General features: G+C 38.4%; 46 protein-coding genes, 1 other RNA gene and 4 pseudogenes (2 of these 51 cut by a window edge). 31 read left to right on the plus strand and 20 right to left on the minus strand.

What is annotated here, in order from left to right; translation table 11 throughout:
• The 4 genes from ccsA to K348_RS0102665 all read right to left on the minus strand — a co-directional run.
• Positions 1–883, minus strand: partial view of a cytochrome c biogenesis protein CcsA gene (ccsA, locus tag K348_RS0102650; RefSeq protein WP_369793883.1) — the start only. 1,478 nt of this gene lie to the left of the window's left edge; only the first 883 of its 2,361 coding nucleotides appear in the window; it begins with the start codon at positions 881–883; the stop codon falls past the left edge of the window.
• A 67-nt stretch (positions 884–950) separates the two neighbouring features.
• A complete protein-coding gene (locus tag K348_RS0102655; protein ID WP_029902639.1) occupies positions 951–1,874 on the minus strand; it encodes a sugar phosphate isomerase/epimerase in 924 nt (307 codons plus the stop codon).
• A gap of 4 nt (positions 1,875–1,878) precedes the next feature.
• On the minus strand, positions 1,879–3,258 hold the full coding sequence (locus K348_RS0102660; RefSeq protein WP_029902641.1) for a Gfo/Idh/MocA family oxidoreductase: 1,380 nt from the start codon (positions 3,256–3,258) through the stop codon (positions 1,879–1,881).
• A gap of 39 nt (positions 3,259–3,297) precedes the next feature.
• The gene (locus K348_RS0102665) at positions 3,298–4,884 is read right to left on the minus strand and encodes an SUMF1/EgtB/PvdO family nonheme iron enzyme (RefSeq protein ID WP_029902643.1); all 1,587 of its coding nucleotides are present in this window, start codon (positions 4,882–4,884) and stop codon (positions 3,298–3,300) included.
• 269 nt (positions 4,885–5,153) lie between these two features.
• Here K348_RS0102665 and K348_RS0102670 point away from each other — a divergent pair, with 269 nt between their 5' ends.
• From K348_RS0102670 to ssrA, 3 genes are all read left to right on the plus strand, one after another.
• On the plus strand, positions 5,154–6,077 hold the full coding sequence (locus K348_RS0102670; protein WP_231496727.1) for an FAD:protein FMN transferase: 924 nt from the start codon (positions 5,154–5,156) through the stop codon (positions 6,075–6,077).
• Between the two features lie 96 nt (positions 6,078–6,173).
• On the plus strand, positions 6,174–8,690 hold the full coding sequence (locus tag K348_RS0102675) for a glycoside hydrolase family 127 protein (RefSeq protein ID WP_029902647.1): 2,517 nt from the start codon (positions 6,174–6,176) through the stop codon (positions 8,688–8,690).
• A 225-nt stretch (positions 8,691–8,915) separates the two neighbouring features.
• Positions 8,916–9,314: a transfer-messenger RNA gene (gene ssrA / locus K348_RS18955) on the plus strand.
• A 507-nt stretch (positions 9,315–9,821) separates the two neighbouring features.
• Here ssrA and istB read toward each other — a convergent pair.
• From istB to K348_RS0102705, 5 genes are all read right to left on the minus strand, one after another.
• Positions 9,822–10,571 (minus strand): IS21-like element helper ATPase IstB, encoded by a 750-nt coding sequence (gene istB, locus K348_RS0102690; RefSeq protein WP_029902651.1) that lies wholly within the window; start codon positions 10,569–10,571, stop codon positions 9,822–9,824.
• Positions 10,572–10,609: 38 nt separating this feature from the next.
• Positions 10,610–11,077 (minus strand): hypothetical protein, encoded by a 468-nt coding sequence (locus K348_RS19345; protein WP_231496728.1) that lies wholly within the window; start codon positions 11,075–11,077, stop codon positions 10,610–10,612.
• Positions 11,078–11,184: 107 nt separating this feature from the next.
• Entirely contained in the window at positions 11,185–12,132 is a 948-nt protein-coding gene (gene istA / locus K348_RS19350) for an IS21 family transposase (protein WP_231496729.1), read from the minus strand.
• A 1,196-nt stretch (positions 12,133–13,328) separates the two neighbouring features.
• Entirely contained in the window at positions 13,329–13,619 is a 291-nt protein-coding gene (locus tag K348_RS0102700) for a helix-turn-helix domain-containing protein (RefSeq protein WP_029902654.1), read from the minus strand.
• Positions 13,616–13,915 (minus strand): helix-turn-helix domain-containing protein, encoded by a 300-nt coding sequence (locus K348_RS0102705; RefSeq protein ID WP_029902655.1) that lies wholly within the window; start codon positions 13,913–13,915, stop codon positions 13,616–13,618. The genes K348_RS0102700 and K348_RS0102705 overlap by 4 nt, the downstream gene beginning before the upstream one ends.
• Before the next feature lie 596 nt (positions 13,916–14,511).
• Between K348_RS0102705 and K348_RS0102710 the strand changes: the two genes are divergently transcribed.
• The 14 genes and pseudogenes from K348_RS0102710 to K348_RS0102780 all read left to right on the plus strand — a co-directional run bounded on the left by K348_RS0102710 (position 14,512) and on the right by K348_RS0102780 (position 26,511).
• Complete coding sequence (locus tag K348_RS0102710; protein ID WP_029902657.1) at positions 14,512–15,342, plus strand: AraC family transcriptional regulator; 831 nt, start codon at positions 14,512–14,514, stop codon at positions 15,340–15,342.
• Between the two features lie 119 nt (positions 15,343–15,461).
• Entirely contained in the window at positions 15,462–16,040 is a 579-nt protein-coding gene (locus K348_RS0102715; RefSeq protein ID WP_029902660.1) for a hypothetical protein, read from the plus strand.
• 4 nt (positions 16,041–16,044) lie between these two features.
• A complete protein-coding gene (locus K348_RS0102720) occupies positions 16,045–16,764 on the plus strand; it encodes a dihydrofolate reductase family protein (protein WP_029902662.1) in 720 nt (239 codons plus the stop codon).
• Positions 16,765–17,059: 295 nt separating this feature from the next.
• Positions 17,060–17,938 (plus strand): alpha/beta hydrolase, encoded by an 879-nt coding sequence (locus K348_RS0102730; RefSeq protein WP_197027619.1) that lies wholly within the window; start codon positions 17,060–17,062, stop codon positions 17,936–17,938.
• A gap of 135 nt (positions 17,939–18,073) precedes the next feature.
• Positions 18,074–18,351, plus strand: a pseudogene (locus K348_RS19355) (cyclophilin-like fold protein); the annotation flags it as partial.
• Between the two features lie 93 nt (positions 18,352–18,444).
• Complete coding sequence (locus K348_RS19360) at positions 18,445–19,026, plus strand: cyclophilin-like fold protein (protein WP_255359398.1); 582 nt, start codon at positions 18,445–18,447, stop codon at positions 19,024–19,026.
• Positions 19,027–19,034: 8 nt separating this feature from the next.
• Positions 19,035–19,736 carry a flavodoxin family protein gene (locus tag K348_RS0102745; RefSeq protein WP_029902666.1) on the plus strand — a complete coding sequence of 234 codons (702 nt, stop codon included), beginning with the start codon at positions 19,035–19,037 and terminating at the stop codon, positions 19,734–19,736.
• A 136-nt stretch (positions 19,737–19,872) separates the two neighbouring features.
• Positions 19,873–21,093: a DUF418 domain-containing protein gene (locus tag K348_RS0102750; RefSeq protein ID WP_051697542.1), complete on the plus strand. Its 1,221-nt coding sequence runs from the start codon at positions 19,873–19,875 to the stop codon at positions 21,091–21,093.
• Between the two features lie 123 nt (positions 21,094–21,216).
• The gene (locus tag K348_RS0102755) at positions 21,217–22,176 is read left to right on the plus strand and encodes an aldo/keto reductase (RefSeq protein WP_029902670.1); all 960 of its coding nucleotides are present in this window, start codon (positions 21,217–21,219) and stop codon (positions 22,174–22,176) included.
• 21 nt (positions 22,177–22,197) lie between these two features.
• Complete coding sequence (locus tag K348_RS0102760; protein WP_029902672.1) at positions 22,198–23,064, plus strand: DUF3737 family protein; 867 nt, start codon at positions 22,198–22,200, stop codon at positions 23,062–23,064.
• Between the two features lie 16 nt (positions 23,065–23,080).
• Complete coding sequence (locus K348_RS0102765) at positions 23,081–23,548, plus strand: cyclophilin-like fold protein (protein WP_029902674.1); 468 nt, start codon at positions 23,081–23,083, stop codon at positions 23,546–23,548.
• A complete protein-coding gene (locus tag K348_RS0102770; RefSeq protein WP_029902676.1) occupies positions 23,545–24,702 on the plus strand; it encodes a MalY/PatB family protein in 1,158 nt (385 codons plus the stop codon). The genes K348_RS0102765 and K348_RS0102770 overlap by 4 nt, the downstream gene beginning before the upstream one ends.
• A gap of 5 nt (positions 24,703–24,707) precedes the next feature.
• Positions 24,708–25,559, plus strand: a complete 852-nt coding sequence (locus tag K348_RS0102775; RefSeq protein ID WP_036930043.1) for an aldo/keto reductase — start codon at positions 24,708–24,710, stop codon at positions 25,557–25,559.
• Positions 25,560–25,566: 7 nt separating this feature from the next.
• Positions 25,567–26,511 (plus strand): EamA family transporter, encoded by a 945-nt coding sequence (locus K348_RS0102780; RefSeq protein ID WP_029902679.1) that lies wholly within the window; start codon positions 25,567–25,569, stop codon positions 26,509–26,511.
• Here K348_RS0102780 and K348_RS0102785 read toward each other — a convergent pair.
• Together K348_RS0102785 and K348_RS18295 are read right to left on the minus strand one after the other, a co-directional pair.
• Positions 26,508–27,416, minus strand: a complete 909-nt coding sequence (locus K348_RS0102785) for an AraC family transcriptional regulator (protein ID WP_029902688.1) — start codon at positions 27,414–27,416, stop codon at positions 26,508–26,510. The two genes, K348_RS0102780 and K348_RS0102785, sit on opposite strands and share 4 nt — an antisense overlap.
• Positions 27,413–28,311: pseudogene (locus K348_RS18295) on the minus strand (helix-turn-helix domain-containing protein). The gene K348_RS0102785 and the pseudogene K348_RS18295 overlap by 4 nt, the downstream one beginning before the upstream one ends.
• Before the next feature lie 236 nt (positions 28,312–28,547).
• Here K348_RS18295 and K348_RS0102795 point away from each other — a divergent pair.
• The 5 genes and pseudogenes from K348_RS0102795 to K348_RS0102815 all read left to right on the plus strand — a co-directional run bounded on the left by K348_RS0102795 (position 28,548) and on the right by K348_RS0102815 (position 32,097).
• Positions 28,548–29,201, plus strand: a complete 654-nt coding sequence (locus K348_RS0102795; RefSeq protein WP_029902690.1) for a flavodoxin — start codon at positions 28,548–28,550, stop codon at positions 29,199–29,201.
• Positions 29,202–29,322: 121 nt separating this feature from the next.
• A pseudogene (locus K348_RS0102800) lies at positions 29,323–29,760 on the plus strand (cupin domain-containing protein); the annotation flags it as partial.
• 23 nt (positions 29,761–29,783) lie between these two features.
• Positions 29,784–30,308: pseudogene (locus K348_RS0102805) on the plus strand (flavin reductase family protein); the annotation flags it as partial.
• A 128-nt stretch (positions 30,309–30,436) separates the two neighbouring features.
• Positions 30,437–31,015, plus strand: a complete 579-nt coding sequence (locus K348_RS0102810) for a DapH/DapD/GlmU-related protein (RefSeq protein WP_029902697.1) — start codon at positions 30,437–30,439, stop codon at positions 31,013–31,015.
• A gap of 11 nt (positions 31,016–31,026) precedes the next feature.
• Positions 31,027–32,097: an alpha/beta hydrolase gene (locus tag K348_RS0102815; protein WP_029902699.1), complete on the plus strand. Its 1,071-nt coding sequence runs from the start codon at positions 31,027–31,029 to the stop codon at positions 32,095–32,097.
• Between the two features lie 569 nt (positions 32,098–32,666).
• Here the strand turns inward: K348_RS0102815 and K348_RS0102825 are convergent.
• The 6 genes from K348_RS0102825 to K348_RS0102850 form a co-directional block, all read right to left on the minus strand.
• Entirely contained in the window at positions 32,667–35,525 is a 2,859-nt protein-coding gene (locus tag K348_RS0102825; protein WP_029902701.1) for a hypothetical protein, read from the minus strand.
• An 11-nt stretch (positions 35,526–35,536) separates the two neighbouring features.
• Positions 35,537–36,925 carry a hypothetical protein gene (locus tag K348_RS0102830; protein WP_029902703.1) on the minus strand — a complete coding sequence of 463 codons (1,389 nt, stop codon included), beginning with the start codon at positions 36,923–36,925 and terminating at the stop codon, positions 35,537–35,539.
• Positions 36,926–36,927: 2 nt separating this feature from the next.
• Positions 36,928–37,869 (minus strand): FimB/Mfa2 family fimbrial subunit, encoded by a 942-nt coding sequence (locus K348_RS0102835; protein WP_029902705.1) that lies wholly within the window; start codon positions 37,867–37,869, stop codon positions 36,928–36,930.
• Positions 37,870–38,119: 250 nt separating this feature from the next.
• The gene (locus tag K348_RS0102840; RefSeq protein WP_029902707.1) at positions 38,120–39,385 is read right to left on the minus strand and encodes a hypothetical protein; all 1,266 of its coding nucleotides are present in this window, start codon (positions 39,383–39,385) and stop codon (positions 38,120–38,122) included.
• 373 nt (positions 39,386–39,758) lie between these two features.
• The gene (locus tag K348_RS0102845) at positions 39,759–40,865 is read right to left on the minus strand and encodes a hypothetical protein (protein ID WP_029902709.1); all 1,107 of its coding nucleotides are present in this window, start codon (positions 40,863–40,865) and stop codon (positions 39,759–39,761) included.
• A complete protein-coding gene (locus K348_RS0102850) occupies positions 40,862–41,647 on the minus strand; it encodes an AraC family transcriptional regulator (protein WP_156032735.1) in 786 nt (261 codons plus the stop codon). Before K348_RS0102850 ends, K348_RS0102845 begins: the two co-directional genes overlap by 4 nt.
• Before the next feature lie 622 nt (positions 41,648–42,269).
• Between K348_RS0102850 and K348_RS0102855 the strand changes: the two genes are divergently transcribed.
• A complete protein-coding gene (locus tag K348_RS0102855) occupies positions 42,270–43,811 on the plus strand; it encodes a M20/M25/M40 family metallo-hydrolase (RefSeq protein WP_029902713.1) in 1,542 nt (513 codons plus the stop codon).
• A gap of 5 nt (positions 43,812–43,816) precedes the next feature.
• On the opposite strand, the gene K348_RS18705 is transcribed toward K348_RS0102855, so the two are convergent.
• Both K348_RS18705 and K348_RS0102865 read right to left on the minus strand, forming a co-directional pair.
• Positions 43,817–44,992 (minus strand): hypothetical protein, encoded by a 1,176-nt coding sequence (locus tag K348_RS18705; RefSeq protein WP_156032737.1) that lies wholly within the window; start codon positions 44,990–44,992, stop codon positions 43,817–43,819.
• Between the two features lie 470 nt (positions 44,993–45,462).
• Complete coding sequence (locus K348_RS0102865; protein WP_029902723.1) at positions 45,463–46,428, minus strand: helix-turn-helix transcriptional regulator; 966 nt, start codon at positions 46,426–46,428, stop codon at positions 45,463–45,465.
• Positions 46,429–46,649: 221 nt separating this feature from the next.
• On the opposite strand from K348_RS0102865, the gene K348_RS0102870 reads away from it, so the two are divergent.
• The 5 genes from K348_RS0102870 (at position 46,650) to K348_RS0102890 (ending at position 54,293) form a co-directional block, all read left to right on the plus strand.
• Positions 46,650–47,933, plus strand: a complete 1,284-nt coding sequence (locus tag K348_RS0102870) for a TolC family protein (RefSeq protein ID WP_029902725.1) — start codon at positions 46,650–46,652, stop codon at positions 47,931–47,933.
• A gap of 20 nt (positions 47,934–47,953) precedes the next feature.
• Positions 47,954–49,027, plus strand: coding sequence for an efflux RND transporter periplasmic adaptor subunit (locus K348_RS0102875; RefSeq protein WP_231496731.1), 1,074 nt, complete (start codon positions 47,954–47,956; stop codon positions 49,025–49,027).
• 1 nt (position 49,028) lies between these two features.
• A complete protein-coding gene (locus K348_RS0102880; protein WP_029902728.1) occupies positions 49,029–52,127 on the plus strand; it encodes an efflux RND transporter permease subunit in 3,099 nt (1,032 codons plus the stop codon).
• Positions 52,128–52,251: 124 nt separating this feature from the next.
• Positions 52,252–52,935 carry a response regulator transcription factor gene (locus K348_RS0102885; protein WP_029902730.1) on the plus strand — a complete coding sequence of 228 codons (684 nt, stop codon included), beginning with the start codon at positions 52,252–52,254 and terminating at the stop codon, positions 52,933–52,935.
• Positions 52,936–52,943: 8 nt separating this feature from the next.
• The gene (locus K348_RS0102890) at positions 52,944–54,293 is read left to right on the plus strand and encodes a HAMP domain-containing sensor histidine kinase (RefSeq protein ID WP_029902732.1); all 1,350 of its coding nucleotides are present in this window, start codon (positions 52,944–52,946) and stop codon (positions 54,291–54,293) included.
• A gap of 414 nt (positions 54,294–54,707) precedes the next feature.
• Here the strand turns inward: K348_RS0102890 and K348_RS0102895 are convergent, their stop codons facing one another.
• Complete coding sequence (locus K348_RS0102895) at positions 54,708–55,163, minus strand: hypothetical protein (protein ID WP_029902734.1); 456 nt, start codon at positions 55,161–55,163, stop codon at positions 54,708–54,710.
• 280 nt (positions 55,164–55,443) lie between these two features.
• On the opposite strand from K348_RS0102895, the gene K348_RS0102900 reads away from it, so the two are divergent.
• The 3 genes from K348_RS0102900 to K348_RS0102910 form a co-directional block, all read left to right on the plus strand.
• Complete coding sequence (locus K348_RS0102900) at positions 55,444–55,953, plus strand: hypothetical protein (RefSeq protein ID WP_029902735.1); 510 nt, start codon at positions 55,444–55,446, stop codon at positions 55,951–55,953.
• Positions 55,954–56,001: 48 nt separating this feature from the next.
• Positions 56,002–56,448 (plus strand): hypothetical protein, encoded by a 447-nt coding sequence (locus K348_RS0102905; RefSeq protein WP_029902736.1) that lies wholly within the window; start codon positions 56,002–56,004, stop codon positions 56,446–56,448.
• Positions 56,449–56,697: 249 nt separating this feature from the next.
• On the plus strand, positions 56,698–57,671 hold the 5' portion of the coding sequence (locus K348_RS0102910) for a hypothetical protein (protein WP_029902737.1). The gene runs 892 nt beyond the window's last position; the window shows 974 of its 1,866 coding nt (coding positions 1–974); the start codon lies at positions 56,698–56,700; its stop codon lies beyond the right edge, outside the window.

Here is a 57,671-nt window from a genome sequence, read left to right on the forward strand (position 1 = left end):
CATGCTCGGCGTCTACTTTATTATTCTGGATCACCTCAAACATTCGGGATGCATTATCCTGAGCATTTGCGGATAATGAAATAAATAAAAATCCGAAAATGATAGTTAAAACTTTTGGCGACTCTTTCAATTGTCTCAACTTAACTCTCAACTGTCGGAAACGTGTATTTTTCCCTACAAAAGAGAAGATAAAACCGACTATCAATAAGATATAGCCGCTATATGTAACATTTCGTCCGGCCACGTCTTTATTCACAGACAATATCGTCCCCTTTTCGTCCTTGTCGTATGAAGCCTGAAACAGGCGGTAACCCTTTATATCGATCACATTATTCATGGATACTGTTCTCTCAACAGTTGTACCGTCTGATTGGATAAGTAAAAGGCTTTCGAAAGATGAAGGACTGGAAGAGCCGGGATATCGCTTAAGGGTAAACTTTTTCAGTTCCAATTCGAAAGGTAATGAATGATAATGCTCTCCCCTACTCGTCTGAACCAGCATTTTGTAAACCGATTCGTTTTCACGGATATGAATGCTTCCTTCTTCACTGAATAAATGGGATGTAAGCGCACCAGCAAGGATTATAATAAAAGCGAAGTGAATAAAAATCACTCCCCACTTGCGTTTTTTTATTAATTGAGATTTTATTGTAACTAATATAAAATTCAATACCAAAAAAAACTGCAAAAGAAAGAATACAGGAGAATAATAAATCATGGCTTTCGCAGCTTGCGTTCCATGATATTTTTCTATCAAAGTAGCTATTGCCAAACCCAATGCATATACAATGAGCAGCACAATAGTTGTTTTGTATGACGAGATCATCTTATTAAAACGAGCCTTTACATCCATTTGCTTATTCTTATCTCTTGTCAAATTCATAAAAGTAAAAAGTGAAGGGGCGCATGGCATCTCTTCACTTATTACTTTATAGTATATCAGTCAGTTCTTATGCTTTTTCCCACTGATCACGTAACAACTGCACAGCCTGAGGTACTATGATATTACGATTGCCGATGCATCCGCATTCGAAACTCACATATTTATCATATCCCAACATCTTCAAGCCTTTGAAACCATCGATATAGTTATCCGCATCACCGTCTTCACTTGGCATATTACGGGTTTTGCGGCTTGCAATATGTACATGCTGCAAATAATCTCCGGCAGAGATGAACGCTCCCATATCGGAAGTCTCTTCCCATGTCATATGCCAGAAGTCACCCAGACAACGTACTCCCGGATTATTTATATCGCGACAGATAGAGGCTGCATCAGCTACCTGACGCAGATAGAAAGCTTCTTTCCTGTTGAGAGGCTCCAAGATGACAGTTGTTCCATGTTGAGCAGCAAATGTACCCATCTCGTTGAACTGCTCGCACAAGAAGTTGCGGGTTTCCATTGTGTGAGACATAGCAGGTACCTGTCCGTTGAATGCAGGAACAATAATCACACCTACCGAACCGAGTTCCCCGGCCGCAGCTATGATTTCTTTCATCGTATCCATACATTCTTTGCGGATAGCTTCATCTGTAGACAATATAAAGCCTTTAAATCCGGCACATATTGCGCTTACTTTTATATTGCGTCCTTTTAATGCTTCTTTTATTTCGTTTACGCGTCCGCCAAGACCTCCACCCCATGGTTCAAATCCGGTAATACCGAGTTTTTCCATATAGTCGAACTTCTCATTTAAAGTTTCACCCGGAGGTGTACTTTCCTGAAAAGACAGGTTGAGAACAGCTTTGGTAGCGGCTTTATCTTCTGTAGCCGTGGCCTTAGATGAACAAGCTGTCATACCTGTTGCTCCTACTGAAAGAAGCGCGGCTCCCGACAATGAAGTTTTTAAAAAGTTTCTTCTGTCTAATGTCATAGTTTTATCCTTTTTTAGTTCCGGGAACTGCCACAACAAACGTACTCATATCCATTTTACCCATATTCAGATCTTTTGGAGTCAAATCAAGAGGGGAAGCCGTCATTTCTGTCCAAGTTGTTTTAGCTCCAGTATAAGCTGCTTCGCGTCCCATGATAGCTGCCATGTTCGAAACCGCTGTTTCCGACGCCTGATCGATAGGCTTATTAGCACGGATATGATTTACCCAGTTCACATGCTCCAGTACATATGGATTTGTTTGTTTGAAGTTCGCTTTTTCTGCTTCACCATCATATTTCCAAACCACATTGCCTGCAAGGTCCTTTATTACAGTTTCACCGTTTTCAGTAGACCATGAGCCTTTTGTACCCTGAATAAATTCACTTACATTATTTGCACATCCGTCAATCTGGCGACACATACTATGCATATGTATACCGTTTTCCATAACGAAATCTGTACTAAAGTTATCGTACTGATCGCCCCACAGACGGCGCTGAGCAGAACCGAAAGCGACTGCACTTTCCGGCTTCAATCCACTAAACCAAGTAAATACATCTATATTATGGCAATGTTGTTCAACAATGATATCTCCCGAAAGCCATTTCCAGTTTACCCAGTCTTTTATCATCCATTCGGCATCAGACCAGCCTTTTTGACGCTCTCTGTACCAAAGCAAATTTTGATTCCAATAAACCACACCGCCTGTAATTTCACCTATAGCGCCTTCCATTATCTTTTTGTAAGATTCAACGTAATTGCGTTGGTGATGACGTTGCGTACCTGTTACTACACACAGATTCTTAGCTGCAGCCTGTTTTGCTGTTGCTACAATTGTACGGTAGCCTACAGGGTCTACACAAATCGGTTTTTCGAGGAATGAATGTTTTCCCTGTTGAGTAGCATATTGGAAATGGGTCGGACGGAATGAAGGAGGCGTAGCTACAATAACCACATCTACTCCGCTATCGATAACCTGCTTATAAGCATCGAGACCTACAAATCTTTTATCTGCAGGAATATCAATATTTTTGTCGTTTTTCAGTTTATCAGCAAGGCCGTCCACTTGATCTTTAAACACATCTCCTAATGCTGTTATAGTAACACCGTTAGCTGCATTCAAAAAGTCTAAAGCTGCGCCGGAACCACGTCCGCCGCAACCAATTACTCCGGCCTTAAGTTCTTTGCCGTCTTTGGCCATATCCATTAAATCAGGAATATAATATGTACCTGCTTCTTTTAATGGCTGCTGCTTCGGAGTTGCCGAATTACCGCCACATGATGTTAACATAGCTGCGCTTCCAGTTCCCACAGCTCCCAAAACTCCTGCCATTGCAGAACTTTTTATAAAAGACCTTCTACTGATACCGTTTTCTTTTTTCATTACCGTATTTTTGATATTTGATTATAAATTAACTCTCTATTAATTGCCGATAGCGCTGGCCGATTCGCAGACAACCCTGAACCCAATTCCCTTGATATCTGAATACCACCATATACTTTTCGGTTGTTGCGGGTCTGTCTTCAGCCATGCATCGTGTTTTGTAAAATCTCTGGCGGCACAACGTACATCAGATGCGTCTGATAGATAGTTGCCACCGCGAACTACCCATTCGGTACCTTCGGTAGATATAGGATCGGTCGCACTACCTCCTCTTTTGCTATATGCCTGTGGATCATACTTATCAGCACAATACTCCATTACATTTCCGAGCATATTTTTCAATCCAAACGGATTCGGCTTGACTGTAGCCGGCTCCTGCGTCTTATTACGACTATTTTTGTTGTAGATAACGAAAGAAGATATCGGCTCTGTATCGGCATCGAAAAATTTGCGCCAGAATCCATGATCGGAAAAATCTTTCGGATTCCCTTCAAAGAAATAAGGTGTTTCCGTACCGCCTCTTGCTGCATACTCCCATTCTGCCTCGGTAGGTAGACGATATTTTTTACCTGTTTTCTTAGACAGCCATTGGCAGAAAGTCTCGGCAGCATAATGGGTCATTGTTATAGCAGGACGATCACCCCCGCCCCAACCCTGATCTGGGAAACCAAATGGCGGTGTAGGCCCCGAAATAGCGTCTACATTCGGATTACTATTGTTAGCGAAAACCATTTCCGGCGGCGTACGACCTTCGCTCATAGTACTTGCATAAAATGCCCAATACAAATCCCATGTGACTTCTACTTCCGACATAAAAAACTGGCTTACTGTCACGCTGTGCGCCGGTGATTCGTCTTCCTTATGGAACGCTTCTTTTTCGTCGCTACCCATTTTGAACTGACCGCCGGGTATTGCTATCATATTTATCGAAAGCGGTGTACCCAGTATTTGTTCTTTAAATGTTGCGAAACCGGATACTTTTGTGGCTTCTTTAAAATATGTGCTTGTATCCACGGCTGCACGGTTTTGCATGCCTGGGATAACCGTCATTTTAGAATGCTTATAATTGGGGTTATAGTGTCCGGCATCGAGGTGACAACTTATACACTGAAGGTTCAGCTTCTTTTCATTTTCTTCATAATAGAGATGTGCTGTAACCGCTTCATCGGAAATACCTTCGGGGAATAAATTATAATGACATTCTTTACAGGATTCATTAGGAATATAGGTTACAGCATGCTCGAGCTGAGACATTCTCTCCCAATCGAAATCAGCACTGTCTTTCATCAGATATCCCCATACATCCCTGAAACCTAACTTAGCTTTTGCCGTATAGTGATCCCATGTATTGCTTTTGGGCGGAAGATGACAATCTACACAATGAACCTTTGTACCGCTCTTATTATTCATATGGACTGATAATTTCCAACTGTCTTCGACATGCGGGTGCACATGGCACATCATGCAAGATTCATCGGTTGAGAAATAAACCGATGTCTGATACAAAGATGCCGACAGAATTATACCAATAAACAATCCTAAATAAAGGAAAAAAGATTTGCGTTTAAAGAAAGCCTTTCTTTCTCCTTTTTCCGGAGAACCGGCTTTATCCTTTCTGAATTTCATATAGTGTTTTTATAGTCTCTCTACTATGTTTCCAAGCAAGTGCAAATAACGGGAATAAAGTTGTATATTGTAGCTTTTTTAAGAAAAAATAGCGAAACTTTTTCGATTAACATTTATTGTAAGCATTTTTAATATTTGTCGTTAATTCAAGTTAATTAACCGGAAATTTACAGTATGAATATTTAAACATTTTTAAAAGACCAATGTATTATAAAATAATCTTAATTTTTTTTATTTTCTGTTTTTCGGCTTGTGGAAATAAAAAACAGTTGTATTTCGAAGAAAAAGGAGAAATTTTTCATACCACTTATTCAATTAAATATCTATATACACAGTCTTTAAAAGCCGAAATAGAAGATAAATTTTTACAATATGACAACTCCCTGAACGCATTTAAACCGACATCCATAATTTCCAAAATCAATAAAAATGAAGAAGCCGTACCTGATAGTTTTTTCATCAATGTTTTTAAACGTTCACAGGAAGTCTCTCTGAATTCGGAAGGATTATTCGATATAACCATATCTCCTCTTATAAATGCATGGGGCTTCGGTTTTAAAAATATGGACAATGTAACTCCTCAAATAATCGATAGTTTAAGATTATTGGTCGGATATGATAAAATAAGATTGGAAAACGGGGAGGTAAAGAAATCAGATCCCCGTATACAGTTCAATATGTCGGCAATAGCGAAAGGTTATGCAACAGATGTAATTGCCGAACTTCTGGAATCTTACGGCATCAGTAATTACATGGTGGAAATTGGCGGTGAAATACGCACAAAAGGAAATAGCCCCAAAGGTAATTGCTGGAATATAGGAATCACCAAGCCGATAGGGAAAAATATCTATGATTATCAGAACCTGCAGACTATACTACGACTATGTAATAAATCGTTGGCTACATCAGGAAATTTCAGAAACTATTATATTAAAGACGGTAGGAAATACGCACACACAATAAACCCCAAAACGGGATATCCTTCCGAATCGAATATACTAAGTACGACAATCATAGCCGATGACTGCATGACAGCTGATGCTTACGCGACTGCATTCATGCTGATGGATACGACTCTCACACGCAAGGTTGCAGAAAAAGAGAAGCTTGAATATATGCTGGTGTTAGGCGAAAAGGATAGTACTTTTACAGTAGTCAAGTCAAAAAATTTTGATGAGTATATAGTTTACTGAAAGATTTGGAAAGATTTATAATTCCAAATGAAAAATATATCTTTACACTCTAACAATTACAAAAGAAAATAACAATCTACTAAACCAGCACCTATAATGAAAAAATGGCTTATAGCATTAATAATCTTTTTAGTGGTTGCCGCCGCAGCAATATTACTGATAGTGAATTACTTTACTATATCCAAAACAGAAAGCGAGTCTTATAGTAAAGAAGATTTACTTAAACCTGTGACTTTTAATGAGGTCACATTGGATGATACATTCTGGAAAAACAGAATGGAAATTCAGAAACGGGTTTTAGTTCCTGTTGCTTTCGAACGGACACAATCTGCGGTAGACGACCTGAAAAAGACTGCTGCTTTCCTCAAAGGTGATACATCATCGCATGCCAGCCCGAGCCGTTTCGTTACATCCGATTTATATAAGGTAATCGAAGGTGCTGCATACCTGCTTACGCTGGAAAGAGATGCCGCACTGGAAAAACAAATAGATGACATTGCCGAAATTATTTCGCAAGCCCAGGAAGAAGACGGATATCTGTATCCGGCACATACTACAGGCTCATTCCGGTCAGCACAACTATGGGGTGGAGCGGGAATGGGCGACAAACCATATTCATGGGTAATTCACAGCCATGAACTATACAATGTAGGACATTTATACGAAGCTGCCGTAGCTTACTATTACGCCACAGGTAAAAAGAATCTGCTGGATATTGCCGAAAAAAGTGCAAAACATATCAATAAAGTCTTTTTTGAAGGTGGTGATACTAAATATAATGACGGCAAACCTGTTAACCAAGCACCGGGGCATCAGGAAATGGAACTGGCTCTGGTAAAACTATACCGTGCTACAGGAAACGACCTCTATCTGCAAATGGCAAAAAAATTCATCGACATTCGCGGAGTAACATATAAGCCGGAAGGCGACGGCGTGATGACGCCAGAATATTCGCAGCAACATAGGCCTGTCAGAGAACAGGATAAGGCTGTTGGACATGCTGTACGTGCAGCTTACTTGTATTCAGCTATGGCAGATGTTGGCTCACTTACAGGAGATAATACACTACAGCCTGCCCTGCATAAGATTTGGGATAACATCATGGATACCAAATTCCATATAACAGGCGGTCTGGGCGCCGTACATGGCATTGAGGGCTTTGGTGATGAATACGACCTTCCTAATAAAGAAGCATACGACGAAACATGTGCTGCCGTAGGAAATGTATTTTTCAATCACCGGATGTTCCTGCTCGAAAAGGATGGTAAGTATATGGATGTGGCTGAAGTTTCCTTATTAAATAATGTATTGGCCGGAGTAAATCTCGAGGGTAATAAATTCTTCTATGTAAACCCTTTAGAATCGGAAGGTATGGTCGACCGCTCATTCTGGTTTGGTACGGCCTGCTGCCCTACTAATCTGGCGCGTCTTATCCCTCAGGTATCGGGGCTGATGTATGCGCACAACGACCATGAGATCTACTGCGCATTATACACAAGTAACCATACGGATATAAAATTGAAAAACGGTAATATCAACCTTAAGCAAATAAGCAATTACCCATTCGATGAAACGATTAAAGTAGAAGTAAACCCGGAAAATAAAGACCAGCAATTTAACCTGAAAATGCGTATCCCGACATGGTTTGGCACTCAGTTTGTTCCCGGAAAGCTGTATACATACATCGATAAAGAAAGCCATGACTTCTCTCTATATATCAATGGAAAAGAAGTGAAGAATGCGAAAGTTAGCAAGGGATTTGTAACTATCGACAGGGAATGGAATAAAGGCGATCAAGTAGAACTCAGGCTGCCTATGACACTGAGATACACAAAGGCAGACAGCCGCGTTAAGGCCGATGCCGGCAAGTTGGCATTGACACGCGGGCCGTTGGTATATTGTGCCGAAGGAGTAGACAATGAGCAGTATGTCAATCGATATATAGTGGCGCCTAATGCTGACTATAAAATTGAAAAGGTAAAAGAAGGTTCCCTTAAGGACATCGAAATTGTAGAAAATGTCCCTGCTAAATATATAGCTCTGAACGGAAAAGCAGAAGACCGGAAAATGACATTAATACCTTATTATGCATGGAACAACAGAGGTGTTTCAACAATGAATGTATGGTTTGCCGACAATGAGAATGTGATAAAAGAAAACGGATATATGATTCCGGTAGGATTCAGTAGCATCTCAGCATCGCACACCTATAAGGACGATAATGTGCTTGCTATAGTCAGTGGCAAATTTCCCGAAAGTTCGAAAGATACAGGTATTAAGAGATGGACTTCACATCCTGAAAAGGGCAAAAGACAGACAATAGAATTTGAGTTTGAACAAGTATCGAATGTAAAATCATTTTCTGTATACTGGTACGAAGATACCGACGGAGTAAAATTACCGAAAAGCTGGTCGTTGGAATATTCAGCCGATGGCCAGAAATGGCAGTCTTTCCCGTTATATACAACCGATACTTATAGCCTGATAAAAGATCAGTTCAATCTGGTACATTCGGCAGGAGATAAACTCATGTCTAAGAAATTCAGACTGAATATGACGCCTCAGCCAGATAAATCCGTGGGAATTCTACAAATCAAATTCGATTTGAAATAGATCGATAATATGCGCTAAATGACATTACTCGTATATAAGATTCTTTCTATTTTTTACCTTACTATATTAGAAAATAAAAATATGTAGACTTATGTCGGCTGTTAAAAAGGATGAATCAAGGTTCATGAATTGTAAAAATGAAAATAAAAATATTATCTTTGCTCGTGAATATTTAATATTCCGAATCTGATTTTTATATCATAGATTATTAGATATTTAACTCATGGGGCTGACTGGCTTTGACAGCGAGATGAAGTGGTTTGTAAGCATGCAGTGCGTAGTCGGCTGGCACTATAATCTCAGACGTCACAAATTTAACTGGCAACAATAATTACGCTCTTGCTGCTTAATCGAAGTATAGTAGATTTATAGCTTAATTCCCGCACAGGTGTGGGAACAAGACATCACCCGGAAGCTGTGGCTTCGAAGCGTGCCGATAAGGTGGTGCAGGCAAATCGGAGATAGGATATGGAAAGCTTTGGTCCGTATTTGAAATTAAGAAGATAAGGTTTGAGTTGGTGGCTTCGGTCTTGCTCATTCATGAAAATTAAAGCGGAGATAAGCATGTAGAAAGCAAATTAGTTCCTTGTTTGGACGAGGGTTCAAATCCCTCCAGCTCCACTTAACTTAAATGTAAAACACGGTAAAATCCTGAAATTTAGCAAGTTTCAGGATTTTTGTTTTGGTATATGTAGCAAAAAACACTGAATTCTTGAGTATTTTACTGTCTAATTCGGGGACAGCTTTGCAAATATAAAATCGTCCCCGAATCCGTCCCCGATTTAAATTTAAACTGTTATTTATCAGTAGTTTGCTGCATTTTACAACCTGCTTATTTTTCTTGGACTTCATACTTTTAAAATTAAAAACAAATAAAAATTTTAAGTATGAAAAAGAATTCCTTTAAGACTTTATTTTTTGTAAAACCATCCAGAATTTTAAGGAACGGTGAATCTCCTGTTTTTATGAGAATTACTATTGACGGGCAGCGTGGAAAAAATGATAAAAATGACCCCTTAAGAACGGGGCAAGCTGACCCCCAAAAGTTAATAGTGTAAAACCTAAAAAAGTTGTTTACCGGAATGGGGTCTAAAAGGATGGATTTTATGTCCGGTTTAACAACAAAATTCTTTACAAATATACATTTTCATTCTTAGATTTCTTCTTTCTAAGAGATTCTCCATACAGTTCTACCCTTAAAGCATGATGTACGATACGGTCCAATACAGCATCAGCAATGGTTTTCTCCCCGATAATATCATACCAGTCTTTTACCGGGATTTGTGATGTGATAATAGTAGATCGTTTCTGATGCCTGTCCTCTATTATGTCCAGTAAGATACTTCTTGCCTGGTTGTCAAAAGGCTGTAGTCCAAAGTCGTCAAGTATTAACAAATCCATTCTTTCAATACGTTTCAGATCAGCGATAACTGTTCCCTTGGCTTTAGCCAGCTTCAGGTTAGCCATCAGTTTGGCAGTTGAGCCATAGAAGACCTTGTATCCCATCTGGCATGCATGGTATCCTAAAGCCGATGCCAGATAGCTTTTGCCTGTTCCGGTAGGTCCGGTAATAAAAAGATCCTTACGTTCCTTTACAAACTCCAGCTCCGAGAGGCGGTGAACCTGGTTTTGGTCTAATCCGCGGTCGAAGGAGTAGTCTATCTGCTCTATAGAAGCCTTATAACGGAAGTTAGCGATCTTAACGGCTCTTTCCACGGCTTTGTTCTTACGGTCATCCCATTCGTTTGATACGAGCATAGCCACGAACTGGTCAACGGTAAGAGTTTCTTTCAGGGTAGATTCTAATGAGGTTTTAAAGGTGTCATACATACCGAAGAGACGCATCAGGCGCATCTTGTCCAAGGTTTTTTCATTGTTCATAATCTTAAAGTTTTAATAATTAATTTATATAATACGGTTTATTGGTAATAATCTTTTCCCCGGATGTTATCATGTGGGGGCAATTCCTCTGTTTGTATATCAGGTTCTATCTGGTCAAGTTTCTTATGGAGTATCTCTTCTATTATCAGGTAATTATATTTGCCGATACTGTCAGCCAGCCGACATGCCGCTATTAAGCGGTCTACACCGACTTTACGGGCGAAGGCAAGGATGCCCGAACAGCATTTATGAGCCTGATCAGGATACTGTTTCTTAATTAATACCTTTTTGATATAGGATTCTACATCGGGATGTATCGCTGCGCTCTGTTCTATAAGCTTCTCAGGCGTCCACTCCGATATGAAGCGGTGCTGAGCCGGCTGATGCTCACTCAGGGTTGTAAACTGATGGGCTATTTTACTTCGTTTATGGGAGGCGATCAACATATTAGAGTAATATATATTCACTCTGTCTGCGTTATAACTGAGTTTTACCTTTTTACCCATATAGGTATAAGGGACACTGTAATAATGCATATCTTCTCCCAAACGGGCATGTCCGTACCGGTTAACGGTAGCTATTACCTGCTTTTTAACTTCATAACGAATCGGATTTAAAGGCCCAGTTCCTCACGCTCCACATCCTGGAAGTATTCCCTGCGGGAGTAATTACGACCTGTCAGTAACGCATTATTATGCATCTCCAGAGCCGAACGTATGGCAAGGTTCAGGGAAGCAAGATCAGCACACTCCAAACCCTCCAGTTTAGTGTAGATATCCTTATAGGTACGTTTAACGGCATTCTCCACTAATGCTTTGTCACGGGGCTTATATCCACGGGCAGGATAGACAACCACACCATAATGTTCGGCAAAGGCAGCAAACTCAGGGTTAAGGATGGCTTCATAACGACTGGCTTTGGTTACTGCTGCCTTCAGGTTATCGGGAACTACGGCACGAGGTGTACCACCATAATAAAGGAATGCGTTTTCACAGGCAGATATCAGGTCTTCTTTCTTCTGGCTTTCGACTGCTTCAACGTAAGTCAGTTGGCTGCACCCTAAGATGGCAACAAAGACCTCTACTTCCTTTATACTACCATCAGGGAGTTTTAAGCTAAGCTTATCCCCTGTGTAGTCGATAAACATCTTATCCCCGGCTTTATGTTGCTGGCGCATGATAGGATGTGACAGTCGGATATAACGTTGGATAGCTACCCGGAATGAAGTCATTGAGTAGCCATCGGGATACGCCTTGATATACTCCTTGTACAACTGTCCGCTGGTAACTCCACGCTTCTTTAACTTCTTGCAAATGTCGGGAAGAATCTTCTCTAATTGTTGGTGGCGAAGGCTGCCGGGGGAGTCTTCTTTGGGGGCGGAAAACAGTTCGCACAACTCCGCATCATCCTTCTTTATCAACTCCTCGTAGCTAAGATTCAGTGTGTTATATATGCGGATGTACTTCTTGACTGTATTGCGCGAGGTAATGGTCATCGCGCTGATCGTTCGGACGCCTGTACCTGTACAATAAAGGCGTAATATGCTTCTTAATTTACTCATTGTAATCGGTGTGTTGGCCATAAATAATCTGATTTTGGTTTTTAACACAAACTAACCAAAATCTTTAGCCTTATAATCCCTTCCGGTTACAACTTTTTAGGCGGGTCAGTTTAAATCGTTTTTAATGGGTCATTTTAAACTGTTCTGGGTGGGTCATTTTGAACCGTTTTTAACGGATCAATTTCCTCTGTTCTTAAGGGGTCGTTTTTATCGTTTTTTCCAATTTATACAATAATAGTTTTATATAGAGTGTTAAATGAAACAGAAGCTCATAGAGATAATAAAACAAAAGCCATTAAATCGTAACTGGAAAATGGAGATATTTCAGACATGAATAAGGTACGAGTACCGAATTGAGATTTCTTCTAATCTCCAAATTAAGGACAAAATATTCCGTGATAAACACCGGCATCCACTGCATTAAATCACAACACCAAAATAGGGAATTTTAGGCCAAAATAAAAATTGTTCCCGATTTGTCCCCAAAAAATAAGGGGGTATTTTCAGATGTTTGCTATCTTTTTGTTCGATAAACGATATTTCATTTTAATATTGAAAGCAAAATGCAGCAAAACGTCATTTTTTAACCTTTTTACACCCCGTAGTTCAAGTCCCAGGCAGAGTTGAACCGCCGACCTCTACATTATATACAAAAAGCCTTAAGATATAATAATAAATTGATATTTTTTATTTGAGGTTTATCACAATTAATACAGATAAATTAACTAATTGCGAAAGAGAATATTTCAAAGAAGAGCCTTTCTAGAAAGGGATTACAAACATAAAACAAAGATTTAATATTTACAATTCTTTATCGTTAAGATACAATTTCTTAAAGTTAAAAAATACTTCTTGTTTTGTGTATGATTTATATAGATAATTGAATGTTTATGGCTATAAAAACGGTAATTACAATTTAGGCACTCTAAAAACACAGAATTTGCGTGAAATTAAGCCTAATATTTTATTAAAATCGCATTCAAGAAGGTCTTTAAGTTCCAACTCTGCCTGGGACTAAAACTTAATATTCCTATAATGTGATGGAAGTCAGCATATTACAAAAATACAAGATTATCTCTAAAAACAAAAATTACTTACGGATTCTTAATCTTTAATTATTTCTACATATATTAAATCAATTTACAGTTGAACTTTGCTTTAAATAATGCTTAAGCCTTTTCTTATATAAGCTTTATTTATCGCCAAGCTTCTATGTATGCCTTGTCCAGCATCTCCATAATGTCCGATTCCCTATATAATATCTTTCCACCCCAGAAGATATAAGAAATGTATCCGTTTGTCCTGTATTCCTGTAGGGTACGGTTACATACATGTAATAACTTTGATAGTTGCTTATCTGTTATATACCGTTCACCATTCAATATAGGAACATAACCATCAAACAAAGCCTGTAAATCAGCTGATACCTTTTCCAAGGATTCTACCATTGAAGCTATTTCCTGATCATTCTTCTCTAATAATATCATAATACTATATTTTGTGTTTTAAATTTGTAGTTTTCTTCTAACAACTTTTCTACATCAGTTCCCCTGTAGAATATCTTACGGTCCAATTGACTGTAACCGATCCTTCCCGTTTCACGGTATGTCTGTAAAGTCCTTGTCTTTATATTAAGGATGTGACAAACCTCTTCACTGCTTAACCATGAGTAAAGGTTTTTCTTACCGTATTTCTGTTTCATCGATTCTGTTTGTTGCTTCAGCATCTTTACCCGTTTTTGAATATCTTCAAAGGAACGATTGTCTATTATTATTTTTTCCATATTTAAATTTTTAAATGATTAATTTATTTATCTCAAAGATATACTATATTTGTTCTAAATAATTTGATTTACAATTACTTGTCCGCAACTGTCCGCTTATGTCCGCAACTGTCCGCTTAACATAATATGTCTTGTCCTAAAATAGGTTGACAATCAAAAGTGTAAACTAATGGACGAACAAATTAGGACATAGTACCCTCAATTTGGGACATTTTTGTTGGGAGTATAGATGTATGTATGGATAAGTGCGTCCTGTTTTATGAAGAATTGATTCATCCGAAAGACAGAATGTTAGCTGTGAAATCTTTTTTTGAGCTAAGACTTTAAGCCGGAAGGAGTATATAAATTATACGGATGTTTTTTCTGCTACTGCTAGCAGGTTTTAAGAAAGAAAGGCGGTTGGATAGGAAATACGGGAAGAAAACCAATACGGGAACACAACAGCGTATGGGCTTATAAAATAATTTGAATAATCATTTTATGCTTTCTGAAAACTATCGATTAGATAAATCATGAGCCTTAAAACAAAAAACAATGAGCCTGTCAACGAAGACTGATTTCAGAACTATACTTATCTTTGTAAAAACAAGAACAATATGGAACAAACCAACCAATCAGGAACAATAGGATATTCAGGAATATTTCTTTCCTGTTTCCACGATTATAATAGCAAATGTGTTCATGCTACACCGGATCATACACTCGTTTATCTTTATTCCGGTCAGCAAGTAGTAGAACATGATGGACAGCAAACCATCATCCATCCGGGAGAATGTGCCTTCATACGCCGCGACCACCGGATTTTAATGTATAAGAATAGCGTCGAAGGACAGCAATACAAGGGAATATCACTGACCTTCAAACGGGGAGTACTCCGTGAATTCTATAATAGAATGAACAAGAATGAAATTCCACAGAACCTAGAAATTCCCAAAGATTCATTTTTCAGGATTGAAGCCCGTCCCGATATAGCAAGTCTGTTTCAGTCACTAACGCCTTATTTCGATTCAGATGTAAAACCTACGGAAGATATAGTGAATCTCAAATTACAGGAAGGTATTTACACCTTACTAAATACGAACAAGATATTTTATCCCATACTGTTCGACTTTACATCCACATGGAAAGTAGATATAATCGACTTTTTGAATGAAAACTATATGTACGACCTCACAATGGAGGAAATAGCATCCTATACAGGCCGCAGCCTTGCGACTTTTAAACGTGATTTTGCTAAGATAAGTGATGTTACCCCGCAAAAATGGCTTATCAACAAACGCCTACAAGTGGCACACGAAAAACTGACAAATGGAAATATGAAAATAAGCGATGTATATGTCGATGTAGGCTTCAAAAACCTCTCCCATTTTTATGCTGCTTATAAAAAGCAGTTCGGATATTCGCCCGCCGGCAAACATTTAACATAACAAACAATCATTGTACCTCACAACAAATAAAATTGAGCCTTGTAGCGAAGAAGCTATGAGGCTTTACTTTTAATTTTGCATTATAAATAATTCTGCAATATCAATGATTACATCTTCTAATGAAAACAGATAATTACAATTCCGCAGCAAATTATTCCGATATATATTTCGATTATATATTGCAGAATGGATGCGAAGTTTTTACACGCACAAACACTGAAGCCGTTATTTTCTTTGTCTACTCAGGGCGATTAGATATTTGCTGTTCTCAGGAAAAGATTTCCCTGACTAAAGGGCAATATGCATTTATCAAGCATGATGTGGTAACTACAATCAATAAAAACGATTGTGGTAATGATAAATTCTGCTGTGCGTATATGGGCTTCAGTAAAAAATACCTGTTTCAACTGTATCGGGCTATGGATGGAAAGTATAGTTTGTTCTCTGAAAATCGATTTTCTCATGCGCTTATCAAACTTCCATATACACCCTGTTTGCAAAGCTTATACATATCGTTAATACCCTACCTTGAATATGGGGTCAGACCTTCTATGCATATTATGGAACTGAAAAGACAAGAAGGTATTTACAGCCTTATATTAACCGATGAACGTTTTTATCCCTGTCTTTTTGATTTTACAGACACTTTCAAAAAAGAATTACCCATTAATTATATAAATAAATCACTAAATAATTAACAATATGAAGCCAAAAGTTATTTGTCACATGATGAGTTCCGTAGACGGCAGATTGGTTGCTGACCGTTGGAGTGCACCTTTTGACGGGACCGATCAGAACGAACTTTATGAACCCTATTACGAAATCGGTAAAGAATTAAAAGCACGGGCCTGGATGATTGGTAACAACACTATACAGATTGATAATGGTGTTGAAATTTTCGATTACCGGAAATATCAACCTGCTAAAGAGTTCAAAACATATACGGGAAAGCGTGAAACAGAAAATACCTGTATCATATTCGACTCAAAAGGAAAAATTATTTATCCCACCGATAATATCAATGGAGATAATGTTATAACAGTACTCGGCGAAACCGTGTCGGAAGAATACCTGTCTCTCCTCCGCGAAAGAGGAATCTCATACATTTTTGCGGGCAAAGATGGTTATGACCTCGATAAAGCGCTCGAAACATTAAACATGGAATTCGGTTACGAAAAATTATTACTTGATGGCGGTGGCGTATTGAACGGTAAATTTCTCAAAGCCGGACTGTTGGACGAATTAAGTCTGCTCATTTACCCCGGCGTAGACGGATTATCGGGCGCATCGTCTATTATTGAATACAAGGGAGAGACTGATGAACTGCCTGCCAAAGGTCAATCATTAGAATTGCTATCCATGAAACCCCTTGCTTATGGTATCGTTTGCTTACATTACAAATTCCATAAATTAAGTAAGTAGTAATCATACAAATAAAAAATAACAATACATTATAACAATTAATGCTCAAGGTGATAGTAAATTCTATCACCTTTTTTATTATTTCAAAACAAACCGAATACAATAAAAAACTCATGAGCCTGATAACAAATGTATTTGAGCCTGATAACGAAAACGATAAGATAGATGCTGTGTAATTTTGTAGTGATGAATTCAATCAATCAGTTGGCACCTAAAATAAATAAATTAATCAAATAAATAAGAATAGAAAATGAGTACTAAACAAAAAGTTTTTTTTAATAACAACATATTAAAAATGGCGGGTGAAATTCATTTCCCAGCCGATTTCGATCCTCATAAGAAATACCCCAGCGTAATTGTTTCACACCCCGGCAACGGAGTGAAAGAACAAGTTGCCGGACTGTATGCAGGTAAACTTGCCGATAACGGTTTCATCGGATTTGCTTTTGATGCCTCTTATCAGGGCGAAAGCGAAGGAATGCCCCGCTATCTGGACGATCCTTTCAACCGGGTTGAAGACATACGCTGCGCAGTCGATTATCTGGTTACACTGCCTTATATCGATGAAGACCGTATCGGAGCAATGGGTATCTGTGCCGGAGGAGGATATGCCATTGCAGCCACACAAACCGAACTGCGTATACAAGCAGTAGCCGGAATCAGCACATGGGATGTAGGCGACAGCCAGCGCAACGGATTTGCCCTCCGATGGACAGATGAACAAAAGAAACAAATACTTTTGGATGTTGCCGCACAACGCACTCGTGAAGCCAGAGGAGTAGAACCCCTTCTGGTAGGATATGTACCTAACTCGCCTGAAGAATTTACCGAAGACACTCCGGTGATACAAAAAGAAGCCTATGAGTATTATTGCACACCGAGAGCATCGCATCCGAATTCCCATAATAAATTCTTGTTTACCTGCAACGACCGCTTTATCTCATTCGATGCCTTTGCACACATAGAAACCATTGCTCCACGTCCGCTATTGTTGATTATCGGTAGCGAAGCCGATACCATCTATTTCACCGATACAGCCTACGAAAAAGCCAATGAGCCGAAAGAAGTTTATACTATTCACGGAGCAACCCACGTAGATTTATACGATAAATCACCTTATGTGGAACAGGTAACTGAAAAACTGACGGATTTCTTTACGAAAGCCCTACAATAATAAATATCAAAACATAAAGTCATGAAAAAGTTATCCATATTTTTAATAATGCTGTTGTCTATGACATCCGTTACCGGACTCAGTTCGTGTAGCAACGATGATGACGACAATCCCGAAACGGAACTTCCTCCGTATATGGAAGAAAAAGTGCCTGTTATCGTCGGCTCACAGACCTTTACACTCTCAGTTTTCGATACTCCCGCAGGAAGGGCATTTAAAGCGCTTCTTCCTCTGACAATATCTATGGAGGATGTAAACAGCAATGAGAAGTTTTACCGGTTACCGCAAGGTCTTCCACAGTCGGCTGCCAACCCCGGTACTATTCGTACGGGAGATTTGAACCTATATGGCTCGGCCTGGTCTTTTTCTATAAGACTTTTCCGACTTCGTACAGCTATACACGCATCGGAACGATTGATAATCCTTCCTCCCTTCAATCGGCAGTTGGTTCCGGCACTGTAACTATTACTTTCGGTGAAATAACACCCGAACCTCAAAATGCAACCCTGACCTATAATATCAACGGTGCTGAAAACGGTTCAGCACCGGCACCGGTAACCGATAAAGCCGGAGTTGTAATCACTTTGAACGACGGGAGCGGATTAAGCCGTACCGGTCATACTTTTGCAGGCTGGAATACACAACCTAATGGCACCGGAACCGATTATGCAGCCGGAAGCAACTATACACTGACTGGCAATAGTATTCTATATGCCAAATGGAATCCGCTAGTAGATAGCAATACGATGAGAGTAACCGTAGGTTCAAATACATTCAATGTATCATTAGCTTCCAATCCGACGGCTACTGCTTTCAAAACATTATTGCCTATGACGATAAATATGTCCGAACTGAATGGGAATGAGAAATATTACGGACTTCCACAATCCTTACCGACCAATGCGTCTAATCCCGGAACGATACAGAATGGCGATCTGATGCTGTACGGATCGACAACATTGGTACTATTTTACAAAACATTTTCTACATCGTATAGCTATACCCGCATCGGCAGCGTAGATAATCCGTCAGGATTACAAAGCGCACTGGGAGGTGGCAGCGTTACGGTAATATTTGAGCTGATATAAAAATAAATATGCAAAGACGTTCTTTTTTAAAGGGCACATTCATTACAGCAGGAAGTTTATTAGTAGGTGGAGCTGCTGTTTACCGTTACCTGACAGGTCAGGAACAACCGGAAGAGAGTAAATACCCTCAGGCAATAGAAAAGATGACAAAAGAAGGAAGCAAGAAAAATGTTCTTGTCCTGATGAGTTCAGCAACAAGAAAAGGAAATACCGATAATCTGGCGGATGCTTATATCAAAGGTGTTTCTGAAAAGGGATATTCCGTAACCAAAGTCTATCTGGGTAGTATGCAGTTAGAAGGCTGCCACGGATGCGGAGCCTGCCAGCATAACAACCACCGTTGCGTTCTCAAAGACGGCATGCAGGATATCTATCCATTGTTTGCGGAATGTGATACACTGGTTATGGCGTCGCCCATGCATTTCTGGACCATATCATCACGGCTGAAAGCTTTTATTGAGAGGCTATATGCCATTTCTACGGAAGATAAATATCCGGAGAAAGAAATGGTATTGTTAATGACATCTGGTGACAATAAAGAAACAACTTTCGATCAGCCTGTACGCTATTTCCACATACTAAGCGAAATATTTGGCAATAAAGAAAAAGGCATGTACTTAGCCGGAGATTGTAAAGGTTGCGAAGAAGAAACACGAAATATTGACGGCAAACACCTGGATAATGCCTATAAATTAGGACTTGAATTATAAATCATATAAACAAGAAAAATAAGAAGGCGCTTTTTTAGCGCCTTCAACAAGTAAAGATCAGTAATAATGGTAGTAAGAACCGTAATTTGTCTACAACTTCTTTCTTATACAGTCTCTACCTTTGTATTATCATTAAATGACAAATAATAATAAAATAGAAGCACCAAAACCACGGTATATCATTCTCGATGCATTAAGAGGATTGGCACTACTGGGTATCTGTCTGGCTAACTTTCCTGAATTTTCATTATACAGTTTTCTGGATATCTCCGTTACCGCAGCGATGCCTACCGCCGGAATAGACCGGATTGTCCGCTATATGCAATATATTTTCATTGACGGTAAGTTTTATACTGTCTTTTCAATTTTGTTCGGTATCGGCTTTTCCATTATACTCTCCAATGCCGCACAAAAAGGAACTAGCGGAATGAAAATCTTCTACCGCCGGATGGCTGTTTTATTTCTTATCGGATTGTTTCACCTCGTTTTACTCTGGGCAGGAGATATTCTGATACTCTATGCCTTCTTAGGTTTCTTCCTTCCTCTATTCAGAAACGTATCGAACAAAAGAATTTTGCAATTTGCCGTACTGTTCCTCGTTTTTCCTCTTCTGATTGATGTAGGTGTACAGTTTCTCGGTTGGAGCCTTGCGGCACCGGCAATACAAGCTACTTCCTATTTCCATAATATGTTCGGTATTACAGATGAAACTTTCCCGGTATGGCTTGCCGAAAAACAAACCTACCTCGATGTATTACACTTCAATATTGCTGGCTCTTTTATCCGTATGCAGGAATTTATAGAAGGCAACCGCGCATTTAAAGTAATGGGATTATTCCTGATCGGACTTTATATCGGACGGAATAAACTATATGCAGAGATGGATGATAAGCAATTACTTTTAAAGAAAGTCCGTTTCTATGGCTTTCTTATTGGTATCCCAACTACTTTACTTTATGCTTACAGTGCTATGAACGGTCATCCGTGGAGATTAACAATCCACTCTTTTTTATATACCGTAAGTATATTACCATTATCACTCGGATATATCACCGCTATATGCCTCTGGTATATCTCCCATAAAGAAAACAGGATATTTAAAACCTTTGCCGCACCCGGACGTATGGCACTTACTAATTACCTGATGCAATCCGTTTTCGGTATGATTATATTCTATGGCATAGGTTTTGGGTTTGGTACAACTGTCGGTTTAGTTTATGTCGAACTAATAGCAGCGGGAGTATTTCTTGTACAGATTATATATAGTTTTTTCTGGCTTCAACACTTGCGCTTCGGCCCTCTGGAATGGGGATGGCGGATGATAACATACGGCAAATGGATGCAACTTATTATATAAAAAACGAGTGAGCCTGTAAACAAATAACTATGAGCTTTTTAGCAAAAAGAATACAGTTTAATACCTTTAATTTTGTATGTAATGAAATATCATTGAATAATTACACTCAATAATATATAAGCAATGGACAGGCGAAAATTCATTAAAAAAGGGATGGCAGGAATTACACTTATAGGCACCGGTATGCTGAATATCAATTGCTCCTCACCCCACGATGAACAGGATAATGGAAACAATAATGGAAACGGAAACGGCGGAAATAATAATGGCGATAACGGTGATAATGAAACTGTGAGACTGAACTCCAAAGTACAATTGGGTGAAACCGGCCTTACCGTTCCACTTTTAGCGATGGGAACCGGAACCGTAGGTTGGGGTGGCTCTTCCAACCAGACCCGTATGGGAATGGAACAGTTTGTTAGCCTTGCCCACAATGCCTACGAGCGGGGCATGCGGTTCTATGATATGGCGGAAGCCTACGGATCCCATCGTTTTGTAGCGGAAGCTATCAAAGATATGCCACGCGAAGAGCTGACGCTCCTTACCAAGATAACTTCCAGCAGCGGACTTTCTGAAAGGGATACCCGAAACCGGATTGACCATTTCCGCCGTGAAGTCGGAACAGAGTATTTCGATATCATCCTGATGCACTATATGACATCCGGCGGTTGGGCAAACAGCCGTCAGGGAGCTATGGAAGGACTAGCACGCGCCAAAGAAGAAGGTATCATAAAAGCAGTAGGAATATCTGCCCACAGTCTCGACGCACTCCGCGACGCTGCCGAATCGCCTTGGGTAGACGTAATACTTGCCCGTATCAATCCCTTTCAATCACACATGGATGGAAGTCCCGATACGATAAAAGAGGTATTGGCAACCGCCTGCCGTAATGGCAAAGGGGTTATCGGCATGAAAATATTCGGTGAAGGAAGCCGCGTCAGAGACGAAGAACGCGAACAATCCTTGCGTTTTGCCCTGACAGAATCAAATATACACTGCATGACTATCGGTTTTGAAACCCTTGGACAGATGAACGATGCCATAGCACGTGTAACACGTATACAAAAAGAACTTAATATATAATTAATAAAATAAATTACAACAATGAAAAAAGTAATCAAAGACACATTTTTTGAAGGAGAAAGACCTTTATTTGCAACAAACGATATACGCCTCGAAAACGTAAAATTCTATCCCGGAGAATCAGCCTTAAAAGAATGCAAAAACGTGGAAGCGTACAACTGCGAATTTATGTGCAAATATCCTTTTTGGCATAATGAAAACGCATTGATTGAAAACAGCTTGTTTACCGTTTACGGACGTGCGGCAATATGGTATTCTAAAAACCTGCGAATGATTAATACCCGTGTGGATGCGCCTAAAATGTTCCGTGAAATAGACGGTCTATATCTTGAAAATGTGAAATTCAGTACGGCAGCCGAAACACTTTGGAACAGCCGCGATATGAAATTACGGAATGTTCAGGTACGCGGTGGAGACTATATATTTATGAACGGCATAAATATTGACATCGAAGATTTCTATTTGCAAGGTAACTATTCATTTCAGGATGCTAAGAACGTAGTTATCCGCAATGCGAAGCTCGATTCTAAAGACGCCTTCTGGAAAACTGAAAACGTTACCGTATACGATTCTGAATTGAACGGTGAATACCTCGGCTGGCACTCCAAAAACCTGAAACTGGTAAACTGCAAAATATCAGGAACACAACCCCTATGCTACTGTACAAATCTTGTTATGGAAAATTGCACTTTTGCAGAAGATTGCGACCTGGCATTTGAGTACAGCACATTAGAAGCCGTAGTAAACAGTAATATTGTCAGCATCAAGAATCCGACAGACGGTTTTATTCTATGCGATAGTGTAGGTGAAGTTATTATTGATGAAAACTGTAAAAATCCCGAAGGATGCAAAATCCGTTTGAATAAAGAAACTTGTTTTGCATCGTAATAAACTATTTGATAGGATGAAAAAGATATTATTAATATTCTGGGGTATCATACTTACCATATCATTATCGGCTTGCAATAAAACAGAAAATGAACCGGAAAAAGATCCGGAACAAATAATTGAAAATATGAAACTGAAAGTAACCATAGGAGATGTCGTCCTTACTGCGACATTCGCGGATAATCCCACTGCGAAAGATTTTATCTCATTACTGCCCCTGACCGTAAAAATGGATGATTATGCCAGTTCGGAAAAGATTTTCTATCCCGAGAGAAAGCTTTCTATCGAAGGGGCAAGCAGTATAAACGCGGTTACAGGAGATATAACCTATTACTCTCCGTGGGGAAATGTAGCGATATTCTATAAGGACTTTGGAAATTCATCAAGCCTGATACGGATTGCAAAATTCGACGGCAATATTGATGTCCTTAAAACTAAAGGTTCTATTGACAACGTGAAATTTGAATTACAGGAAGTAGAATGAAGTATAATTTTGACGAAATAATACAGCGCAGGAACAGCAATTCCTATAAATGGGATTCGGCAAAAGATAACGATGTATTGCCAATGTGGGTAGCCGATATGGATTTCCGTACGGCTCCTGCTGTTATAGATGCTTTGCACCGCAGGGTGGAGCACGGTGTATTCGGATATACCAAAGTCCCTGTGTATTATTATCAGGCAACCATTGACTGGTTTAATAGAAGGCATAATTTTACTATTAATAAAGAATGGATATTATTCACTTCCGGTGTAGTTCCTGCTTTGTCTTCTGTAATTAAAGCCCTAACTGTGCCCGGTGATAAAGTACTGGTACAGACCCCCGTTTATAACTGCTTCTTTTCAAGCATTCGCAACGATGAATGTGAAATGGTTGCAAATAAACTGGTATATAAAGAGGGCACATATTCCATTGACTTTGATGATCTTGAACGAAAAGCTGCCGACCCCAGAGTAAAGTTGATGTTGCTTTGCAGTCCGCATAATCCTGTGGGCAGGGTATGGAAGCGTGGAGAATTGGAACGCATAGGCAAAATATGCCTGCAAAACAATGTAATTGTTATTTCGGACGAAATACATTGTGACCTTGTATATGAAGGATATGCACATGTCCCATTTGCATCTATCAGCGAACAATTCCTGCAAAATTCGGTTACCTGTATTGCACCTACTAAAACTTTTAATCTGGCAGGTATTCAGGTGGCTAATATTATCGCAGCCGATGAGGAGATACGCCGGAAGATCGACAAGGCTCTGAATGTAAACGAAGTCTGCGAGATAAATTGTTTCGCCGTAGAAGCCCTTACCGCAGCCTATAACGAAGGTGAGGAATGGCTCGAAGAACTGAAAACCTATCTGTATTCCAATTACGAATACTTAAAAGATTTTTTCACCAAAAACCTTCCTCATCTACCCGTAACAAAACTGGAGGCGACTTATCTGGTGTGGATAGATTGCAGGTCATTGAAACAGACTTCAAAAGAGATTTCCGAAATGTTATTAAATAAAGAAAAGCTTTGGATAAACGAAGGCATGATGTATGGTGCAGCCGGAGAAGGATTTATCCGCATCAATATTGCCTGCCCACGTTCTCTTTTGGTGGAGGGTCTAAATAGGCTTAAAGTATTAAAACAATAATAAGTATGGAAAAAGTAAAACTAAATAACGGAGTCGAAATGCCTTTGCTCGGTTTCGGCGTTTTTCAGGTGAGTGATTTGAAAGAATGTAAAGAAAGCGTGCTTACCGCATTGGAAACAGGTTACCGTCTGCTTGACACAGCTGCCGTCTATGAAAACGAAACAGCAGTGGGCGAAGCGGTAAAAGAAAGCGGCATTCCACGTGAAGAAATATTCATTACTACAAAAGTATGGGTACAAGACACCGGATATGAAAAGACCAAAGAGTCTTTTATCCACTCGCTTCGTAAGCTGGGAACAGATTATATAGATCTTTTCCTTATACACATGCCTTATGGCGATGTTTACGGCTCGTGGCGGGCTATGGAAGACCTCTACAAGGAAGGGAAAATCCGTGCTATCGGCGTATCGAATTTTTATAATGACCGTGTTATAGATTTTATTCTTCACAATGAAATAATACCCGCCGTAAACCAGATAGAAACACACCCTTTCCTGCAAAATGAGGAAACGCATAAGTTCCTTGAAAACAATGGTATACAAATTGAATCGTGGGGACCTTTTGCCGAAGGGAAGAACGGTATTTTCAGAAACGAAATATTAAAAGCTATCGGCAAAAAATATGGAAAGTCTGTTGCCCAGGTAATTCTTCGTTGGCTAACGCAACGAGGCGTAGTTGCCATACCGAAGTCGGTTCGTAAGGAAAGGATTGTCGAGAACTTCAATATTTTCGATTTCCATCTGACCGACGAAGATATGCAGATTATCCGTTCAATAGATATGAACCAGACTTTTTTTAACGATTACAATGATCCGGAAGCGGCAATACGAATGGATGCAATAAGATTTATCCCATAACGATTATATGCAAAAGCGGGAACAGAACGGCGTATCGAAAACAGGTATTATTGTAGCCTATTTCCTGATTTATGTAGTCTGGGGTTCCACCTATTATTTTATCGGTGTTGCCCTGAAAGGATTGCCTCCATTTCTTTTGGGGGCTTTTCGTTTCACTACGGCGGGATTGATTCTGCTGCTATGGTGCCGGTATCGGGGTGAAGCTGTTTTCCGAAAAAGCCTTATCAGGAAATCGGCAATTAGCGGTATAGTCTTGTTATTTATAGATATGGCAGTTGTGATGCTTGCGCAACGGTATATCAGCAGTAGTCTGGTAGCGATTATTGCCAGTTCTACAGCCATCTGGATTATGGCGCTCGATGCACCGATGTGGAAGAAGAATTTCAGAAGTCCGTTGATTATCATTGGCATAGTTGTGGGCTTTCTGGGAGTATTGATGTTATATGTTGAACAATTCAAACTGGATAATGCACCGGGTGAACACAGGGAATACGGTATTCTTTTACTGGTGTTCGGGTGTATTTCGTGGGCATTGGGAACGTTATACGCCAAATACCGTTCTTCTCACGAAGAAGAAGTAAATGCTTTCGCAGGCTCTGCATGGCAGATGCTTTTTGCAAGCGGAGCTTTCTGGGTATGCGCTATGATTAATGGAGATATAGCCAATACCGATTTACAAGCCGTACCCCATACCTCATGGTTATCGTTAGTTTACCTGATTATTTTTGGTTCTATCATGGCTTATTCGGCTTACGTATGGCTGTTGAAAGTTCGTCCAGCAACAGAAGTAGCCACGCACGCCTATGTGAATCCGTTTGTGGCGGTATTTATCGGGATGACACTCGGAAATGAGGATGTTACATGGGTGCAGATAGCAGGGTTGATTGTGATTTTGCTAAGCGTAATGATGATTAACAGAAATAGAAAATTCCACAAGATTAAAACAGACTAATTTCCTGTGCCGTATGTTTTACGATATTCGTCCGGCGTATATCCGATAACCTTTTTTAATAACCGGCCGAAATATTCCAAAGAAGAAAAGCCAAGTGTAGTAGAAATGTTTGCAACAGTTTTATCTGTCTCTCTCAACCATTTTTTAGCAATCTCCATCCGCTTAGCCTGTATATATTCAGTTATAGTATGCCCTGTTTCCTGTTTCAGCAAATCGGTAAAGTAAGCCGGAGATATGCCAAGCAAATCAGCAAAGTGTTTAGTTGAAGGTAGATCTTTGGATATACCTTTACCATTCAAATAGTATTCATTGATAATCTTATTTGTTTTTTTCATCTGGCATTTATTCAGCTCATTACGGACAATAAACTGTCTTTCGTAAAAACGGGAACAATAACTCAGCAACAGATCAATCGATTTAGTTACCAATTCCCGGCTATGTCTGTCAATACAACGGTGAAGTTCTTCATTTACATTCTCCAAACAACGCATAAAGATTTTCTTTTCGCGCCCTGATATATGCAATGCCTCTTCATTATTGTAATTCAGAAATGTATATTCATCAATGCGCATACCCAGACATGTCCCTTTTAACAGTTCAGGATGAAAAGCCAATAGCCAACCGCCCGATACTTCCACATCGTGATTTCTTTCCATATCAATAGCTTTTCCCGGTGACAGGAAAACAACCGTTGCGTCGGAGTAGTCGCATTCCTTTCGTCCGAACGCAAAATGTTCGCATTTATATTCTTTCAAAACAAAGCAATAGAAATCAACCTGAAGTGTATAAAATTCTTCCCGATTTATTTTAGACAGGTCGATTACGCTTACTAAAGGGTGAAGCGTAGTTTCACCTACTATTTTATTACATTGTTTTACCGTATCTATATGTAGTATCCTTCTCACGCTTGCAATTTCCTGTATTCGGTCGGTGTATGACCGACATTTTTCTTAAAGAAGCGGTTGAAATGCTGGGAATACTGGAAACCCAATTCATAGGCAATCTCACTGACAGTTTTATCAGTACCCAATATCCATTCCTTAGCTACATCTATTAATTTATTCTGGATATACTCCTGTGCTGTTTTACCTGTCTCTTTTTTAATCAAATCACCAAAATAATTAGGTGAAAGACAAATTTTATCCGCAAAGTATTTCACTGTAGGAAGTCCTTCCTGCCGTATATCTTCATTCTGAAAATAAGCATCCAAAAGCATTTCAAACCTACTGATAACATCTTTGTTGACTTCTGATCGGGTAGTGAACTGCCTTTCATAAAAACGCATGCAATAATCGAGCAGCAATTCAATGTTCTTCGAAATGAGACGTTTGCTATGCTTATCAATAGAATGTTCCAATTCGATACTAATCTTATCCATACAATCTACGATGATTTCACGCTCTTTCTCCGACAGGTGCAACGCTTCATTGGACTCATACGAAAAGAATGAATAATGTTTCATTTCTTTGCCTAATGATATACCTCTGATTAAATCAGGATGAAACAGTATTCCACGGCCTGAAGGCTTAACTCCGTTTTCAATTTCAGTTGTGGCCACTTGTCCGGGAGCAAAACTCACTATCGAACCTTCCTCATAGTCGTAATTCTGACGTCCGTAGCGTATTTTCCCACATCGGGTATCTTTAAGATACAGGCAATAGATACTATAATTAATCGATAATGTGTAGGCCATTTTACTGCCTTAGTCAAATCTACAACTGACACTAACGGATGCAGGGTTTCCAATCCGAATATCTTATTATACTGATCAATCGTATCGACTTTTATTACTTCATCCATAAGCTGAATTTTGATTTTCTAATCAAAGATATGTATTAAAAATGAATGAGATACACCTGTAAATGTAAAAACAGTAATATAGGTATAACTATCTGTAATATATATACAACCGCCCCTAAAAACAGTAATATGGGTATAATCATCCGTAATATATCTACACTCCCTATGCCCTACATCCTTTAATTTTGTTACATGAAAATAAACAAATGGAATCCAACAATTAAAATTAAAAAGTCATGAAAAGATTCTTATTATTTCCCTTCATGTTTTTACTGGTATTTTCAGTAACGGCATGCGACAAAGATTCGGATAAAACGGATGATACAGAACAAAATGGAAATGAGAACAATGACGGTGATGATAATAACGATGGCGAAAACCCCACCGGTAACGGTAAATATCTTGTATTGTTTGCATCCCGTAGCGGCAATACGGAGTCAATGGCAGAGGCAATCGGCAAAACACTGAACTGTGATGTTGTTGAAATTGTTCCCACAGTGGCATATGATGAAGATTATAACTTAATGCTCGCACGGGCGCAACGTGAACAGTCGGCTATCTCACAGGGTAATTATCCGGCTATTAATACCACCGTCGAAAATCTGGAAGACTATGATGTAGTTTTTATCGGTTATCCCATCTGGTACGGACACATGGCTACTCCGATGCAAACGTTTTTACATAATCAGGGCAGTCAACTTGCTGGAAAACATATTGCCCTCTTTGCCAGTAGCGGAAGCAGCGGTATAAGCACATCGGTTACAGAAGCACGCGCACTAAGTCCGAACGCTACATTTACCGAAACATTATTGCTCACATCGGGTTCATTGGGACAAATGGAAAGCCGTATCAATGCTTGGCTCCGGCAGATCAATATCCTTGCTGAATAATGAAGTAATTATTTAAACTAAGATTACAATGGAAAAGAGTTTAATTATAACAATGGTAGTAGTTTCAACGGTAGTATTGATCTCCTGTAGCAATAAAACCAAAGACGAAAAAAGTAATAATATGGATACGAATAATATGAAAGTAACGAATTCAGTAGTACCAAAGATCAGTGATTTTCCGGTAGGCGAAGAGAATGCAGGATATGCCCAATATTTTTCGGGAAGATCGTGGCTCGCTCCGCTTACCCACATGAGCGAATTAAATGTACCGATGAACAATGTAACTTTCGAACCGGGATGCCGGAACAACTGGCACAGCCATACCGGCGGACAGATACTTGTTGCCGTAGGTGGAGTAGGTTATTATCAGGAAAGAGGAAAGGATGCTATTCGGATGGTGCCCGGAGATGTTATCGAAATTGCACCGAATATTGAACATTGGCACGGAGCAGCCTCGGATGAATGGTTTTCTCATATTGCCGTTGCCTGTAATCCGCAGACAAACGAAAATATATGGCTCGAACCTGTCAGTGACGAGGAATATGCTGCGACTACTAAATAATATAATCATAATAAAAGAAAATGAAAAAGAACTTAGGATCAACTCTGGCTTTATATCCCACACCCGCTGTGGTCATCGGAACAATGATAGAAGAAAAAGTAAATTGGGTACTGGTAGGTCACATCGGAATTATCGGACACGACCTTGTGATGATAAGCCTGCATAAATCCCACCATACCAACAAAGGAATATTGGAAACAGGCCAATTATCTGTAAACGTTATCGACGAGAATATGTTGCAGCGTGCCGATTATGTGGGTATCGTTAGCGGTACAAAAGTGGACAAGTCAGAAGTGTTCGCTTACCAGCCGGGAGAAGCAAGAGCACCAATTATCGACGACAGCCCGTTGGTAATGGAATGTGAAGTGTTAGACAACTACCAAACAGAAACATTCGATAATTTCATCTGTAAGATTAATAATACATATGCAGATACAGATATCCTCAATGAGAAAGGAAATGTGGACTACAGCAAACTAAAACCCGTCCTTTTTGAAATGCCCGGCTACAACTATTTGAGAACTGGTGATGTAATCGGCAAATGTACCACATTGGGAAAAGAATATAAAAACGAATTAAAATGAACCTGACAGAGAAGAAATATGAGCCTCACAACGAAATTGTTGTGGGGCTCATGTTGTAATTTTGTATTATAAAAATATAACTAAAGAAGATGGAGAATAATAATACAACTGATATTTTCGAAAGATTGAAAAAAGGTGAAACGATACCCGCGGGAGATCCGCAAGCATATCGGATGCGGGAGGCCTCGTATGCCACAAAAGAATTGCTCGTGAGAATGAATAATTCAGCAGATCCCGCGGAAATAAGGGATATATTGAGTGAGATTACAGGTTCAGATATTGACGAAAGTACAGCCATGTTCACTCCTCTGTACATCAATTACGGAAAGCATATCAAGATCGGAAGAGGTGTATTTATCAATTTCAACTGCACTTTTCTCGGTTTAGGGAGTATTACCATAGAAGACGGCGTATTAATAGGACCAAATGTAAATCTGCTATCCGAAGGACATCCAGTCTCTCCCGAAGACAGGCATTCGCTAATGGTCGGGCATATTCATATAAAGAAAAATGCCTGGATCGGCGCCGGTGTAAGCATCTTGCGAGGAGTAACCATCGGCGAAAATTCTGTTGTTGCAGCAGGAGCAGTGGTATCAGCAGACGTTCCAGACAATACAATAGTAGGAGGCATTCCGGCAAAAATCATTAAAACCATCGAAACCATTTAAAGTAAACGAATATGAGAAAAGTATTTTTAACTATAGCACTAAGCTCAGCCTTTATGGTTTTAGCGCAATCATGTAATAACAACCCAAGTTCAAACAATCAAAATTCAGAGAATATGAACGATTCAACAAAAACAGAACAGTACACTTTTCAGTTAAGCGATAAAGTAACCCGTGAAAAAGTAACTTTCAAAAACCGGTATGGAATAACACTGACAGGCGATTTATACGTTCCTAAAAATCGCGGTAACGAAACTATGGCCGCAATCGCTATAAGCGGACCATTCGGTGCAGTAAAAGAACAATCCTCAGGACTCTATGCAATGAATATGGCAGAGCGTGGATTTGTTACCCTTGCTTTCGATCCTTCCTATACAGGTGAGAGCGGCGGTGAACCCCGCAACGTAGCATCGCCTGATATAAATACCGAAGATTTCAGTGCGGCAGTTGATTGTCTCGGTCTACAAAAAATGGTGGACAAAAATAGAATCGGTATCATCGGGATCTGTGGTTTCGGAGGTTTCGCCCTGAATGCAACAGCCGTAGATAAACGTGTGAAAGCCGTTGCCACAGCAAGCATGTACGATATGTCGCGTGTAAATGCCAAAGGGTATTATGATGCTACCACACCGGAACAACGTGCCGAAGCATTGGAAAGTATGAGCCAACAACGTTGGGTAGATGCAGAGAACGGAACTCCGACCTATGCCCCTAAAGGATTACCCGATAAAATAGAAGGAAACGAACCTCAATTTGTAAAAGATTACTTCGTCTACTATAAAACAGAGAGGGGTTTCCATCCCCGTTCATTGAATTCTAACGGTTCGTGGACAGCCACCAATTCAATATCTTTTATGAATATGCCGATATTAACTTATATCAAAGAGATTTCTCCTCGTCCAATTCTACTCATTGCCGGTGAAAATGCACATTCCCGCTATTTCAGTGAAGATACTTACAAAGCAGCTTCCAAACCGAAAGAATTAATGATTATTCCTAATGGTGTACATGTGGATTTATACGACAAAACGGATATAATTCCTTTCGACAAATTAGAGAGTTTCTTTAAGGAAAATCTGAAATAAGTTATTAGACTTAAGTCTGAAAAAGTGAAATATAAAATTCCGAATATATCCATTGATAGGTTTATATCCGGAATTTTTTTGCTATCCTGTATAATCTTCCTTCATCCGTTACTGCATAAAAAGCTCCATCTTTTCCTTCGCCTCCATCACGAAAGTGCTGATTCTCATAAGTATGCAACTGCTCTTCGCCGACCACTCTGTTGTCTTCCTAGACAATACCTGCAATATGTTTACTGCTCAGCACTCCAATAAAAAGATTATTTTGCCATTCGGGTATAGCATTGGAACTTTAGAATGTCATCTGAGTATTATAAAAATATCTCAAGATATAAAGATCTTAAAAATAGACAATTATATTGAATTTCAATATATAGACACATGTATTACAGCAATTTTATAAAAACATAGCTTAGTAATATAAATTAAAATTCACTTAGCCTTAAAATAATATGTACATTCGATTGATTTTCTACTAAAAGCTCAATCGAATAACATACCATCCATACTTAAGCGTTAAAAAATTAGCTAGTCGATGAATTTTGAGGTAACAAATTCACCCCATCGTATTACTATTCTTTTATACAACGAATGGAAATAGCTTCGCTTTTCTTTATATACGATTGACCAACGTTACCATTGCTGAAAGTAAGCGCCCATCCATAAGATTCATCGTTATATGTTGTTCCGGACCAATAGGAACAATATTCACCTGTAGATAATAGTTTACCATCGGCTCTTGCTCTTTGACCCGATAATGGGAAGAAAAGAGAACGGTTATCTTTAGGGTTAAAGAATAAATATCCCACATAAGCAACGTTATAATTTCCGGTAGACACGGCAGAAGAAGGAACTCCGCTTGGAGAGGCAACTATCTTCCTCCGGTCGAAAAAACCATCGGCATAATATCCGAATAGTACATTATCCATATTAGGGGAAGTTCCATTGGGAGGATTTAAATACAATGATTGACGCATTTCGGAGTTTGACATATTATTATTGTCCCCTACTGCGCTGGTAAGTGAACCATCATTGGGTCTTATCCAGCCGGTAGGGCAACTTTCGTGTGAATTACGTATTTCGTCCCACGTTTTCTCCCCCCACATTCCTGAAACATAATTATTCTGCCATAAAGTTATTGAGCCCATTGAATTTACCGGATGATAAGCATAACGTTGATTGGATTGGTTTGCATATTGAAGAAAAGCGCCAGCTTGAGTCGGGTATTTTGTGAAAGCTCCATCTCTCCAATTAATATGGGGGTGATTATCTCTATGATTTCCTCCTGCTGTCATATTCTTGTGAGTAAGATTATATGGTGAGAATTTCTTTGCCAGCGGGCGGGCGGGAGTACCTTGCGGATGCATCAGATAGTCGGCATCTTGTCCTTGTCTTATGTATATTTTGGAGAACTTCCGGTTGTCGTTGTATGAAAGAAGAACAACTCCGTATCTTGCCGGATTAGTGGTGGTGGATGAATATGTACTTTTTAGTCCTATCCTGAAATAAATGTATCCGTCTTTTTTAATCGTGCCATTTAACGATACGGCTTCTCCGCTAACCTGATACTGTGCATCATTTCCCGTAGTATTCATATCTGCAACCAATGTTTCATTACCGCCTGATTTCCAGCCGATATTAGGGTCAGAACTTTCCTGCGCATCCAGCTTTATCCATTCTTTTCCTTCCAATACCAAAGCACTCCATGCACCTTCCGCCCCGTCAATATAGGGTATACGTATCAGTCGTTCTCCCGTTTGATTCTTACACCAGAAGGCTCCCACATAGCCATAAGGGTCTACGTTTATTTCTCCAAGGTTGAGGCATGCCTGAGAAATCATGTATTTGATACGTCCCGAATCATTGTTCCCGGCCAGGAAGAATTCTCCGCCCGTACGGCTGTTTCCATTGTTTGCGGCAATATTGAAGGGAGCCATAATATAAACAGACCCCGGATTGCCGAGGTTTATTTCATTGCCGGAAGATTGTATACCGTCTGCCGATAGCGACAACCATTCTTCTCCATTTCCTTTTCCGGTTATTACAGCTGAAACAAAACTTCCATCAATAACTTCCTCTCCGGTATAGGATAAGGGCACGCGCCGGGAAATTTCAACCGTTTTTACAAGATCGCCAAGTTGGATATTGATAATACCGCTTTCAAAATTAGGTGTGAGGTCAATTTTCACGTCTGTACTTCCCGGTACGGATGCTGTGGAGAGGTTTATGCTATTTGCGGGATTGGTAAGAGTAAGGCCGGCGCCTTCGCTTGTTACTGTGTTTTGTGTAATTCCCATTGCAGCAGTGGCATCGGTGTTTACGGTAAAGGCTATGATATCCTGTTGTGTTCCTTCTCCGTAAATAATTAATTCTGAATTGGATACCCCGAGGTAATATTTCCCGTTACTGATAATATCATGAGAGGTATCATCTAGAACAACTATATGATAGTTTACATTCACAGGGGGGGCTGTTCGGGCAGCTTCCAATGTAGTCTTACCCGGTCCGGTGATGGAGGTGATTTCGAACTTGTAGTACTTATTACGGTGAATAGCCATTAAATTTCCTGTATCATCAATAAAACCGAGTTTATAATAATATTCTTCACCCTTATATTTTCCCTTGATTATAACCGATGTATTATTTTCAACGGCTGATTCATACAGGTAAACAGGGTCGGATGGGTCGGTTTCCGGATAATCTGTTAATTGGTTTATGTTAGTATGTATATCTGTAGTTAAGGAGAAAAAGCTGCCTTGTACCGGAGAATTTATAACCGTAGCTCCAAGAAGTTCAAAGTTTTCGGACATACTCCTCACATCAGTTTTTGCAACGATCCGCGTCAGGCAAAATTTGTTTGTATCCGCATTTGATAACACCGTGCCTTCGACAATACCTCCGGGAACATCTGCAAGTCCTGCCATAGGAATTGTTTGTCCGGCATAGGGAATAGTCGAAACAGCAGGTTGATCCAATAACATTGTTAAAAGGATATCCTGACATTGGCTCAGAGTTTTCCCTGTAAGTGCCGTTGTAATATGCTGTACATCAAAAGGCTCTTCCGTATCACTTTCATTGTTATAATACTCATCAGGGACATTAGCAATAACCAGTACATGACTATGGGCTGTTGATTTTGTCAACATTACATAAAGAGATCCGGAAGAGATATTTGTTTTTACAATTTCTTTAAATTCAGCATTTTCTTTTTGTGAACCTTCAAATACAAGTACCCATACATTATCTCCCTCTTCATTTTCACTCTTCGTTTTTTTGGCAGAAGGTAGTATGTAATCTCCACCATCCAGTTTTAGTTCTAAAAGAACTTTATTTTCCGGGACATCTATCTCCGGTCTGTATCCTATCGTTTCATCACTGCATGATGTGACTAAGTTCAGTAAGATCAATAAGAAAATGCTTTTAGCTTTCATACTTATGCTTTTTAGGGATGTATGTTTAAAATGATTTCTCTGCTCAGACCGGAAGCATTCAGATAGATACGTAATGCATCGACATTCAGATTAGCTAGATCAACATCATTCCTGATTTTAATATCCATATATCCAATGCCTGATATTTTATCATAATGCAGATTTGTAGCTGTATCTCCAGCCAAATTATTCAATACATCGTTAACGTTGAATTCTGTATCTCCCGATAATTCCACATATCCTTTTTCGACAATAACAACCTTCGGTTGATTAGACCAAAAATGAATGCGGGCAGTATTGCAAGCAGAGATTTCTACGGATAATTTCTCAACATTCAGTTTTTGTTCACCCGTATTCCCCGAAATGTTTTCTTCGGTCCATGGTTTGGGCGTTATTACCGCCGAAAGTGAAACTGCATCTTCGATGATACTTCCAATGATTTTATAATACAGATTGCGTGGAGAGGTAAAATCCGCAGGCATTGCCTGTCCTATAGCCTGCCTCAAAGGGCTTTCAGGTGCAGACGACCGATGTACATCAATTGCTATAGCCTTGTCTGCATTAGTGCTTTCCGAAAATACACTTGATGGAAGAATTACTCTTTTCAGCGTGTATTTATATCTGCCCTCATTGTCGGGTCCGGTTTTCGCAAAATCATTTATTGAAATAGAGCTTAACGGATAGGTTTCATTGTACCCACCTTCATAATAAATTGTAGAGTTATCCACCATTTTATTGCTAAAGAACGGTACCTGATCCGGGAGGTTAGCAAATTGTATTCCGGTAATGTCTCCGGCTACACTTTCGTCGATCAGCAGTTCCAAGTCTATTCTAATTGCCAGCCGTTCGACTTCGACATTCCATAACGGATTAAGAATATCGTCTATGTTTACCCATGCATTGATATTGGTGTCGTAATAAGTAAGTTCCCTGTTGCCGGTAACTTTAACATTCTTATAAATAGAGGTAGCCGGAAGGCTTTTCTCTCCTGAAAATGCATTGTAATGAAACGTTTGTTGATCGAGAGCGGTCAGCTTTGTAGAAACCCATGTATCAAGCAATACAGATAGTAAATCATTATCAACCGAATGTTCATTGGCGATGAATACAAAATCATATTGACCTGTCATAATCTCAAAGGTTATAGGTTGAGATATTGAAAGCAGGTCGATTTTACCGCTGTTGAAGTATAACTTGCCTATGGCTGAATTGAAGGCCAGAATACGCAGGCTTTTTATTTCGTAATCGGGATCATTGTCGACACTCAAATGTCCTATATTTGTTGTTCTTAATGATATCTCTACCATTTCTACCTTGCCATTAGGAAATTCAGAAAGGTCATCTTTTTCGCACGAAATGAGTCCGAGTAAAAGACAAAGAAGAAATAATCTGCCTATCATATTCAAAAGTCTTTCCACATCAAACCTCCTTCTTTCCAATTAGTATTTTGTAATGATACGGTTATACCCGATTGATAATTGATGTACACCTCAAGCAGCTTTCCATTATAAACAGTAAGAGGTGCTTTGTCACTGTTGCGGGTGGCTAGAGTTGTTTCCGAGACCACATCCACCAATGTTTCTTTGTGGTAGACATAGATGGCCACTTCTTCGCCTTCGTCGGTAGAGAGCATATTGAACGTCGGTATTTCGCATATTCCTTGATAAGAGAGTATATTTTTTCCATGATAAGATACAGGCGAGTTACATGGATTCCCTTGAAAATCAACAGAAAGATGTCTGGTCTGAATTACAAAGGTAAAGTCTTCGTCCGCCGGTAATTCCGATAAGTCCAGTAATTGCATAGTGTAATGCCGATGTCCTTTCAGTTTTATGTTTATTTTTGATACGATAGGGTGTATTGGTAATTCTCTTTCTTCGGCAACCAAAGGATTATTATTTACAGTTACCGACCCGTAAAATATCTCGCCGGGAGCATTATATAATAAATTTGAATTGAATTCTAAAGAAGGTCTTAAAAGTAATGCTGTCTCTGCCATCGTGCAATTATTGGGAATTTCGGATAGAATTACATCTTCATTCGTTGCATTCGCAATAGCAACAATCTGAAGTTTACCGGATTCTTTATAATTAATGTTTACCCATTCATTGAAACGCACATTATTTACTTTCCCAATTAAATATCCATCTGTATCAAAAATGTATAAATCAATTATTTTTATATCTGTGTCTTCCGCAAATGGAATTTCTGCCAGAGCTTCCAAAACCACTTTTATTCTACAGCCATAGTCCGGACATTCATCGATTCCATCTCTTATACAGCTACAAAAAAGACAAGGAGAGATGGCTAAAAGAAAGAATCCCTTTATTATATAATTTATCATCGCTTTAATTAAGAATTGGGAAATAATCAATAATGAAACTTATTCCAGACTTTTCATGTTAAAAACCTAAAACAGTTCCAATAGCTATTAATAACCTCTTCTTATAACAAATCGGTTATCGGACATATCAGAGGCATTAATATCAGTGCGAAATAATGCTCACCAGGTAGGTAAATTATAGATGAAAACTTCACTTAAAACCCCTAAAATACTTACCTGGTATATGAGCAAAATTTTATTAAAATTTGTGCTAATTATTAAAGTCTATTTCCATAGATACAACTGTCTTCCATTTCACCTGATTGATAGTAACTTCCAAATTGGCAGATTCAGCTTCGGGGTCTGTTGTCCCCGGTCCACCGCCACTATAATCTCCGGTCATATTTATTTTAAGTTCGTATACCGTTCCGTTTTCCAGTGGCTTAGCGAATGCACCACCATTAAGCGGCTGGGTTTCTGAAAAACGTACTGCCCAGAAAAGCGGGGTTATGGCATCGTTGCTTTCTCCCGGATTATCGTGATAGTCGCCATATACAGTAAGAATCGTATTCCTGTTATAATAGCCGGCTTCGACACTGGTAGGGAACGCATAAAATGTCCGTGTTAAAGTTCCGGTAGATTGCTCCAGATTATCGTTACCATGCCATTCTCCAGTCCAGGAGGCATGTAAGATTGTTTCTTTCTTTTCGGGTGTTAATAAAGAAACCTGATTTGATGCGGACCAAAGCGGAAATTCAGTATCTTCCAGACCGGATCTCAGAGGAAGTGCAGTTGTTCCAAATTTTGAAGTAATACTTGACATCGTTGGGATAAAACCGGGAATATAGTGAGTATAGGCTCCACTATACAGAACGGCTACGCCTTTGAAATCTATATTTGATGATGGAATATCTGCCGGCTCATAGCCTGCGGTTATTCCCGATGTGTTTACCGTAACATCTATACGTGATAATACCGGGGCTATATCGATTGAACACTTGCCTTGCTTAATGCCATTGACTGCAGGCTGTGAATCCCAGTCTATATCTGTTGTTGCACCATAGACCCATATATCAGGGGTCGATTTCTGATAATCGTCCTGTGCTTGTTCCAGAGAATTGATTATAGCCTCCAATTTGGATTTGTTGTTTATATCGGCCGGGATACTTCCCACATTTCCTACCACAATAACTTCCTTTATAGCGGTTGTTATACCATCGTTATCGTAGGTATAGGTTTTTCCGGCAATAAGGTCGGCAGCCAAAGGTGTATCTGATTTGACTAGTGCTCCCGTATTGGTAAAGAAGAATATATTAACAACTCCACGTACCTGTAGAATATTCTGGGTTCTGTCATTTTGCAGGTCGTCAAAAGATTTAGTTCTCTGGGCTACTTCATTAGAGAGCTTCATCGTTAGCGAAGCTGCCTCTTCTTTCTTTGTTTCATTTGGACCGACGCTGTCCGTTCCATCATCACTACAGGAAATTAATAGCATTCCTATAATTGTACTAATAATAATCTTGATTTCTTTTCTCATTCGGTAATTCTTTATTAATTAAAAATTCAGTTTCAGTATTGTGAATATGTATATGAAACTCATTATCATTTTTTCACTGATGAAACCATCGGATACTATGGGATTTATAACAGCAGAGTTGTATTTTTTGCTGTCAATATCATATATGATTTAAAATGTAATTTGTCAAATTAAAAAGGCAGGCAATTTTTGCCTGCCCATTAAATGGTTATATATAAGCTTGTTGTGAAATATTTGGAGGGTAATAATTTTATTGTAAATAAAATCTCATTTATATCGTTATTATTTTTCAAAATAAATTGAAATGACACATCGTGTTTTATGTTTTTGTATTAATTGGTATATAAATTAGGTGATTTTGTGAAGAGAATTGTTAATTCTTTATCTTATTTTTCTTGAAGCGCATAAATCCCCTGTAACTAAAGCCTGCACGTGAAATAAGTTCTGAATCGCTTTTCTTTATATTACCAGGATCATTTTTTAATTTTTCATACTCCTTCATTCTTAAAGTATTAATATAAAAACTAAAGTTCATTCCATAGGTACGATTAATGAAGGCTGACATATAGCTACGGCATGTATGAAATTCGTATAAAATGTCTGTTATCTTCAAATGCGGATTGAGATAAGGTTTTTTCTCTTCCATATATCTTTCAAATTCTTCTTTGTCAATATTTACCTGGTTTTCTTCATCGGCGGGCGGACATTTACAATCTTTGGATATTATGACATAGTTTTCTGTGAACATGTTATACTGTATTGTTACAAGCTTTATTACATATAAGATATTGGCAATGATAATAATTATCTCTTCTATAATATTATCTTTTCCATTTATTAAAAAGGTGATAAATGATATAGGTATAATGACTAAGGCAAGGATTATAATCATAGATATCCAATGAAGAGAAGACTTCTCTTCATCTGCCGAGTAGTTATTTATATACCGGCGGTATGCAGGCATCCTCTTAAACGTTAGTATAGAATAGATAACCACATACAGTGCATATATCCAGAGCTTGGAGGCATAAAAGAGACAAAAGGATTTATTGTTATGCATATCGAGTACTTGGTTTACAACTATATTCCACTGAACGCTGCGCGGAACTAACCAGCACCAAATCTCGTGAGTAAGGGCTATTACGATAGGAATGATATAGTGTAATGGGGATAGCTTTTTTGATGAGTCTCCAGATGTGAGCAGATAGATTATATTATATAAGAATACAGTCGATAGTAGTAAAGACAGAAAAGATAAGGAGCTCAGATAAATATAATAATCCGGTTGATATATAAAGAAGATAACAGTCAGATTTGATACAAAAACACATGAGAAGTGGCCGATTATCAATGCCAGAATAGTTCGCTTGACGTCATTACCGCCCACTTTCCGGTAACCCAGCATCATTCCGATGGATAACAGCGAGACAAATAAGGGACCGCCGAAACTCATTATCATTAGTAAGTCGGTTACTGTCATCGGGATACGTTTTTATCTTGAAAATAAGCCTTTGCTCGCATATAACTCCGATAACTTCCAAAGCCTGCCTTCAGGACTAAATCTTTTACATCCTTTCCTTTGTTCGATTTCAATGTCATTAATCTATCCATCTCTTTTAAGCGCCAGTGGTTTACATACCAGCTGAAGCTCATTCCATAGGTATTATTTACATAAGAAGATATAACGTTCTTACAGGCATTAAACCTATCGACTAAATCATCAATTTTAAGTTTTGAGTTCAGGTATGGTTTTTTAAGGCGGAAATAATTCTCAAATTCAGAACGGTCAATCGTGATGCTGACTCTTAACTTTTTGTTGTTATAGCTTTTATATCTTGACTTTTGGAAATTGGTGTATTTTCTCTTTCCGTCCACAGGTTCCTCGGCAGTATTTACTCCGATAAATTTATAGTTACCCCGAATCATATTAAATCCGATAACCGATTGAAGCAGTACTAATGATATAGCCATAGCCACAGTTAGAAGTATAACTGGCCATGCTGCAGAATAATCGAATAGCCGTAGGAAGGTAACAATAAATATGACAATATAAATCCTCATTATTACCCATAACCAATTATGAGAGTAAAACCACTTATCTGCATCGAAACCTAACCGTTTTATACGCAAAAAAATTAGTACACCATATGTAAGCATAAACAGGCGGCGGAAAACTGCAAGCAGATAGACCCAGAGTGATGTTTTGCGGTGTATAGGAACAATTACTATATCGTTGTTAACGCCTTGAAATGAAATATTCATAGGCCTAAAAAAGGGATATATTAGCAAAATTACAAAGAAAATTAGAGGAACAATATAATGTATGTAGTTAAAATCCTTATCTTCGGCAGTAGATGTAATGTAGAAAATGAAATGATAAAAAAGTGGTATCCACAATAAGCTGAACGTATAATAAAGGGAGCTGAGATAAGGGTATATTTTCCAGTCGAACTGAAAAAGAATAATTAAAAACCAAACCCCGCCCGTGCAGATATAAAAAAGCACAAGTATTATTTTTGCTTTGTCTACCATCGGATTAATTTTATTCCGGGAGGATAGTATAATATCGATTGCATTGACGCATGACGAAAACAAAGGGAAACAAAACAATAAAAACAGAGCGATTGTGAGAAATTCCATCACGGTATAATAAATAACAGCAAAGAACCTGCTTAAATAACGAAATATCCTTTTGAAGTAAAAATCTGAATAAATTATGGGTCAATTTAAAACAGCTTCTAAATGTTAGATTTGATATGTAAACATTATAATAGCGAAATAGTTTAATGATTAAAATACAGATACTCAAATAATAAATAATTTTCTATCCTCTAAAACTTTCTGTTTGAGCTAAATGTTAAAGATACATATACAACATATCCCTATGAAAATAAAACGATTTATTACGGCTGTACTCTTATTATTTATAGTGTTGGTTATTATTCTTTTAGTGAAAACATGGATTTATCCGTTTCAGAAGAATGAAGTAGACAATAGTAATACAACACTCAATATAATTCCTTCGGAAAAAGCGATTAAGCGTTTGGTTGGAGGTATTCGTATTCCTACCGTAAGCAATGAGGTTTATGAAAATACCAATTTTAAACCTTTTGATGAATTTAAAGCCTACCTGCCCAAAGTTTATCCGCAGATATATAGAAATATGGATACTTTGACGGTAAACAACTATGGACTTGTTTTTCATTGGAAAGGTAAAAATAAAAATTTGAAACCTATTTTATTTTTATCACATTATGATGTTGTGCCCGTTATAGGATATGATGTTTCCGCAGAAATTGCTACCGATACTATATTTCAACCAGATGATACACCCGTAGAACGCATTAATAGCGTGCAGACAAAATGGGATTATTCTCCTTTTTCAGGAACTGTAATCAACGGAAGAATTTACGGGAGGGGAACACTCGATATGAAAGGTATGTTATTTTCCCTTTTTGAAGCAGCAGACGATCTCATTACCGAAGGATGGCAACCTGAACGGGATATCTGGTTTGCATTCGGCCATGATGAAGAAGTGAGTGGGAGGCAGGGAGCCGTTCATATAGCCGATTATTTTAAACAGCAAGGTATTACTTTTGACGCTGTTTATGACGAAGGCGGCATTATTGCAGCTTCAGGATCTGCTATGCAATCAATAAAAAAGCCTATAGCATTAGTTGGCATCGGTGAAAAAGGATTTCTTACTTTAAGGATTAAAGTATCCGGTTTGGGTGGCCATTCTTCGATGCCTCCTGCAAAGAGTTCATTGGTATATGCTGCCGAGATTATAGAAAAACTCAACAGTAACCAGATGCCTGCAACCATAATATCTCCGATAGCTTCTTTTCTCGACAATATCGGTGGTGAAATGAATTTTACGTCCCGCATCGCCATTGCAAATCAATGGTTATTAAAGCCTGTTTTATTTAGCACATTAAGTAAAAGCCCTTCATCGAATGCCCTCATTCGTACTACTACGGCAATCAGTATGGCAAAAGGTAGTGATGCCCCGAATGTACTTACATCGGTATCGGAAGTAACAGTGAACTTTCGTATTCTGCCGGGTGAAACGGTGAGTGATGTTATTAATCATGTAAAGGAGATCTGCAAAGATTATGAAGTTGAAATGGAAGTGATTTCCGACAGGGAACCTTCGAGCATTTCGCCGGAAAATACGAGAGGATTTAATATCATAAAAGAAAGTTTATCACAATTATATCCGGGAACGATTGTATCCTCTTATATAACGATAGGTGGTACGGATGCTTATAAATATCAGATTGTTAGCGATAATTTATATCGCTTTATGCCTGTTGAACTCAATCAATATGAACAACGTGCAATTCATAACGAAAATGAACATATAACGTTGGATAATTATGGCAGAATGATTTGGTATTTTAAAGAAGTTATGAAAAATTATTGAGTTTATTAGTCCAATACTTTTATATAAGACAATACCGACATGGTTCCGCGCCCCCAGTTATAGTTTTCTCCGGTTGCTGCATACATCCCGAACCTGACTTCGTCCCCATTCACATTCATTTCGATATATCCGCTTAGACTATAAGTGGTCTTTTGGGGAATATCAGATTCGTTTCTTATCCTGTCGGTGGCTTTTCCTATTATTGGCATCCCGATAGCATTCGTATTTGAGTAACCCTTACGAAAAGTAGTAAATTTACGAGAGCCTTCGGGCAGTTCTGCAGTGCTTTGTATTGTGGTTTTAAATAATGTGACGCCTATATATCCTATTTTAACGGTATCGGAATTGTTTTTTATATAATGACAAGGCATATTGTAATCGATAAAGTAAAGGCATTCAGTATGTGGTGGTGTCGTAACTTCGATCTGCACATTCAAAGGAATCTTGATTATATTATTATGGGGATCCTTATTTGTTATCGGCGCTCCCATTACCACACTATATATATCACCGAACGTAAAATTGCTGGCAGTTTTGTATGCCCTTCCTACATTCCCGTTATCATCGATAACCATATTGGTGGCATTTGCCAGAAGCGGGGCATCACTCACCTTGAGATTGTTAACATGTGCGGTATCTGCCACATCCAGCACGTATTGCGGGTTGGTATTACCGATACCCACGTTGCCGCCTGAGGTTATATGTATTCTGTCCTTACTGTTGGTGCGGATAGATAAATCCTTATTGTCGGTAGTTCCTACAAAATTTTTTGCCGGGTCTGTTCCGCTATTTCCTTGTAGCTCCCAGCCTGCGGCAAGATTACCGCCGCTACCCATAATGACCCATTTTGTGCCGTCCCAGTAATAAAAACCTTCCTGCAAATTTGCGGATACTTTTACGTTATATACAACTATGCCTTTATGAATAAGTTTTTGGGTTGCATCGACGGCATCCGCAGCATTCAGTAGTGGTTGTAAAGATGTGAGGCCAGATAGTTCTACACGCGGAAATAAAACTCCTTTCTCCGCGTTTTTCGTTCCATTGGCAGCTTCTTTTTCTTTCATGTCCAAAAGCGCTCCTTTGGCAGGAGGTTCACCACTTCCAATAGTTACCTGTGCATGGGCTTGTCCACCTAGGATTGATAAAACAGCTATCATTATAAAACTTAATATACTTTTCATATCTATATGCAATTTGATTAATATTTTGTTGCCAAATTACCCATGATAGATAATACTTTTGTTACGGGAGAGGGTATTGAGTTTCATTGAGCATTTCGACCTTATCAAAGGTATTTTAAGTTCATATCTGGAGCAAGACTGATTAAGAGTATTAATCATTCATTTTTTTCTAATTAAGAGATGTTTTATTAATAACAGTTTAAGTGAATGGCATTTCAATTGTCATATGTATGGAAAAGCTATAAAAGTTACTTCACAAATAAGTAAAAACCTTATATACACCTAGAAATTTCCAATTAATAACTTTTGATGTTTATTAACACATGAAAAGCCGTAAAAAGCTTATTTTATCGATGGGTGTGCCGTAAAAATGCACAAAAAAGGAAAAGATAATTATCAACGGCAATAATGCGGTAATTATTTGGTGTTTTATATTTGCCGTTAGTTGAGGTGAGTTGGAATTTTGCAGGTCAGAGGTTTCCTAACTTTGTTTCAAGGTCGGCATATTGCTTTTGAAAGAATTTTATCCTGTTCATTTCACCACTTACACTTATTATATTTGCAGTACGTAGATATGTCTGGTACCAATGCTTTATTATTTCAATAGTATCATTGTCTTTAGACATAATAGTATTATGAAAAAAGGCTGTGATATGTACCATTTTAATATTGTCAGTATCAATTATAATTATATCATTAGGTAAATTCATTTCCGAAAAAAATAAATTTATAATTTTGTTTGTACCGGGATAATAGCCTGTTAAGCAAATCTTTTCCATGATGCTAAGTTTATACAGCAGCGTTTTTTTAAGTTCCTTAATCTCATCCCTAGTCAGTAACTTTATGCGATAAAAGTACAATATTTCTTCTGCAATATTACTTATCATATTGATACTGACTATATAAGTAGATTCTCTGAATCTTTTTACGATATCATCAAATTTTTTATGAAAATCTCTGTCTATCTGATAATCAGCCAATGGTATGGATTTATTATAACCCTTATTGAAATAAAGCCATTTCAGATAATCAAATTTTGCCAGTAACTCCAAATCGTAAAAAACAGTGTCGGCATACGTGCTTGTCGCTACCATAAATTTGGGATAAGGAGATTCAAGGGCTAATAAATAGGGTGTCATCGCTTCTGTTATCGCATCCTGATAATCGGTTTCAGGCGACCAGTCGAAAGTAGATAAAAACATAGCGTGCCTGTATTTATCTTCACCCAGTGAGATATTGTCCAGCGAGATGTTTAACTTATTGGCCAAAGTAAGTAATTCGTCAGCTGTAAATTGTACTTCTCCCCTAAGTTTTCGGCTTACCGTTCGGTTCGTAAGATTCAAGATTCTCGACAGCTTTGAAATATAGCCTTTCCCTTCGGGAAAATTTTTCTCAATTGCCGGCACCAATTTTTGTAACATTTCTTTATATTCCATATACTTTTAGATTTAATGAGTGCTAAAGGTAAGAATTTTGAGAAAAACAGTTTTTCTTAATATCATTGTTTTTTAGATGAATATAAATTTACATCGAATATGAATCGGTAAATTACTCACCCCCCAATCTTTAATCCAATTCTAATATTCTTCTAATCTAACTCCAAGGAAACTCTAATCTTTAAGAAATAAATTTGCAGGAACAAAAATCTATCACATTAATGAGAAAATTCCTGCTATTTACAGCATTTTTTTACCATGCTTTTACCGGGTTCTCACAGGAACCACAAATAGTCCGTTTAGATTCGGAACAAATACAATCGTTATTCCTTACCAATAATCTGGAACTTATTGTATCCAGATATAATATCGACATATCTGATGCAGCAGTCACACAAGCTAAATTATGGAATAACCCTACTCTATCCGTTAGTAATGTTAATTTGTGGAGTACCGGAAAACAGCGTGAAGAGTTGAGTGAAATAGCCTCTTACACATTCGCTAAAAACACAGAATTCAGTATCGAGTTAAGCCAGTTGATTCAAACCGCCAACAAGAGAGGTAAATTAATCCGGCGTGAAAAAGTATCCAAAGAAATTGCCCTGCATGAGTTTGAAGAAGTAATGAGAGGCCTTAAAGCAGAATTGAGAAAATCAGTCTGTGAAATACAATATAGTCAATCTTATCTGAAGGTGCTGAATAATCAGCACGAATCACTCTTTCAACTTATCGAATCGTATAAAAAACAGGTTCAGCAGGGCAATATAGCAAAAAATGAATTACTCCGGCTGCAATCATCTCTACTCGAACTGGAAAATGAAATAAATGAAACCCGGGAAGAATTCATTGAAAAAGCAAAAACATTAAAAGTTCTACTGAACCTCTCCCCTCTTACCGAAATTGAAATTACAGCTAATCAAAAAACAAATAAAGCTCCCGATGCCCTCATTCTATCCGAATTATTTATAAAAGCGGAAGAATCGCGCCCCGACATGAAAGTGTACAACCTGCAAACACAATTTTTCAAAAAATCACTTGACTATGAAAAATCCTTGCGGGTGCCTGATATCACTATCAGTGCAGCTTACGACAGATACGGCGGCGTATGGAAAGACTTTATAGGGCTGGGAGTAAGTATCGACCTACCTTTCTTCAACCGCAATCAGGGGAATATCAAAGCGGCTAAAATAAGTATGAAACAAAACAGCTATATAACTCAACATCAAATGAATATAATTCATCACGAGATATCTGCTTCCTATAATAATTACATAAACGCCTATAGCTTTTATAAGCGAATAAACGAAGAAAGTTTACTGCCCGAACTGGATGATATGCTGAGTGCTTATACCAAGAACCTTATGAACAGGAATATAAGCATGCTAGAATATATAGACTTTATGGAAGCGTATAAAACCAATAAACAAACCATGCTGAATGCCCGCAAAAAAATGAACATACAATTTGAAGAATTACAATATACCGTAGGAACCGATATAAAATAACTATGATATCCAAACCAACAATGAAAATACTTTATATAACTTCTATCGCTCTCTTATTAATATCCTGCTCTGAAAAAGAGACCAAGGCGGAAAACAATACGGAGAAGCATAACCCCTCATTTGCAAATAATATAAAAACAATAAAAGCTACATCCGGCAATCAGAATGAAGAACTTACCCTGACGGGAAAGGTAGACTACGACCCCGATAAGGTCATAAATTACATTTCACTTGTCAACGGAATTGCCGACCGAAGCTATTTTTCGTTGGGAGATAAAGTGCAGAAAGGGCAGGTATTGCTGGATGTCAGAAGTTCCGACCTCAGCTCTCTTCAGGCGGATGCCGTCTCGGCAGAATCCGATGTGAAAATCGCACAGCGCGAACTCCTGACAGCTCAATCCCTTTACGAGGATAATATGTTATCTGAAAAGGAATTACTCGAAGCACAGGCAAAAGTAAAACAGGCTCAGGCGACTTATAATAAAATACAGAGCGATATGGGGGTGCATGGCATAAACAAAGGAAACGGCATGTTTTCCATCAAATCGCCCATGACGGGTTATATCGTCACCAAGAATGTATCCTCGGGGAGTACGGTATCTACAGACGGCGAACCCTTGTTCACCGTAGCCGACCTCAGTACGGTATGGATTGTTGCCAATGTATATGCCAGTAATCTGCAATTTGTAAAAGAAGGCATGGAGGTAGACATCACTACACTTTCTTATCCCGGCGAGATTTTCAAAGGGAAAATCAGTTCGTTATCGCAGATATTCGACCCGGAAGAGAAAGTATTGAAAGCCCGGATTATACTGGATAATAAAGATTTAAAACTGAAACCGGAAATGTCGGTAGTTATAAAATTGAAAGGAGAAACATTCTATGAGTTCGTCTCCGTTCCGACCGATGCATTGATTTTCGACGACGACCGCTATTTTGTGATTGTAAAAGATAATGAAGGCTTCAAAAGTAAAGAAGTACAATTACAGGGGCATAACAGAAAGATAACATACATTGCTTCGGGATTATCAGCCGGAGATGATATTGTCGTAAACAATCAGTTACTTATTTACGCAGGACTTAAAGAGAATTGATATGCACAAATTTGTCGAAAATATAATCGCATTTTCTTTACGGAATCACATTCTGGTTCTTTTTCTTACCGTCCTGTTATTCATCACCGGAATCGTTTGTTATATCAACACTCCGATAGAGGCCTATCCCGATGTGACCAATACACGCGTGCGTATTATCACCCAATGGCCGGGGCGGAGTGCCGAAGAGGTAGAGAAATTTGTGACTTTGCCTATCATGAAGGAGATGAACACCATACCCCGCAAAACGGATGTACGCTCGACTTCCTTATTCGGGCTATCGGTCGTTACGGTTATTTTCGAAGACGGCGTAGATGATTTCTTTGCACAGCAATATTCCTCCAACAGGATGCAGGGGCTGGAACTGCCCGACGGAGCCGAATCTTCCATCGAGCCACCATCCGGTGCTACGGGAGAAATATACCGTTATGTACTGAAAAGCGATTTGCCCATCAGAGAAGTGGCTGCCATCAACGATTGGGTTGTTGAACGCGAATTATTATCTGTGCCCGGTGTGGCCAGTATCGCCAGTTTTGGGGGAGAAGAAAAAATATTCGAGATAAAGGTTAACCCGTCCGAGCTGAACAACTATAATTTATCTCCATTAGAGGTGTACGACGCCGTATCGAAAAGTAATATAAATGTCGGGGGTGACATTATCCAGAAAGGTAGTCAGGCTTTTGTAGTAAGAGGTATCGGTTTGTTGGAGAGTATTGAAGATATTGAGAATATACTGATAGAAGTAAAAGGCGGTACCCCTATCAGGGTGAAGCAGGTAGCTTCGGTAAGTGTTTCTTCCAAGCCCCGTTTAGGACAGGTAGGGCTCGATGATGAGGATGATGTAGTACAAGGGATTGTTATCATGCTCCGAGGGCAGAATCCGAGCGAAGTTATAACAAATCTCAAAGCAAAAATAGAAGAACTGAACGACCGGATATTACCCGAAGAAATAAAAATAGAGCCTTTCTTAGACCGCACAACCTTAGTGGATTCGACAGTGCATACAGTTATGAAAAATCTGCTGGAAGGAATTATATTAGTTTCCATAGTTGTTTTCATCTTTCTTTTTAATTGGCGTACAACGTTAATTGTAGCAACTGTCATTCCACTTTCGTTTCTTTTTGCAATCATCATGCTGCGGATACAGGGGCTTCCGGCCAATCTTATTTCAATGGCTGCATTGGACTTCGGTCTCTTGCTGGAAGGAACCCTCGTTATAGTCGAGATAATCTTTGTGGCACTGGAAAAACGCTCCGAACAGTTGGGAATGCGTTTTACAAGAATATCTAAAAACGGCATTATCAAAAAAAGTGCAGGGAGCGTAGCATCGCATATCTTTTTCGCACAAATTATACTTGTAGTAGCACTTTTTCCCATATTTTCTTTTCAGAAAGTAGAAGGAAAGATGTTTTCACCATTGGCTTTCACACTCGGATATGCGTTGCTAGGCTCCCTGATACTTTCGCTTACCTATGTGCCTGTAATGTGTAAAGTACTGCTGACAAAACCTGTAAAAGAAAAGTCGAACGTTATCAGCCGTTTCTTTATCAGTAACCTGCATAAGGTATATACATTCAGTTCAAGGTATAGAAAAGGCACGCTGCTTGCTTTCTGTATATTATTGGTTATCTGCACAGTACGTTTTACTTTCTGGGGTACAGAATTTATTCCGAGTATGAACGAAGGAGCAATCTATATCCGCGCCACATTACCGAATAGTGTCAATCTGGATGAATCGGTGAAGATAACAAAGGAGATGAAAGAAAAACTCCGCCGGTTTGATGAAATACAATTTATACTCTCGCAGACAGGCCGCCCGAACGACGGTACCGACCCGACCGGATTTTTCAACATTGAATTTCATGCCCAACTAAAACCGGAAAAGGAGTGGAAAAGGAAAATAAATAAAGATGACCTGATTGCCGAAATAAACGACTCCATTAATATCTACCCCGGTGTTATCCTTGCCTTTAGCCAGCCCATACAGGATAATGTAGAAGAATATGTTGCCGGAGTAAAAAGCTCGCTGGTGATAAAGATATTCGGGAACGACCTGCATCAGCTGGAAAATCTGGCAGACCAGACTGCCGCAGCCATAAAGGATGTGCAGGGAGTGGAAGATGTAAATGTATTCCGCAGCATCGGATTACCCGAATTACAAATAAAACTAGAAGAATCGAAAATGGCCCGCTATGCCGTATCCATGGCCGATGCACAGGCCGTAGTGGAGATGGCTATCGGCGGTAAGGCAGCTACAAAATTCTATGAAGAAGAACGTACTTTCGATGTACAGATACGCTTTCAGAAAGAATTCCGCGATAATGAAGATAAGATAGGCAATATCCTCATCCCTACCATGGACGGAAAACGTGTACCACTGAAAGAAATAGCGGATATAAAATTCATCACAGGCCCTACCTTTATTTACAGGGAAGGCAGCAGTCGCTATGTAGGAGTAGGATTCAGTATACGCGACAGGGATTTAGGTTCTACGATTGCCGACGCCCAGCAGAAAGTGAAAGAAAAAGTAGAGTTGAAAACAGAGAATAAAATGGTCTGGGCAGGCGAATTCGAAAGCCAGCAACGGGCTACAGGCCGCCTGATGGTAATTGTGCCTGCTGTATTGCTTCTCATTCTGTTTTTGCTGTACCTCAATTTCGGCACGGTAAAAGATACGTTGATTGCAGCCAGTGCTATTCCATACGCATTTATAGGAGGATTCATCTCTTTATGGCTGACAGGAACCGTGTTCGGCATATCGGCAGGCATCGGTTTTATTATATTGTTCGGCATAACGGCCATAAACAGCATCCTGCTTATCGTACTCATGAAAGAACGGATGCAGCATACCCGCAACCTCCGTCTGGCTATAGACGATGCCGTCAGCAGTCGTATCCGTCCTGTACTAATGATAGCCCTGATGGGTTCAATGGGATTACTTCCGGCCGCACTATCGCATGGCATGGGTTCCGAAATACAAAAACCGTTGGCGATAATGATAGTTGGAGGTATACTCATTTGTATGATATTGTCTTTCACCGTGCTGCCGCAGGTATTCTATTTTGCTTACAGAAGGGATAAGAGGTTGAAAGATAAATAAATTGAAAAATACGTATCTTTAAGGTCACAGACCTTTTTATTATCTTTACCGATTATAGAACGAGAATAAGTTATAATTCGAAGATGTATCTTTGAAATACTATCTGTTACTTTATATTTTCATTATGGAATTACTTTTGGTAGAAGATAACAGCCGTATCAGTGAATTTGTTATCAAAGGACTGGAAGAAAGCGGATTTTCGGTTGTTTTGGCTGAAAATGGGGTCGAAGCCCGTGCCCTTATCAGCCAGAAAGAATGGGATATGATTCTGCTCGATATCATGTTGCCAGGCATAGACGGGATAGAATTACTCCAATATACCCGTTACAAAAAGATACACACTCCCATAATTGTGATAAGCGCTCTCGGCGACCCCGAAGATAAGATAAAAGCTCTTGATTATGGCGCAGATGATTATCTGACTAAACCTTTTCTTTTCAGGGAATTACTGGCACATATAAATGCATTGAGCCGCCGGGCAAAAATGAGTTATGACTTGTCTTCGGATATTTTGGAATGTGCAGACCTGAAAATGTATATAGATAAGCATAAAGTTGAACGCGCAGGTGATGAAATAAAGTTGACATTTCAGGAGTTTAAACTGCTTAAACTATTACTGGAAAACAAAGACAGGGTATTGTCCCGTACGGAGTTACTCGATACTGTATGGGGATTGAATTACGATACAAATACAAATGTGGTGGATGTTTATATTTCGTATCTGAGAAATAAAATTGACAGGGAAGGTCTGCCTAAATTGATAAAAACAATAAAAGGTCGTGGGTATATAATTCAATCGCAGGAATAATACTTACTATGAAAGTAAAGACACGATTAAGCTTATTCTGTTCATTGATATTCAGTATTGTATTTGCCATATTGGCTTTTTCTATTTACGGCTTATATTATAAAAATACAGAAAAAAGTATTTATAATAATCTTGACCAGACTGCACATATTTCCGCCCTTTTTTATCTGGAAGAAGATGAGTTGAGTGCAAAAGAATTCGATAAAATAAAGGAACAGTTCGAAGAAATTATTTCAGACTCATATTATCAGGTATACGATAAGAACAATCAGATAGCCTATGGGCTGGGCAGTCCGGATATACCTGTTTTGCTTCTCGATAAAATACGGAATGTAAAGCATCTTTCATTTAAATCCAACGATTATTTGTGTTATGGTATTTTCTATGAAGACAATCAAGGAGATTTTGTAGTTATCACCAAACAAAATAAAAGTGTTTTGGAGGAACAGGCCAATGCCTTGTTATGGATACTGATTCCTTTATTTCTGACTGGAGTATTAGCAATTATCTTATTGAGCAGATGGGTGGCAAATATGGCATATCGCCCATTCTCCGAAGCCATAACCGAAGTGAATAACATATCAACAAATGACTTGAATGTGCAGATCAATTCACCACAGACCAAAGACGAGTTACAAGACCTTATAGATACATTCAACAAGTTATTATCCAAAATATCAGAGACAGTCATAATTCAGAAGAATTTTGTGAAGTATGTTTCCCATGAATTTAAAACGCCTCTTGCGTCCATGCTCGGTAATATCGACCTCTTTTCGATAAAAGACCGTAGTCCGGAAGAATATAAACAGTTATCAGAAAAACTGATACAACAAATATTTCAGATGGAAGAGATATTAGATACACTTATTATTATATCCGATTTAAAAAAAGATGATAGTGATATATCGGAAACACGTATCGATGAACTTATATGGGAAATTATTGAGAAGTTGAAAGGAGTTCATCCTAAGTCAAAAATATTGGTTGATATCAATATTAGTCCCGAAGACGAAGCAATAATGCTTGTCAATATCGACCGTACACAATTACTAATTGCATTATTCAATCTGATAGAAAATGCCGTAAAATATTCGGGAAAAGAAATTGTTGAGATTACGCTTTCAATAAAAAATGAGAAACTTTGCTTATCTATCACAGATAAAGGTATTGGAATCCCAAAAGAAAAACTTAACCATATCAGCCAACCGTTTTACCGTGCCGATAATACAAATGAAATACAAGGGAGCGGTATAGGTTTATCTTTAGCTTTGCGAATCTTTGATAAAAATAATATTAAATATGATATAAAGTCTGAAATCAATGTGGGGACAAGAATACAGGTTTATCTTAATAATTAGCAGCAATAAATTATCCAACTGATTAATAATACTATAAATATCTGGAATAAAGAACTATAGCAATTATTTTCTGTTATAATAGAAGTCGAAGATGTTTATAATGTTTAATAATATCACTTCGATTCTTAGAAAAGGTCTTGAGTCAACCTTTAATATTCATAAAAATATCATTATATATACTGCATGTAATAATTTAAAAGCCTATAAATTATAAGATTTGAAATTTATAGGCTTTTGCTTTCGCTTGCTAGGAAACTATTTTTCTACATATCATTCCAGAGTTCGTATCATTCTTTCGATACAGTATTTTTCCCTTAATAGTATTCTGTCCTACAATTATATATCCGTAGCTGTACCTTTCTCTGCTCCAAAAAAAAAGCGCATGAACAACTATTATTCAAATACTTATGCAACCTATATACTTTCCGCTGTAATATCCTCAAATTCACAATTAAAATCTATCTTATACACAAACAGCTTTTCATGCTCTTCCACACCTTGTGCTATTCTGGATAGAGCATTAAAATTCTTTGTTTCAAAGCCTTGTAAAGTCTTGTAAACATCAGATATTATATCATAAGGAATTAATGCATTTTCTCTATTTGTTTCTGGGGCATTAGAAGATGTCTCTCCTATTACAAACGGATCAAAGACTAGAGTCGCACTTATCACAGCTTTGCATTCCTGTATTTTTTCCGTAATATCAGCACATTCGGGTATAGAAATTCCGACTAGAGCACATGGATATGTTATAGGCAAAGCCTCTCCTTTTTCAATCCGCTTTAATTGCCCTACATTAAGTTCAATCCCGTTCAGAGCCGGAACTTCTGATTGTAACCGTTTCATTACATCTGTATACACTGTTTTCATTTTTATATATTTTAATTAATAAATCTATCCTATAGATAAATGAAGATTGAGAATATAACAGCAAAAAACAATTATTTTATATCACACTGAATATAAGAGAATTAAAAATATAAAACAGTTAAAACTTTGATTTTTATTTAAAAACTGTCATGAAAATGAAATGAGTTTATCTATACATCGAATAAGCAGAAAATGAACGTATATTATATTACAAGCAGATCATTTTCGGCGTATTATAGATAATTATTTATTAACAAGATTCATTTTAATTAAAAGAATTATGGCAGAAAGAACAATTTTAAAAGCGCGTGTTCAAAGTATTTCATTTGCAGACCCTATTAAGTCTGAAGCAGAATTAACATCCGTTGTTTGGGAAGAACAACCATTGACTCTTCGCGATGACGAAGTATCTATTGTGGAGGCAGAGCCTGAAGCTAAAGAGGTTTTCTCTCATGAAAACGATGCTCCTGAAGATTATGACATTATTGGAGGCGGCCTGACTGTTACGGGTTCATTTATCAAAGCAGATTATGATAAAATGGCCGAGCTTTTTGGAGGTGTAGTTTCAGGAACAGGAGAAGAAACTATGTTTAAGCGTAATGCGACAAAAACGCCTCTGGAAAAAGCGATAAAATTTGAGCTAAAAGATGGTTCAAGCATCATTCTCCCTAACACCAAGGGATATGTATTATTGAATCTGAATGCAGGAACTGATGGAATACTGAAACATCCATTCAGTTTCAAATCAATGGCTCAGAAAGATTTCAATTATGATATCATAATTAAATAATTTGTCAGGCAGCACCTGATTGTATGTAGAACATTTTAACAAAGGTAAATGATGACCAATACAGACAATGTTAGATTAGCTGCCGCAAATTTATTGTTAGACAGGGGTGTGAGGTATGTAATATCAGACGCACCTCTGTTTTGGCAATTACTGCGGCTCAATAGAATAGAAATACATCCATTAAAGGCAGGCACACTAATAGAAATTAGTAGGATAATTGATGAGAATAAGCTAGATAAAATAGAGACAGCAGACGAAGCATTCAATAGACTGAATCCAATAGTTATGTTAATTGCTACGGCTATATTGAACCATCGGATTAGGATAAAATATCTATCAAAAATTCTCACCCGGATTTTATTATGGAAAATTCCCCTCAATGTTTTGCTAAGTATTTTCTATCATATTGCTCAAGTAAATAATCTAACGGATTTTACAAATATTACCAGATACTTCAATCATCAGGTGAAGATGCTGATGAATCCGAAGATTTAGGGTCAATAAGAAATGGGGAGTTAACAGGCTATACAGATGGCCTTCATAGCCCCTTTGGTTTTATAGGGCAATTAAAAGAAAAACGAGGATATACCCTCAAGTATATTCTTTGGAAAGAACCTTTTATCAATTTCCTTTTGGAAATGGCAGATGCCCCACGCTATGTAAGAGGACGACGACCTGCTCCTGTAGTAGAATCGTCTAATGGATTAAAACAAGTATTAGGAAACAGAATAAAACGAATATAGTATGGCAGATAAAATTCCTGTAATAAAAATCAGTAATAAGGATGAAGAAAAAACGTATGAAAAAGCTATAAAACAAATAGAATATTTATTTAAGAATATGGATAAGCTATTATCCGAATTAAATAGCTCTTCATTAAAAAAAGACAGGGCAGAAATCTTGTTAAACGTTATCAACTCACTTGAGAAGACGATACAAGATTCCAAATCAATATTATTGTTTGATAAAAATAAGAATGAAGAAGCATTAAAAAAGCTTTCGACTTTAAAGAAACAGCTTAGTGAACCTGTTAAATCTAAATTAGCGAAAGATGATTCATTGTCGAATCCAAATAAAGAAAATGTCTCAAACCCTTCATTTCTTGATTATAAGACATTAATATATGAAGGAAAATTAGATAGTTCCGGCTCTAAACAAGGTAAGAACAAAAAAGAAGTCAAGCTAAAGAAAGCAAAAGATGAATTTGATGAAATCAAACAATTTCTCGCAAAGGAGTATAGTGAGTTAGAAAAATTTGAAGAAAAACATAAGGTAAAAGCAACCGAGCAGCGCACACAGTTGATAGAGATTGATAATAAAGCAACAAAAAAATACGAAGATGCTGTTGAAAAGGCGAATAAAGAGCCTACAGGCATATTTGGAAAAGCTGCAAAATGGGGAGAAAATCAATTAAATAAAGCAAAAGATCTTGTATCCCCGATCACCAGTTTGATATCACCAATCTCTGGTTACGTAAAAATCGGAATGAAAGCTTGGGATGTAGGAAAGAAAATATTTACGCTTAATAGTAATCTTAACAAAGAAATAGATGCTTTTAAACGTGAACTCGTAGAAATTGCTGAAAAATATGATATAATACGTATTGGCGCAATAAAGAATGGGAAAAGTATAAGTGACAGTCTTTTTAGTACAGATTTATCTAATCGTTTAACAAAAGGAATGGATGGCTATAATGCAGCTATACAAAAAGAACAGTC

The sequence above is a fragment of the Prevotella sp. 10(H) genome (assembly GCF_000711235.1).
In the GTDB taxonomy this organism is placed as follows: Bacteria; Bacteroidota; Bacteroidia; order Bacteroidales; family Dysgonomonadaceae; genus Dysgonomonas.

What these genes read in the sequence shown, in the direction of transcription:
- K348_RS0102830 (WP_029902703.1), bottom strand. Translation starts at nt 36,925, where the DNA reads ATGATAGGCAGATTATTTCTTCTTTGTCTTTTACTCGGACTCATTTCG.
- istB (WP_029902651.1), bottom strand. Translation starts at nt 10,571, where the DNA reads ATGAACAATGAAAAAACCTTGGACAAGATGCGCCTGATGCGTCTCTTC.
- K348_RS0102705 (WP_029902655.1), bottom strand. Translation starts at nt 13,915, where the DNA reads ATGGAAAAAATAATAATAGACAATCGTTCCTTTGAAGATATTCAAAAA.
- K348_RS0102715 (WP_029902660.1), top strand. Translation starts at nt 15,462, where the DNA reads ATGAAAACAGATAATTACAATTCCGCAGCAAATTATTCCGATATATAT.
- K348_RS0102775 (WP_036930043.1), top strand. Translation starts at nt 24,708, where the DNA reads ATGGAAAAAGTAAAACTAAATAACGGAGTCGAAATGCCTTTGCTCGGT.
- K348_RS0102765 (WP_029902674.1), top strand. Translation starts at nt 23,081, where the DNA reads ATGAAAAAGATATTATTAATATTCTGGGGTATCATACTTACCATATCA.
- K348_RS0102880 (WP_029902728.1), top strand. Translation starts at nt 49,029, where the DNA reads ATGCACAAATTTGTCGAAAATATAATCGCATTTTCTTTACGGAATCAC.
- K348_RS0102730 (WP_197027619.1), top strand. Translation starts at nt 17,060, where the DNA reads ATGGCGGGTGAAATTCATTTCCCAGCCGATTTCGATCCTCATAAGAAA.
- K348_RS0102835 (WP_029902705.1), bottom strand. Translation starts at nt 37,869, where the DNA reads ATGATAAATTATATAATAAAGGGATTCTTTCTTTTAGCCATCTCTCCT.
- K348_RS0102840 (WP_029902707.1), bottom strand. Translation starts at nt 39,385, where the DNA reads ATGAGAAAAGAAATCAAGATTATTATTAGTACAATTATAGGAATGCTA.
- K348_RS0102875 (WP_231496731.1), top strand. Translation starts at nt 47,954, where the DNA reads ATGAAAATACTTTATATAACTTCTATCGCTCTCTTATTAATATCCTGC.
- K348_RS0102870 (WP_029902725.1), top strand. Translation starts at nt 46,650, where the DNA reads ATGAGAAAATTCCTGCTATTTACAGCATTTTTTTACCATGCTTTTACC.
- K348_RS0102780 (WP_029902679.1), top strand. Translation starts at nt 25,567, where the DNA reads ATGCAAAAGCGGGAACAGAACGGCGTATCGAAAACAGGTATTATTGTA.
- K348_RS0102770 (WP_029902676.1), top strand. Translation starts at nt 23,545, where the DNA reads ATGAAGTATAATTTTGACGAAATAATACAGCGCAGGAACAGCAATTCC.
- K348_RS0102895 (WP_029902734.1), bottom strand. Translation starts at nt 55,163, where the DNA reads ATGAAAACAGTGTATACAGATGTAATGAAACGGTTACAATCAGAAGTT.
- K348_RS0102660 (WP_029902641.1), bottom strand. Translation starts at nt 3,258, where the DNA reads ATGAAAAAAGAAAACGGTATCAGTAGAAGGTCTTTTATAAAAAGTTCT.
- K348_RS0102665 (WP_029902643.1), bottom strand. Translation starts at nt 4,884, where the DNA reads ATGAAATTCAGAAAGGATAAAGCCGGTTCTCCGGAAAAAGGAGAAAGA.
- K348_RS0102855 (WP_029902713.1), top strand. Translation starts at nt 42,270, where the DNA reads ATGAAAATAAAACGATTTATTACGGCTGTACTCTTATTATTTATAGTG.
- K348_RS0102885 (WP_029902730.1), top strand. Translation starts at nt 52,252, where the DNA reads ATGGAATTACTTTTGGTAGAAGATAACAGCCGTATCAGTGAATTTGTT.
- K348_RS0102720 (WP_029902662.1), top strand. Translation starts at nt 16,045, where the DNA reads ATGAAGCCAAAAGTTATTTGTCACATGATGAGTTCCGTAGACGGCAGA.
- K348_RS19345 (WP_231496728.1), bottom strand. Translation starts at nt 11,077, where the DNA reads ATGGGTAAAAAGGTAAAACTCAGTTATAACGCAGACAGAGTGAATATA.
- K348_RS0102845 (WP_029902709.1), bottom strand. Translation starts at nt 40,865, where the DNA reads ATGACAGTAACCGACTTACTAATGATAATGAGTTTCGGCGGTCCCTTA.
- K348_RS0102810 (WP_029902697.1), top strand. Translation starts at nt 30,437, where the DNA reads ATGGAGAATAATAATACAACTGATATTTTCGAAAGATTGAAAAAAGGT.
- K348_RS0102700 (WP_029902654.1), bottom strand. Translation starts at nt 13,619, where the DNA reads ATGATATTATTAGAGAAGAATGATCAGGAAATAGCTTCAATGGTAGAA.
- K348_RS0102795 (WP_029902690.1), top strand. Translation starts at nt 28,548, where the DNA reads ATGAAAAGATTCTTATTATTTCCCTTCATGTTTTTACTGGTATTTTCA.
- K348_RS0102850 (WP_156032735.1), bottom strand. Translation starts at nt 41,647, where the DNA reads ATGAATATTTCATTTCAAGGCGTTAACAACGATATAGTAATTGTTCCT.
- K348_RS0102905 (WP_029902736.1), top strand. Translation starts at nt 56,002, where the DNA reads ATGATGACCAATACAGACAATGTTAGATTAGCTGCCGCAAATTTATTG.
- K348_RS0102745 (WP_029902666.1), top strand. Translation starts at nt 19,035, where the DNA reads ATGCAAAGACGTTCTTTTTTAAAGGGCACATTCATTACAGCAGGAAGT.
- K348_RS0102750 (WP_051697542.1), top strand. Translation starts at nt 19,873, where the DNA reads ATGACAAATAATAATAAAATAGAAGCACCAAAACCACGGTATATCATT.
- K348_RS18705 (WP_156032737.1), bottom strand. Translation starts at nt 44,992, where the DNA reads ATGAAAAGTATATTAAGTTTTATAATGATAGCTGTTTTATCAATCCTA.
- K348_RS0102655 (WP_029902639.1), bottom strand. Translation starts at nt 1,874, where the DNA reads ATGACATTAGACAGAAGAAACTTTTTAAAAACTTCATTGTCGGGAGCC.
- K348_RS0102710 (WP_029902657.1), top strand. Translation starts at nt 14,512, where the DNA reads ATGGAACAAACCAACCAATCAGGAACAATAGGATATTCAGGAATATTT.
- K348_RS0102760 (WP_029902672.1), top strand. Translation starts at nt 22,198, where the DNA reads ATGAAAAAAGTAATCAAAGACACATTTTTTGAAGGAGAAAGACCTTTA.
- K348_RS0102865 (WP_029902723.1), bottom strand. Translation starts at nt 46,428, where the DNA reads ATGGAATATAAAGAAATGTTACAAAAATTGGTGCCGGCAATTGAGAAA.
- K348_RS0102900 (WP_029902735.1), top strand. Translation starts at nt 55,444, where the DNA reads ATGGCAGAAAGAACAATTTTAAAAGCGCGTGTTCAAAGTATTTCATTT.
- K348_RS0102890 (WP_029902732.1), top strand. Translation starts at nt 52,944, where the DNA reads ATGAAAGTAAAGACACGATTAAGCTTATTCTGTTCATTGATATTCAGT.
- K348_RS0102825 (WP_029902701.1), bottom strand. Translation starts at nt 35,525, where the DNA reads ATGAAAGCTAAAAGCATTTTCTTATTGATCTTACTGAACTTAGTCACA.
- K348_RS0102755 (WP_029902670.1), top strand. Translation starts at nt 21,217, where the DNA reads ATGGACAGGCGAAAATTCATTAAAAAAGGGATGGCAGGAATTACACTT.
- K348_RS0102815 (WP_029902699.1), top strand. Translation starts at nt 31,027, where the DNA reads ATGAGAAAAGTATTTTTAACTATAGCACTAAGCTCAGCCTTTATGGTT.
- istA (WP_231496729.1), bottom strand. Translation starts at nt 12,132, where the DNA reads ATGAGTAAATTAAGAAGCATATTACGCCTTTATTGTACAGGTACAGGC.
- K348_RS0102675 (WP_029902647.1), top strand. Translation starts at nt 6,174, where the DNA reads ATGAAAAAATGGCTTATAGCATTAATAATCTTTTTAGTGGTTGCCGCC.